The 57671-nt window shown below is 50.2% G+C and carries 42 protein-coding genes, 2 tRNA genes and 1 pseudogene (2 of these 45 only partly in view); 18 read left to right on the top strand and 27 right to left on the bottom strand.

Features of this window, described 5'->3' with window-relative positions; genetic code table 11:
- A protein-coding gene (locus LCH85_08770; protein ID MCA0352074.1) for an alpha/beta hydrolase crosses the window boundary here: on the top strand, positions 1–524 show its 3' portion. It extends 361 nt beyond the left edge of the window; only the last 524 of its 885 coding nucleotides appear in the window; its start codon lies off the left edge, out of view; its stop codon occupies positions 522–524.
- 93 nt (positions 525–617) lie between these two features.
- Here LCH85_08770 and LCH85_08765 read toward each other — a convergent pair whose 3' ends face one another.
- On the bottom strand, positions 618–3143 hold the full coding sequence (locus LCH85_08765) for a DUF3656 domain-containing protein (protein ID MCA0352073.1): 2526 nt from the start codon (positions 3141–3143) through the stop codon (positions 618–620).
- A 449-nt stretch (positions 3144–3592) separates the two neighbouring features.
- On the opposite strand from LCH85_08765, the gene LCH85_08760 reads away from it, so the two are divergent.
- From LCH85_08760 to LCH85_08750, 3 genes are all read left to right on the top strand, one after another.
- On the top strand, positions 3593–4195 hold the full coding sequence (locus LCH85_08760) for a superoxide dismutase (protein MCA0352072.1): 603 nt from the start codon (positions 3593–3595) through the stop codon (positions 4193–4195).
- A gap of 70 nt (positions 4196–4265) precedes the next feature.
- Positions 4266–4667, top strand: a complete 402-nt coding sequence (locus tag LCH85_08755; protein ID MCA0352071.1) for an EVE domain-containing protein — start codon at positions 4266–4268, stop codon at positions 4665–4667.
- Between the two features lie 111 nt (positions 4668–4778).
- Positions 4779–5384: a DUF333 domain-containing protein gene (locus LCH85_08750; GenBank protein MCA0352070.1), complete on the top strand. Its 606-nt coding sequence runs from the start codon at positions 4779–4781 to the stop codon at positions 5382–5384.
- 46 nt (positions 5385–5430) lie between these two features.
- Here LCH85_08750 and LCH85_08745 read toward each other — a convergent pair whose 3' ends face one another.
- From LCH85_08745 to LCH85_08735, 3 genes are all read right to left on the bottom strand, one after another.
- Entirely contained in the window at positions 5431–6117 is a 687-nt protein-coding gene (locus LCH85_08745) for a hypothetical protein (GenBank protein ID MCA0352069.1), read from the bottom strand.
- 31 nt (positions 6118–6148) lie between these two features.
- The gene (locus tag LCH85_08740) at positions 6149–7057 is read right to left on the bottom strand and encodes an undecaprenyl-diphosphate phosphatase (GenBank protein MCA0352068.1); all 909 of its coding nucleotides are present in this window, start codon (positions 7055–7057) and stop codon (positions 6149–6151) included.
- 121 nt (positions 7058–7178) lie between these two features.
- Positions 7179–8096 (bottom strand): DMT family transporter, encoded by a 918-nt coding sequence (locus tag LCH85_08735; GenBank protein ID MCA0352067.1) that lies wholly within the window; start codon positions 8094–8096, stop codon positions 7179–7181.
- A gap of 516 nt (positions 8097–8612) precedes the next feature.
- On the opposite strand from LCH85_08735, the gene LCH85_08730 reads away from it, so the two are divergent.
- Positions 8613–14186, top strand: coding sequence for a VCBS repeat-containing protein (locus tag LCH85_08730; protein ID MCA0352066.1), 5574 nt, complete (start codon positions 8613–8615; stop codon positions 14184–14186).
- A gap of 34 nt (positions 14187–14220) precedes the next feature.
- On the opposite strand, the gene LCH85_08725 is transcribed toward LCH85_08730, so the two are convergent.
- The gene (locus LCH85_08725) at positions 14221–16968 is read right to left on the bottom strand and encodes an NACHT domain-containing protein (protein ID MCA0352065.1); all 2748 of its coding nucleotides are present in this window, start codon (positions 16966–16968) and stop codon (positions 14221–14223) included.
- A 336-nt stretch (positions 16969–17304) separates the two neighbouring features.
- On the opposite strand from LCH85_08725, the gene LCH85_08720 reads away from it, so the two are divergent.
- Positions 17305–26853, top strand: coding sequence for a carboxypeptidase regulatory-like domain-containing protein (locus LCH85_08720; protein MCA0352064.1), 9549 nt, complete (start codon positions 17305–17307; stop codon positions 26851–26853).
- Between the two features lie 476 nt (positions 26854–27329).
- On the opposite strand, the gene LCH85_08715 is transcribed toward LCH85_08720, so the two are convergent.
- Together LCH85_08715 and LCH85_08710 are read right to left on the bottom strand one after the other, a co-directional pair.
- Positions 27330–28280 (bottom strand): hypothetical protein, encoded by a 951-nt coding sequence (locus LCH85_08715; GenBank protein MCA0352063.1) that lies wholly within the window; start codon positions 28278–28280, stop codon positions 27330–27332.
- A gap of 523 nt (positions 28281–28803) precedes the next feature.
- Positions 28804–28944, bottom strand: a complete 141-nt coding sequence (locus LCH85_08710; GenBank protein ID MCA0352062.1) for a hypothetical protein — start codon at positions 28942–28944, stop codon at positions 28804–28806.
- Positions 28945–29075: 131 nt separating this feature from the next.
- On the opposite strand from LCH85_08710, the gene LCH85_08705 reads away from it, so the two are divergent.
- Complete coding sequence (locus LCH85_08705; protein MCA0352061.1) at positions 29076–29309, top strand: hypothetical protein; 234 nt, start codon at positions 29076–29078, stop codon at positions 29307–29309.
- A gap of 162 nt (positions 29310–29471) precedes the next feature.
- Here LCH85_08705 and LCH85_08700 read toward each other — a convergent pair whose 3' ends face one another.
- The 3 genes from LCH85_08700 to LCH85_08690 form a co-directional block, all read right to left on the bottom strand.
- Positions 29472–29831: a hypothetical protein gene (locus LCH85_08700; protein MCA0352060.1), complete on the bottom strand. Its 360-nt coding sequence runs from the start codon at positions 29829–29831 to the stop codon at positions 29472–29474.
- Positions 29832–29854: 23 nt separating this feature from the next.
- On the bottom strand, positions 29855–30172 hold the full coding sequence (locus LCH85_08695) for a hypothetical protein (protein ID MCA0352059.1): 318 nt from the start codon (positions 30170–30172) through the stop codon (positions 29855–29857).
- Positions 30173–30262: 90 nt separating this feature from the next.
- Entirely contained in the window at positions 30263–30760 is a 498-nt protein-coding gene (locus LCH85_08690; GenBank protein ID MCA0352058.1) for a hypothetical protein, read from the bottom strand.
- A 145-nt stretch (positions 30761–30905) separates the two neighbouring features.
- Between LCH85_08690 and LCH85_08685 the strand changes: the two genes are divergently transcribed.
- Entirely contained in the window at positions 30906–31172 is a 267-nt protein-coding gene (locus LCH85_08685) for a helix-turn-helix transcriptional regulator (GenBank protein ID MCA0352057.1), read from the top strand.
- 321 nt (positions 31173–31493) lie between these two features.
- On the opposite strand, the gene LCH85_08680 is transcribed toward LCH85_08685, so the two are convergent.
- Both LCH85_08680 and LCH85_08675 read right to left on the bottom strand, forming a co-directional pair.
- Positions 31494–31569 (bottom strand) — tRNA-Asn (locus LCH85_08680).
- Between the two features lie 20 nt (positions 31570–31589).
- A tRNA-Asn gene (locus tag LCH85_08675) sits at positions 31590–31665 on the bottom strand.
- Between the two features lie 145 nt (positions 31666–31810).
- On the opposite strand from LCH85_08675, the pseudogene zigA reads away from it, so the two are divergent.
- The 7 genes and pseudogenes from zigA (at position 31811) to LCH85_08640 (ending at position 40065) form a co-directional block, all read left to right on the top strand.
- Positions 31811–33019: pseudogene (gene zigA / locus LCH85_08670) on the top strand (zinc metallochaperone GTPase ZigA).
- Between the two features lie 348 nt (positions 33020–33367).
- Positions 33368–33874 carry an NADH-quinone oxidoreductase subunit NuoI gene (gene nuoI, locus LCH85_08665; GenBank protein MCA0352056.1) on the top strand — a complete coding sequence of 169 codons (507 nt, stop codon included), beginning with the start codon at positions 33368–33370 and terminating at the stop codon, positions 33872–33874.
- 179 nt (positions 33875–34053) lie between these two features.
- Positions 34054–34578, top strand: a complete 525-nt coding sequence (locus LCH85_08660; protein ID MCA0352055.1) for an NADH-quinone oxidoreductase subunit J — start codon at positions 34054–34056, stop codon at positions 34576–34578.
- On the top strand, positions 34575–34877 hold the full coding sequence (gene nuoK, locus LCH85_08655) for an NADH-quinone oxidoreductase subunit NuoK (protein MCA0352054.1): 303 nt from the start codon (positions 34575–34577) through the stop codon (positions 34875–34877). The genes LCH85_08660 and nuoK overlap by 4 nt, the downstream gene beginning before the upstream one ends.
- Positions 34878–34919: 42 nt before the next feature.
- Positions 34920–36971, top strand: a complete 2052-nt coding sequence (nuoL, locus tag LCH85_08650; protein MCA0352053.1) for an NADH-quinone oxidoreductase subunit L — start codon at positions 34920–34922, stop codon at positions 36969–36971.
- Between the two features lie 46 nt (positions 36972–37017).
- Positions 37018–38571, top strand: a complete 1554-nt coding sequence (locus LCH85_08645; protein MCA0352052.1) for an NADH-quinone oxidoreductase subunit M — start codon at positions 37018–37020, stop codon at positions 38569–38571.
- Positions 38572–38589: 18 nt separating this feature from the next.
- On the top strand, positions 38590–40065 hold the full coding sequence (locus tag LCH85_08640; protein ID MCA0352051.1) for an NADH-quinone oxidoreductase subunit N: 1476 nt from the start codon (positions 38590–38592) through the stop codon (positions 40063–40065).
- 282 nt (positions 40066–40347) lie between these two features.
- On the opposite strand, the gene LCH85_08635 is transcribed toward LCH85_08640, so the two are convergent.
- Complete coding sequence (locus LCH85_08635) at positions 40348–40881, bottom strand: hypothetical protein (protein ID MCA0352050.1); 534 nt, start codon at positions 40879–40881, stop codon at positions 40348–40350.
- Positions 40882–40978: 97 nt separating this feature from the next.
- Positions 40979–41611: an NAD(P)-binding domain-containing protein gene (locus LCH85_08630; GenBank protein MCA0352049.1), complete on the bottom strand. Its 633-nt coding sequence runs from the start codon at positions 41609–41611 to the stop codon at positions 40979–40981.
- Between the two features lie 422 nt (positions 41612–42033).
- Here LCH85_08630 and LCH85_08625 point away from each other — a divergent pair, with 422 nt between their 5' ends.
- On the top strand, positions 42034–42444 hold the full coding sequence (locus tag LCH85_08625; protein MCA0352048.1) for a heavy metal-responsive transcriptional regulator: 411 nt from the start codon (positions 42034–42036) through the stop codon (positions 42442–42444).
- Positions 42437–42832: a hypothetical protein gene (locus LCH85_08620; GenBank protein ID MCA0352047.1), complete on the top strand. Its 396-nt coding sequence runs from the start codon at positions 42437–42439 to the stop codon at positions 42830–42832. Before LCH85_08625 ends, LCH85_08620 begins: the two co-directional genes overlap by 8 nt.
- A gap of 5 nt (positions 42833–42837) precedes the next feature.
- Here the strand turns inward: LCH85_08620 and LCH85_08615 are convergent, their stop codons facing one another.
- From LCH85_08615 to LCH85_08590, 6 genes are all read right to left on the bottom strand, one after another.
- The gene (locus LCH85_08615; GenBank protein MCA0352046.1) at positions 42838–44100 is read right to left on the bottom strand and encodes a glutamate-5-semialdehyde dehydrogenase; all 1263 of its coding nucleotides are present in this window, start codon (positions 44098–44100) and stop codon (positions 42838–42840) included.
- 22 nt (positions 44101–44122) lie between these two features.
- Positions 44123–44818 carry a histidine phosphatase family protein gene (locus LCH85_08610; protein ID MCA0352045.1) on the bottom strand — a complete coding sequence of 232 codons (696 nt, stop codon included), beginning with the start codon at positions 44816–44818 and terminating at the stop codon, positions 44123–44125.
- Positions 44819–44967: 149 nt separating this feature from the next.
- Positions 44968–46077 carry a glutamate 5-kinase gene (gene proB, locus LCH85_08605; protein MCA0352044.1) on the bottom strand — a complete coding sequence of 370 codons (1110 nt, stop codon included), beginning with the start codon at positions 46075–46077 and terminating at the stop codon, positions 44968–44970.
- Positions 46078–46442: 365 nt separating this feature from the next.
- Positions 46443–49541, bottom strand: a complete 3099-nt coding sequence (secA, locus tag LCH85_08600) for a preprotein translocase subunit SecA (protein ID MCA0352043.1) — start codon at positions 49539–49541, stop codon at positions 46443–46445.
- 104 nt (positions 49542–49645) lie between these two features.
- A complete protein-coding gene (locus LCH85_08595) occupies positions 49646–50221 on the bottom strand; it encodes an NUDIX domain-containing protein (protein ID MCA0352042.1) in 576 nt (191 codons plus the stop codon).
- Positions 50222–50461: 240 nt separating this feature from the next.
- The gene (locus tag LCH85_08590) at positions 50462–51049 is read right to left on the bottom strand and encodes a TetR/AcrR family transcriptional regulator (protein ID MCA0352041.1); all 588 of its coding nucleotides are present in this window, start codon (positions 51047–51049) and stop codon (positions 50462–50464) included.
- A 143-nt stretch (positions 51050–51192) separates the two neighbouring features.
- Between LCH85_08590 and LCH85_08585 the strand changes: the two genes are divergently transcribed.
- Positions 51193–52077 (top strand): NmrA family NAD(P)-binding protein, encoded by an 885-nt coding sequence (locus LCH85_08585; protein ID MCA0352040.1) that lies wholly within the window; start codon positions 51193–51195, stop codon positions 52075–52077.
- A gap of 76 nt (positions 52078–52153) precedes the next feature.
- Here the strand turns inward: LCH85_08585 and LCH85_08580 are convergent, their stop codons facing one another.
- From LCH85_08580 to sufD, 7 genes are all read right to left on the bottom strand, one after another.
- Positions 52154–53044: a sulfurtransferase gene (locus LCH85_08580; protein MCA0352039.1), complete on the bottom strand. Its 891-nt coding sequence runs from the start codon at positions 53042–53044 to the stop codon at positions 52154–52156.
- Positions 53045–53071: 27 nt separating this feature from the next.
- Entirely contained in the window at positions 53072–53383 is a 312-nt protein-coding gene (locus tag LCH85_08575; GenBank protein MCA0352038.1) for a non-heme iron oxygenase ferredoxin subunit, read from the bottom strand.
- A 98-nt stretch (positions 53384–53481) separates the two neighbouring features.
- On the bottom strand, positions 53482–54900 hold the full coding sequence (gene sufB, locus LCH85_08570; GenBank protein ID MCA0352037.1) for a Fe-S cluster assembly protein SufB: 1419 nt from the start codon (positions 54898–54900) through the stop codon (positions 53482–53484).
- Between the two features lie 250 nt (positions 54901–55150).
- Complete coding sequence (locus LCH85_08565) at positions 55151–55546, bottom strand: SUF system NifU family Fe-S cluster assembly protein (GenBank protein MCA0352036.1); 396 nt, start codon at positions 55544–55546, stop codon at positions 55151–55153.
- Positions 55547–55552: 6 nt separating this feature from the next.
- Positions 55553–56791 (bottom strand): cysteine desulfurase, encoded by a 1239-nt coding sequence (locus tag LCH85_08560; GenBank protein MCA0352035.1) that lies wholly within the window; start codon positions 56789–56791, stop codon positions 55553–55555.
- 106 nt (positions 56792–56897) lie between these two features.
- The gene (locus LCH85_08555) at positions 56898–57284 is read right to left on the bottom strand and encodes a GxxExxY protein (GenBank protein ID MCA0352034.1); all 387 of its coding nucleotides are present in this window, start codon (positions 57282–57284) and stop codon (positions 56898–56900) included.
- A 162-nt stretch (positions 57285–57446) separates the two neighbouring features.
- Positions 57447–57671 carry the 3' portion of a Fe-S cluster assembly protein SufD gene (sufD, locus tag LCH85_08550; protein MCA0352033.1) on the bottom strand. Its footprint extends 966 nt past the window's final position, so 225 of the gene's 1191 nt are visible here — the last part of the coding sequence; the start codon falls outside the window, past its right edge; the stop codon is at positions 57447–57449.

Raw genomic sequence — 57671 nt, 5'->3', positions numbered from 1 at the left:
CGATCTGTTCGCTGGCCTATCACGAGGTTGGCGATTTGCATGGCGCGATCAAGTATGTTGAATCACGCTTGCCTGAAGCGCAAATTGGGGTAATTGGCTATTCGATGGGTGCAGCGGTTAGCCTGTTGGGCAGCGCCAATCAGCCAGCGGTTAAGGCGGTCGTTGCTGATAGTAGCTTTGCCGAAATGGCCAATTTGGTTGATTTTGCTTTGGCTAATCGGCGTTTGCCGCGTCGCCCATTGCGAGCTTTAGCCGACCACATTACTGCTCAACGTTATGGCTATCGCTTTGAGGCCGTGCGGCCAATCGAGGCCTTGATTCGCTATGGGCAACGGCCATTGCTGGTCATTCATTGCACAGGTGATACGGTGATTCCCGTGGTTGATGCCTACGATTTGTATGCCGCCGCCCAAGGCCCGAAAGAACTGTGGATTGTTGAAGACATGCCACATTGCGGAGCGTATTTCGCTGATCGCCCAGCCTATGTCAAACGAGTCGCCGAGTTTTTCGAGCGCTATTTGTAAGTGGAGACTAGGATTCAGAGGCTAGGGGTCAGAAATTAAGAATTAGCTCTACTTTTTCTGACCCCTGACAACTAGCCCCTGACCCCTTGCTCACTACTGCATCAACGGTACGCGCAGATAATCGTTGGGAATAAACAAGCTGCCTTGGGTGATGCCCTGCGGCGCTGCCTTGCGCAATTGCTCGGCCAAAACACTGCTTGGTTGCTGGCCTTGCAACGTGCGATCAAAGGCGGCAATAATTGCCTCTACTTGTTCAGCAGTTTCGTGCACAAATTCCAAGCGATAATGCACAATGCCAGCGGCTCGCCAGGCATCAAGATGCTCCACAGCCGTTTGAGCTTCAGCCCCAAAAACCGTATTGCGACAGCCAACATCGGCCATTACTGGATGCGCCCGCCCATTCAGATCGCGTAACTCGACCCGATGCTTCTCGCAGGGATGGCCGCAATCTTTGAAGCTTGTGCCATTCGAGAGAAAACGGCAAAACACGCAATGCTCGGTATGAAATACAGGCAAATGTTGATAGGCGATCACTTCAACCGCTGCACTACCCAATTGCTCAGCCAAGGCCGCAACTTGGGCCGCATTCAAATCGTGGGTCGGCGTAATCCGCTCTAAGCCTAATTCGAGCAAGGTGTTGGCGGTAATGCTATTGGCGGCATTCAGGCTGAAATCGCCAATCAAGGCTGGGTGTTGTTCTTGGCGCAAGGCTTCGAGCAAGCCCGTTGAACGGACTACAATTTCGCAGCCAAGCTTGAGCAAAAAGTGAATAATCCGCTGCTCGCTAGGTTTGAGCACCCGTGGGCTAGCCACGCGCACCGTAATTCCATGAGCTTGAACTAATTCAACCGCTGGCTTCAAGCCATACAATTCCAAATAATCGAGGGTGATGCTGGCTGGTTTGGCGGCGATCGCAGCTTGCAATTGCTCAGGCGTGCGCACCAAAATATGCAATTGGGGAGCATTGCTGAGGCTTGGTGCTACTTGAACCGCTTGTTGCGCTTGGGCCAAAACCTCAAGTGGCGCTTGAATCTGGCGCGTTGGTGCGGCGGCTTGCAACGCACTAAGTTGCTCGATTGCTTGGCGGCGCAGGTTGTTCAGCAACGAACTTGGCACAAACGGCTGGCCACTAATATCGACGCTCATTTCGGCCAAACTGTAGGCGGTGTTGCCCAAACGACTGGCTTGATCAAACAGAAATTCATTGGTCAAGGCGCGGTTTTGTGAGCATGGCAATGGCTCAGGCGATTGCACGGTTACGCTGAATTGAGGATAATTGCTGACCGTCCAGGTTAATTGTAAAGGCTGGCCTTCGTGGGCTACAACATGCACCTGCAAAGGTTGTTTGGCGACAGGCGCGGCGGCCTCTAAAAACGGCTTAGCAGCGCGATCAAGCTCAGGGTCGTGGCTACGCCAAATCAAATCGCCAATGCGAATGCGGTTGGGTTTGATCGCTTGCGGGCCGAAACGTAGCTCAATTTCGCCAGTTGGCAAGGCTTCGATGCCATAAATTCGCCCACCTTCTTCACGTTCTTCAGGGCTGCGCCAATTGGCGGCATCAAACACTACGCCATCGCCAGCCTTGAGCGGGGCAATAGCATGATTTTCGTGGGGCTTGAGCACAATCCGTTCGCCATAGATATCGCTGACCATACCGATTAATACGCCACGGTGACGCGGCGCACGGCCATTGACCACGGTTTGATGATTGGTTCCGCCGATGAAAAATGTGCCTAAGCCACGCGAATAGACTTGCTCTAATTGCAACTCTTCGGCGGGCGTGATGCTCAAGGGCAAGCCAGCCCAAGCCTCATCAACCGCCTTGCGATAGGCGCTGGTAGTCAAGGCCACATAATCGGCATCTTTGTAGCGGCCTTCGATTTTCAGCGACGAAATGCCCAATTTGATAATATCGTGCATCAAGGGCACAGCATACAAATCGCCTGGCGAGAGCAAATACCGGGCATCGGCCAAGGGTTTATGTTTGCCATCAACCAACAATTGGTAGGGCAAACGACAAGCTTGAGCACATTGGCCACGATTGGCACTGCGCCCGCCCCAAGCTTCTGAGGAGAAACATTGGCCAGAATATGAGACACACAACGCCCCATGGACAAACATTTCTAGCTCGCAATCGGTGGCTTGGCGAATTGCCGCAATTTCAGCAAGCGATAATTCACGGGCCAAAACCACCCGATTAGCTCCAAACCGCCGCGCTAAGTCAACCCCTTCAGCGCTGGTGATGCTCATTTGGGTGCTGCCATGCACTTCCATTTCGGGGGCGATTTGGCGGGCAAGCTGGGCGATGCCAATATCTTGCACAATCACCGCATCGGCTCCAGCCTCGGCAATCGCTGCCAACGAGCGGGTGGCTTCGCGCAATTCGTGTTCGAACACCAAGGTATTGAAGGTCACAAAGCCGCGCACACCACGTTGATGCAGGGTACGCATCACGTCGGGCAACTCGCTGAGCGTAAAACCCACCTTGGCACGGGCGGTAAAATGCTTCAAACCAAAATAAACCGCATCTGCACCTGCTTCGATTGCGGCGTGCAACTGCGGCCAATAGCCCGCCGGACTCATCACTTCGGGCTTGGAAAAACGGCGTTGTTCGCTCATGAAGTTCCTACATCTATTGTGGTAGCAATTGGGATTGCATGGGATTAATCATCGTTGGGATTAAGCTTAACACATTTTAGCCAATTGGGTGCTTGAGAACGAACTCATCGTTTCGCCACCCTTCCGTCCCTCCACCGGAGGGAAACGCAGTGGGTTTTCATCCCCCTGCATAAAGTTCAATTTTTGATTTGCAGTGGTTGCCTGATCAACCTAAAGCTGTTTGATTTCCGATCTCCAGCCTTCGCGATCTTCGCGTTCTTCGCGGTTTCAGTATTTCTGATCCCTGATCTCTGATCCCTGACCCCCAGCAACCGATCCCCGATCCCCATGATTCCAAATGTGCCCAAGATTGTGCATCAAGCATGGCCCAACTTCTGCTACAATAGAAGTGGGAACCGTGTGTTGATGCGTGCAAAGTCGCATCCTTGAGATCAAAAGGAGTCCATACAATGGCTTTTGAACTGCCAGCGTTGCCCTATGCAACCGATGCCTTAGAAAAAGCAATCGATGCGCAAACCATGGAAATTCACCATGGCAAGCACCATGCTGCCTATGTGAATAACCTCAACGCTGCCTTGGAAAAATATCCCGAATTGCAAAGCAAATCATTGCACGAGTTGATCAGCGATTTGAACAGTTTGCCCGAAGATATTCGCACCGCTGTGCGCAATAACGGCGGTGGCCATGCCAACCACAGCTTGTTCTGGAACATTCTCAGCCCAAATGGCGGCGGTGAACCAACCGGCAAACTTGGCGATGAAATCAACGCGACCTTTGGCTCACTTGATGACTTCAAGGAACAATTTGCCAAAGCTGCAACCACTCGCTTCGGCTCAGGCTGGGCTTGGTTGGTGCGCACCAGCGAAGGTAAATTGGCCGTAACTAGCACCGCCAACCAAGACTCACCAGTCATGGAAGGCCAAACCCCCTTGTTGGGCTTAGATGTTTGGGAACACGCTTACTACTTGCGCTACCAAAACCGCCGCCCCGACTACATCAAAACGTGGTGGGAAGTGTTGGATTGGAACAAAGTCGCTGAAAACGATAAGTAAGCCTGATTAACCACAGGTTTGAGCACGGGTGGTTGTTGCCATCCGTGCTTTTGAGTTAAGGAGCATATACATGGCGTTTTGGTTGCTCAAAACTGAGCCAAACGAGTTTAGCTGGGAAGATTTGCTGCGCGATGGTTCGACGGTTTGGAATGGCGTAACCAACGCCCAAGCCTTGATTAATCTCCGTGCCATGCAGCTTGATGACCAATGTTTGATCTATCACAGCGGCGATGTACGAGCCGCAGTTGGAATTGCGCGGATTAGTCGCACCGCCTACCCCGACCCCAATAGCGAGAATCCTAAGCATGTTGTAGTTGAAATTGAGCCAGTTGGCCCGCTTGCTCAGCCCGTAAGTTTAGCCCAAATCAAAGCCGAGCCTAGTTTGGCTGATTGGGCCTTGGTGCGCCAATCGCGGCTTTCGGTTGTGCCATGCAGCCCCGAACAATGGGCTTGGATTATCGCCCAAGCTTAAAAATGCTCTTACCAGATTGGGAACAATCTAGCTAGCTAGCACGTTAGACTAGTGCAATTGCAAACAACGAGAACGTTCTCCCGTGGAAATCTGGCAATGGAGCTAAAATACATGATCCGTCAATCAATTCTCGGTTTGGGCCTTGGGCTGTGCGCGAGTCTCTTGATCGCTTGTGGCGCGAATCAACCAACCGCCGTGCCTGCAGCCAATATGGTCAATCCTGCTTCGGCATTTTGTACGCAAAACGGGGGCACGCTGAGTATTCGCCAAGATGCAGCTGGCAATCAAACGGGTTTTTGTGGCTTTCCCGATGGCAGCGAATGTGAAGAATGGGCCTTTCAGCGTGGCGAATGTCGCCCAACCAGCCAAAATCAAGCAAGCAGCGATGCCAGCGTCAAGCGGCTGACCATGCAAGATAACAATAGCAAAATTACCCTAAAAAAAGGCGAGATCATCGAAATTGTGCTGGACAGCAACCCCAGCACGGGCTTTGCTTGGAGCACTGGCCCTGATGCTGGCAAACTGTTGCAGCAACAAGGCGCAGCGCAATTTCAATCCTCAGATCCAAATCCGAAACCAGGCTCTGGCGGCACCGAAACCTTCTATTTCCAAGCGGTCGAAGTTGGCTCAGGCAGTTTTGCCTTGGCGTATCAGCGTGGCTTTGAGACTGCTGACCCCAACCAACTCTTTTTAATCGAGGTTGAGGTTACCGAATAACCAAACTTGCCAAGCAAACCCTTCTCTCGATTATGGGAGAAGGGTTTTACTTTGGTTTGGTGGTGATAATTGCGGCTACCCGCAAGACCTGATTAGTGGTACTTGTGTTGATAATCGCAATCTCCAGCTGTGGATTTGAACGCAGGCGCTTATCAATCTCTTCGTTGAGGGTTGAGCTAAGCATATTTTCAATCACCGAGCCTGGAATACTCAGCCGACCATTTTCGCCTAAGCCAACATTCTCGGTTGTTACCACCAACTTACCATCGATCGCGGCAATTTGGGTACGGGCTTGAATATCTTGCACACCAACCAAGGGCAACGGGTAGCCTAGCGTGACGGTCATTGCCACGCCGCCCTTGGGATGATTGCCCAAAATCACTTGGGGATTTTGAAAATCGGGGTTGGTCGCAATCGCTTGTTCGATATAGCTATGATCAATATCGACGCTGATATCGGGGCGTTCATCGGGCACTGGCGATGGTGTGCGAGCCGCATTCGTGCCGCCAAAAATCCACAAAGCGATAATCCCGATGAGCGGCAAGATCAAGCCTGTACTTAAAACGCCCAGAATAAAGCTCCACCACGATTTAACCCAGCGCCGCCGTGGCTTGGCTACCTTGGCTTGTGGCAATGGTCCAGTTGCGGCACTTGGCTGATTAATTTTTGCGCCACAGGTAGTACAATGCTGAGCTGTATCCCGAACGTTGGCTTGGCACGCGCTACAAATCATGCTTCCTCCTGCACGGATTGCGCCAGAACAGTTAGCGGGCGAGATAGACGGCCACAATCACCGCTGCAATTACAAGGCGGTAAATAATAAACGGCAAAAATGAGTTAGTACGAACATAGCGCAGCAAAAAGCCAACCGCCAATGCTCCCACCACAAATGAGACGCTAATTCCCAGCCAAAAGGGTGCAGTCAATTGCGAGCTATCAATATCGCGCAATTTAAGCACACCAGCCCCAAAGGTAATGGGAATCGCCATTAAAAACGAGAAACGCGCGGCAGTTTCGCGGGTAAAACCCAAGGCACGACCCATCGTCATGGTACTGCCAGAGCGTGAAACCCCAGGAATTAATGCCAATGCTTGAGCGCAGCCAACCAACAAGGCATGTTTCCAAGTCAAGTCGCTCAACTCATAACGGCGCGGGGCAAAGCGATCAGCAATGTAGAGCACAACTCCCATAATGCTCATTGTGGCGGCAATCACCAAATATTTATCAAGAAAATACTCTTCCGCCAAACTATCTAAGAGCAAACCGACAATCCCAGCTGGAATTGATGCCAACACGATAAACCAAAACATGCGGCCTTGTTGGCTGCGTGGTTGATGCATATGCATAATCAAATTCAACCAATCGCGCCAAAAAAACAACAGCAAAGCAATTAATGTGCCCATATGCAGGGCAACATCAAAGGTTTGGGTTTGAAAAAAGGGATCTTGCCAATTGAAAAACCATGGCACAACAATTAAATGTGCCGATGACGAAATTGGTAACGGCTCGCCCAAGCCTTGCACAATCCCCTTGCCAGCGGCAATTTGATACTGACCAGTTAAAAAGAAGGTCGTCACAATCGTCAAAAGCAGCACAATCCCCAAGGGAATCCAGAGTTGTAAGGCCTCGCGACGTGGCGACAAGTCAGTTTGTTCGAGTGATGTCTGAGCCATACCTCATCCTTGAAATGTTCAAATTAATGATCACCGAGCCGATGATCAGCGTTTGCATTATACGCAGGATGCATAGGATGGCAACCTTGCCGAGCACGAATGACTATCGGCTTCAGGCTGCTCACGAATGGCGTGCTAGCAAGACCACAGCTATCAGAATGAGCAAGCCACCACCAAGTTGCCAGAGGCTAATTGGTTCATGCAGAACGACAACCGCTGCACCCACTGATACCAAGGGTTCCAATGCTGAGATCGTCGATCCCGCCGTTGGGCCAATCCGTTCGAGTCCAACAAAAAACATAACAATCGCCAACACGGTGGAAATCAGGGCAATCCCAATAATCGCCAGCCAACCGTCCATGCTTACTGGCCAGACCGGACCTCGGGCAAGCATTATTCCAATATATACCACTGCTGCTGCACTCATAATCACGGTTGATGAAGGGATGGCTCCAGCTTGGGCAGTAATTCGGCTCCCCGCCGTAATATAAATAGCGTAGATCACCGCCCCGCTGATTGCGAAAATGATACCGAGCGGCTTGCCACCACCAATCGGCCCGATTGCCAACGCCGAGCCTGCCAATGCCAACACTAGCGCCAGCACCATCCGAGAGGTCAGCCGTTCCTTAAAAACCACAACCGAGATTATGGTAACCAAGCCAGGATAGAGATAGAGCAACACCGCAACTAAGCCCGCCGAGGCCATGGTAAGCGCAACAAAATAGGCCAACGATTGAGCCACATAGCCAATTCCACCCAGTAGCAAGAGACCGACGAGCAGCTTTCCACGTGGCAGCCGTTCACCACGAACCCGCAGAATACCAAACATGACCACAGCGGCAATACTGAATCGTAAACATAAAACCGTGATCGGCTCAGCACCATCGGCGTAGGCCAGTCGTGCAAACACACCCAGCCAGCCAAAAGCGATCGCCGAAAGCAACATGGCCGCAATCCCAAGCCAGCGCTGGCGGCGAACGGATGGGTCGGCGTGATTGGGTGGCAAAGAAATTGATGAATCACCAACGGCCTGCTTCATAACATCCTTTCTTGGGATAATCCAAGAACTTTAGAATTGGGGATAAAGGATTTGGATGATCGTATCCACTATTGAGAAAATATGCAAAAGACGGATTGAATTTTTCGGCTAAAAAAGGAGCACTAACCCAAAAGATCCAGAGAATTCCGTCCAAAAGTGAACTGGCCGCCAAGGCCGCCCACACCCATCAGGACGGCGGGGTGGTTCAGGGATGAGGGGTGCGACAACCTGCCATTGCGCAATTCGTCAATTCCATGCGATTTCTCCATCGACAACAATAGAGGAATCCTACCATTTATGCGATAGTCTCTAGTCAAATGGGCGCGACATCGCAACCATCCCACGCACCGCATGGCAGCGATATTCCTGTTCCGCAAGAAAATATATTGGTGTATAATCTGTTCGTCCAGTCTAGAAAGAACCATCAGAGTATTATTTTGCTTATTGATGTTGTAATAGTGTGCGTAGTGTCCATTCCTGTAGGTCTATTGATAGATCCCCATCAGGAGGACAGCCATGTTTCTTTTGAGTACGTTACACCGATTTCGAATCATCGCATTATTGCTGCTAACCCTTAGTTTCCTGCCACATACCCACACCAATCAGCAACTCTTGGCTGCGCCAGCATCCCCCCAAACAGTAACGCTTGAGCCAATTTGGCTAGCAAATGATCGTTATGAAACAACCTCAACCGCCTGGGGTGATAGCGATAATGATGGATGGCTCGATGTTTTCTTCGGCGACGATGCTGGCGGTATTCGAATGTATCGCAATCAACGAGGGAGCCTAGAACCACTGCCAAGTTGGTACGTTGATGTCGATGATAACGACCGGGTGCGCGATATTGCCCTTGGCGATATGAATCGTGACAATTGGCTTGATCTCGTTGTAGTCACCTTCGATGGGCCGATTCTAATCTACCTCAATCAACAGGGCCACTTTCCAAACCATCCAAGTTGGCGCTCCCCACTACTTCACCACGGTTGGAGCTTAGCACTTGGCGATATGAATGGCGACGGCAACTTAGATGTTGTGGTTGCCTGCTATAAAAACAAAGCAGTCATGTATTACAACCAAGGCGATGGAACCTTGGGTGCAAGTCCTGTCTGGAATTCGGACATAGCCTTGCCAGCAGTCTATGTGGCACTTGATGATGTTGATGGCGATCATGATCTCGATGCAGCTTTTGCCAACTATAGTGGCAACGCTAAAACTCAAGTCTATCACAACCTAAATGGCCTGCTTACGGCGAATCCAGTCTGGCAAGCACCCCAAATTGAAGCCTCTACCAGTGTCGTATGGCGGAATATTGATCACGATACCTATCCCGAGCTGTTTATTGCCAGCGAAAGCCATGGTAATCGCTTTTTTGACAATATCAGTGGAACGTTGGCCCTAACCCCAACTTGGTCGTCAACGAACCCTGATAAAACTCAAGACTTAATCGTAGAAGATATTGATGGTGACTATGATTTAGATGTTATTAGCGTGAGTGGTAATACGCCACAACAACCGCATGGCCCGATGCAGATCTATCTTGCACAAGCTGGAACTTACCCAGAAACTCCCGACTGGACTTCAAACGAGCGGGATATATCCTATGGTTTAGCGGCTGGCGATATTGATAATGATGGTGATCTGGATATCATCCGTTCAAATAACGAAGATCCAAACCGACTGTATCTCAATGGACAAGCGCCATTTGCAGCGCCGCAATGGGCGCTTCCAGTAGGTATATCGGTGCGTGGAATGGCGTGGGGCGATTTCGATGCTGATAACTTGCTCGATCTTGCTATTGCAAGTTATCAAGGAGTACAAGTTTATCAGAATATCGGCGGCTCTCTCTCAACTACGCCCATCTGGCAATCGTCTGGCCAAGACAATCTCTTTGATATTGCTTGGGCCGACATGAATATGGATGGAAAGCTTGATCTGGTGACTGCAAGTCGCACAGGTTTAGCCATGTTTCTTAATCATGGCGATGGAAATTTTGGCCCTAATGGACGGCCAGGTTGGCAAGATGTCCGGCTTGGCACCGACTATGCCTCGCTAGCGATTGGCGACGTTGATAATGATGGCGATCTTGACATGGCTGTCGGGCGAAATCAAGCCCCAATTTATATTCTTGGCAATCGGGCGACTGAACCACCACCAATTGGTCAAACGCAACCCTTTAGTGTAACAATGTATGATGCATGGGTCGCTCCAGTTGTACAGGCAACTCGCAATCTAGCTTGGGGCGATGTTGATGGTGATGGCGATATCGATCTGGCGGTTGCAAATGATGGTCAGCCAACCCAAGTTTATCGTAACGATGGATTACGTGACCCCTTAGCACTAACCCCACACTATCAATTTAATCTGCTTTGGAACAATATAACCTACCGTGATCGGACTCGGGATATTGCTTGGGCCGATATTAATAGCGATGGTCTACAAGATCTCTTGGTTGCTAACTATAATCAACCAAATCGCGTGTTTCTCAACCAAGGCGAAACATTGGATGTACGACCGATCTGGTCATCACGCGAAAACGACCCATCGAATGGACTTGAAGCATGTGATATCGAAGGTGACGGCGATCTTGATCTGTTGGCCTTTAACGAAGGTACTCCCAGTCGGCTGTACCTTAACGAAGCTGGCAGCCTGAGTCGCTCAGCTTTATGGTCAACCCCAACCGCTGGGCGAGCTTTTGCCGGGGCTTGCGGCGATGCCGATGCTGATGGTGATCACGATCTAGCGATCGCTTATCTCAGTGCAAGCGGCGAAAACCAAGGTACAAATCCCGCTGATACAATTACCACAGCGATCTATCAAAACCAACGCTTCAACCTCCTGCATCAAGGCGTTATTCCACAACCCTTGCTTGAACATCCTGGTGGGTTAGCCGCAGATGGGATCGCCAACCCGACGATTTTGAGTGATCCCCAACTACCAATTAGCTATAGCCTGCGGTATGCCCCAGCTCGTCAGGTTGATCTAGCCTTCTCACGCATGGGTGGTGGTCACTGGACTGCTGCAATTCCATTAAGCGGAACGCTTGGTGAACCAAATCTTGGGCCAAATAGCTATACTTGGGATCTTTTCAGGAGTGGAGTTCGTGGCAGCAACGATACAATGGCGGTTCAGCTTCGAATGTATCCTAGTGTACTGCCTCAGGCGCATAGTACTGCTGGTAGCTATCGTTATGGAGCCTATACAACGAACTCATTTCCATTCCGAGTGCGTGGCACAGGCGTGCGGGTGCTGCATGCCACCGCCGAGCAACCACCAATCGCTGCGGCAGGAGCAATCGTCTACCGACTAGGCGCAGGTCAAAGCGGCGGTGGGCGGCCTATGGCAGCAAGTCAGGGCAGTGCGCCATTTATTACCGATGGTCAAGGCTACTTGCAAGGCCAAAGCGAATTACGGCCAGATGATCGCTTAATCGCCCTTGTGCCAATTACAACAACCTATGCCTACAGCCTTTATCATACAAATGGGGTTCCTACTGAGATGGGCTTGGATGGTTGGACGATCACCACGCCCGGCACGCAAGAGTTGATTGCGCGACCAGAACATCCATTATTGCTCTTTAACTTGAAAATTGCGCTCGAATGGGATGCATCACACTCCCCCACCTACCTGCAAAAACTTGAGTCAGATCTCCATCGCGCTTCACGCTATCTCTATGACTTTACTAATGGCCAGGTAGCCTTAGGAAAAATAAGCGTCTACCAGAATGGAGAGCAACTCAATTATGCCGATGTTGTGATCCATGCAACAAATCGGCTCCGACCTTTCGCCAGCGAGGGCGGAATCGTCTTAACCAAAACCCTTGATCTTGAACATCCTGAGGTGATCTACGATATAGGACAAGTGCATATTGGTTCCCACTGGAATCGCAATGGAATTCCTGGCGAAGATATTAGCACTGATTGGTCGGTTATTCTTGCCCATGAATTAAGCCATTATTTATTTTTCATGGAAGACACTTACCTTGGAATCCAAGCAGATCAGCTCTTGGTTCCGGTGGATACATGCGCGGGAAGCGCGATGGGTGATGTGTATCTTCCAACAAATACCGAATTTGTCTTTGATCCTGAGGTGTGGCAAGCACACTGTCAGGAAACCCTCGCAGCGCAGGAGTTAAAACGAACTGAATGGGAAACACTTCGGCTTTGGTATCCGGCACTGATAACTCCGACTATGCCGCTGGCTGGGCCACAACAAATGCCTTTCGTCTTCACGAATGTGCAAATCGTTGACCCCTTGACTCCTACCACTCCTTTGGTTGATCCTACCTTATACTTAGAATATGCTGGTAATACAACCAGTTCAGCCAAAGCTCGCGGATTCTTGATTACAAACCAGCAGACCCCAGCTCTAACTGACGATACGATTATGCCTCTGGGCAGTACTGTCAACAATCAAAACCGCATCTTAGGCCGAGGGGCACAGCCGGGCGATCGGTTTTGTCTTTTTGATCGTGGCACACAACACTTTGGTTGTGAAGTGTTGAGCATCGATGATCAATATATTACGCTTAAGCATGATGCTGCTTGGAAACCACTCGTAACGCTCTCGCCAGTTACCAGCACAACCCTCAAACTTCAGGTAACTGGAATTCAACCAGGCTTAAGTTTACAAGCACGGCTCTTTCCTGATGATGGATCGGCTGGTTCACCAGTACTGCTTGAGCATTTTGGCGATGGCTACCGTGGAAGCTTGGTAAGCCAATATCCCTCGATGAGTGGCCATATTCAAGTATGGGTTGAAGAGCCAGCAAGTGAGACAAACCCACGCCGCGAAACACTTATCGCCTACTCAATTGGCGGAAACCCAGGCTACTATCGCGGTGGTGGCGGTTACTATCGCGGTGGTGGCGGTTACTATCGCGGTGGTGGCGGTTACTATCGGTTGGGTGGTGCACCGTTACTATCTCCCGATGGACAGATGACCTTCTATACCAAAGCGACCTTTGAAGTTGGCCAATTTTATGCGATTCAAGAGATGGCCGAACTTCCGGCTTTACCAGCAGGGGTGGTAAACGTGGGGCAAGGCTATCAACTCGTTACCGCCCAACAAACCCAACCAATTTCAGGCTCAGTTAGTTTTCAATATCTTGGTTATGATCTGATTACAGCCAATGTTGAAGAGCCAGATTTAGCGATTGGCTTTTGGAATGGAACCTATTGGGAGCGTTTATCGACCGTTTTGAACACAACCTATAATGTTGCCGCGGCTCATGCGCCAAAGCCAGGCATCTATACATTAATAGGTGGGCATTCGCAGCCAAGCGTTCAAAGTTTAACACCAACCATGATCACCAGTGGGCTTACCAACACATTGCTGGTAAGCGGCAACAACTTACTGGCACCAGCAACACTTCACTTGCAAACGCTAACCAGCACGATCAGTTTAAGCGTTACATTGCATAACTCCAGCAGTGGCAGCATAACCCTAACCGCTGCACTTGCCCCAGGTTATTACCGAACGAGCTTAACCAATGGTGATGGGTCAAGCGTACCAGCACCAGCACTCGCCCTTTACCCACCAACACCTGCATGTTTTGCTGAAACATTTAATAGCCAATTGGGCAAATGGCAAATTCAAGGAACTTGGGCTACATCGCGCTTAGCGAGTGGCGAGGTTGCCCTTGATGATAGCCCGGGCCATGCCTATGCCCAAGCCGTCGCACCAAATCAATATCTGACAAGTACCCTAACCTTCCACGAGCCAATTAACCTAGCTAATTGTCAGCATCCAGTGCTTTCCTTCGAGCACGATTACGTGTTTGCCCGAACCGCAGCAGGCGATGATCATGGGAGTGTGGAAGTTTCAACCGATAATGGCCTAACCTGGCAGATCATCGCCGATTTCACTGGCGGCGGCGCACATGGCCTACGCCCAGCAACCCCAAGCAGCGATGAATGGTCAACTCCTCATTGGAAACCAGTCAGAATCTCCCTACGTTCATTTCAGAATCAAACCATTCGTTTACGGTTGCGCATGACCGTTGACCGCGACGGATCAGATCGTGGCTGGCTGCTCGATAATCTTATGATCAACCAAAGCCAGCCGATCTATCTGCCGCTGATTAATCGATAACGATTGGCGGGGCTATTGTGGTTAATAGCCCCGCTTACTCGCTAACACTCAGTTGGATAATCCGCCCAATCGGCATCCGTTTACCTTGTTTATGCAGGTGTAGCTCCTGCTCAGGATTGAGCTGTTGTTGAATTAAGCCAAGCGTTTGCGAGCGCCATGGATCAAAGAGTGCAGCATCAGCACCACATACCTCGTAGGCTTGATCAGCAGCACCAATCAATTGGGCAGCAGCTGTAAAATGACCAATTTTAGCTTGGATATTGGCTAAGGCCGTTATTGATGCCCCATACGGCCACCCAAAATTAGCTCGCTCGGCTTGGCGCAACGCACTCACATAATCAGCCCGAGCTTGGGCGAATTGGTCTTGTTTAAGTGCCAGCTCGCCGCGGTTTAGATACCAATAGATGATTCCCTCGTGATCATCAAGGGTCTTGAGCAGCGGCAGCAATTCGGCAAGATAATCGATTGCCTGGCTATAGTTATGGTCATCACTACTGGCTGCTACCAAATTATTAAGACAAACCGCCAATTGCCCAAGGTTGCCAAGTTGTTCAAAGATCGCTTTTGCCTGAATAAGGTAGGCCTGAGCCGAGGCATACTCTGCCATTCGAGCACACAAACTACCCATATTCAGCAAAGTGATCGCTTCGAGATCTGGATCACCAACGGAGCGGCTCAGCCTCCGACTCTCCTGCAGGGTGGACTCGGCTATTTCAAATGTATTCATCTGGGTTTGGACCCAACCAAGCACACTTAATATTGCCGTCTGAAGCCATGGTTCAGGCTGATCAGCAAGTGCCACCAAACTTTCGGTTAACAAACGCTCAGCCTCGGTAAAATGGTTTTGCGAACGAGCAACCCGCCCTTGGGCATAAAGCACCCTCGCCCAATCCAGCGATGAAGGCTGGTGTTTCCAATAACTGGCACAAATCTGATAGTGTTTCGATGCAGCATCATAATCGCGCAAGCTATCGTAAAGCCAGCCAAGATTATAGTGAAACTGCGGACGAAGTGCTTGCGGTAGCGCTGTTGGCTCGAAACGCAATAGGATGCGCAAGCCATCACGGGCATATCCCCGCACTCCCCAAAAATATGTCAAGCTATCGGCAAGGGTGGCAGCCTCAAGCAATTGATGTTCAATCAACCATTCGAGAGCTATCGCAATATTCGCATGCAACGATTCAAGTTCTGCCAACGCATTGGAACGGTCAGAACTTTTAATTTTGGTGGTCAAATTGATGGCGAGTTGGCTATAGTAGTGAGCATGGCGTTGGGCAATCTCAACTGCAGTTTGATCATTGGCAAAATATTCGAGGGCAAATTCACGAATGACATTGTACATGGTATAGCGTTGATGGCTCGTCGCTTTTGGCATCACTTGAATCAGCGATGTATCAACCAAGCGCCCAAGCATACTTAAGCCATAGGCTTGGTCGAGGGTCGGAAAACAAATCGCTTGGGCTGCATCAAGACTCCATCCATCGGCAAAAATAGCAAGTTGCTGAAAAATTCGTTGCTCGTCAGCCCTTAAAAGACAATAACTCCATTCAATCGTAGCCCGCAATGTCTGATGCCGATCAAGTGAGCCACCAGCTTGATCAAACGAGGCAAAGCCCAAGAGATTAAGCTGGGTAAGCCAAGGAGTCAAGGCTCCAATTTGGCGTAAACGGGCTGCTGCAAGTTCAATCGCCAAAGGAATCCCATCAAGCCGTGTGCAAATTGCGCTAATCTCCTGCAGCTGTTCAAGCGTAGGGGTAAAGGTAGCATCCCATGTTTGCGCACGCTTGATAAACAGTTGAACTGCTGGGCTGATGCCAGAATTTTCAGGCTCAGATGCTGATACTGCAAGCGGAGGTAGTTCACAGATATGCTCCCAAAATGGAAGATTCAGGGTTTGACGGCTGGTGACAATCAGTTTGAGCCAATCGGTAGCCTTGAGCAATTCATGCAGCAAGCGCTGAATCTGTTCAAGCCCCTCACCTGGTCGCAAAAGCTGCTCAAGATTGTCTAACACAAGCAACATCTGCCGTTGGCGCACATAGTCGATCAATTGACCAAGTTCAGTTGGAGTACCAGCAGTTTGTGGTTGATCGGGGGGCAAAATCTGGCGAACGAGCACCCCAACTACATCCTCGGCCTGCGTAATATTGCTAAGATCGATACTTTGAACGCTAGTAAATTGTTGTTGAAGTTTATCGGCAAGATGCAGGGCAAATTGGGTTTTGCCAATCCCACCTGGCCCTCCAATCGTCAGCAAGCGAAGATCGGGCTTAAGCAAACGGGCACGCCAGTGTTTCAGCAACCGCTCACGCCCAATTAATTGAAGCTCGCGTGGTGCTTGCAGCCGCCCTAGATGTAAATGGATTTCAGGCCGTACATTTAAGCAAAGCATGCCTGCTTGCTCAAGGGTATAGGCCACAAATGGCGCATGAAGATGGAGTGCGAGCGCAAGTTCAGTATGGCTGAAGAGCCCCAGCAGATATTGATAGTGCTCCGCCACAACGTGCTCAGGGTAGGTTAAACTTACGAGCCGCGCGGCATCATCGGCAGTACATTGTAGCCCACGGTTGCCCTTGGCAAACAACCTAATCAGATCGCCAACCAGCGTGATTTGAGTTGTACCAATCCCTCGCCCTCGCCAATTACTAATTGATGATTGTGCATATGTCGTTGCCTGAGAAATATCATTCCAAGTAAACCCCAGTTGCTCCCGCAGATCATTGACCAAAGTATAGGCCTGCTTGGCCCGAGCGTTAGCCTCCTGCCGTGGTTTTTTCTGCATACACCCATCCTTCCAGTCGTGCATTGCATATGACTGCTTTTTATGACTGCTTTTTATGACTGCTTTTTTGCTTTCACTTCGCCCAACTATTCGCTACCATCAGCATCATAACAAACCTTCCGCTGCATTCGCAATGGATACTACGCCTCTAGACTGGACACCTTGAGGTCGATCACTCCTAACAACTGCGGGGGTTTGTAGCCATGATTGGGTGATATCTGGAGTAGGTAGTTTAGGATTAATGACGTATATCGAGGAGGTTACGATTGCTCAACAGGTTAACGGATTCGCTACTAGTTGTAACGGTGTTGGTGCTTTCTCGCTAGGAGGATTGAAATGCGAAACCGCCTTAATCGCCGCCTACTCGCACTACTATTGCTATGCAGCCTGCTCTCAACCTATTGGCCAACTGCTGATGTCTATGGTCTACAGCCTGTGCCATCCACAATACCAAATGATGGCAGTATTCTCTATCGAACAGTGCTCTATCAGCCAACTGATTATACAAAACAGCGTTTACAACAGTTTGATCTACGCATCTTACATGAAGAAGCAGATCGGCTGCTTGTATTAGTTGATGAACTCATGCTCGATAAACTTGCGCGACTGGGTTTTGGCCCAACTGAAACCAATGGGCTCTCTGAACTACTCAAACACACCGCTAGCCCACCTACACTCGTAGCAACCCTTGAACCGCTCTTTGAGGCCGCCAAGGTAGTTGCCAAAACACCTTCAAAAGCCAATCGTTCGTTGCTGTATACCCAAATGCAACAACTGCGGCCTGAACAAACAGCTGCCATCGCTAGTGGCTCGAGTATTGATGATGATAATGATGGCTTGACAAATACCCAAGAGCAATGGTGGTGTACCAATCCACTTATGCCCGATACCGATGGCGATGGTGAACATGATGGTAGCGAAGTTCAGGCCGCCCGTAGCTGGATGCGCCACGAACGAAGCAGCCCACCAGCAAATGGTAAACCATTCGCTGGCTGGCCTAGCCAGCTTGCAAACTGTCGTGACGACGATTTAGATTCCATCCCCGATCTCGCTGAGCGTTGGGATTTGGGGCTGAACATGAATCGCGAATCAACCGACCGCGATAAATTTGATGATGGACAAGAGCTTTTTGGCAGCACCTATTGCCCTGGCAGTGGTGGATTTTGTGGCTATGGCGCATTACCTCGCAACGAGGATTGGGGCATTATCTTTGCCGAAATGCCTGCATGGGTTAAAACTCCAGCCAATCACCCATTAATGGCAGCCTTCCCAGTCCCAGCGATTGATTTAGTACCAAACTCGCTGCGAGTGCAAACCGTCACCGAAATTCGCACTGATCACACCATTATTACGGGAACCGAGCGGCTTTATAGCACGGCAAGTACCGAAGGCACGAGTTCGAGCATTGCCAATGAAGTAAACTGGAACGCCTGGGAGGAGCAATCGATTGCAACGACCATTCCGCTTGCTGGCCGTTATTTGCCACCAACATTCGGTATATTGCCCCGGGCTCCCACCACCGAAGCCTGGGATCGCCAAAAGATTGGGCTAGCAATTACGAGTGGGGCAATCAGTGTAACTGCGGCAGGGCTTTGTTTGGCAACAGCACCACTTTGTGCTGGGATTACCCTTGCGTCGGCTATTGCTGTAGGCACAATTGGGTTTGCAACTGCCTATGGCGACTATGTTGTCAATCGTAATGAAGCCCAACAATCGGCTCAAACCTTACGCCAACTTCAAACTGAGATTAAACAACTCAAGCAGCAGGCGAATCAATGTGTGCCTGGCTGTAGCAGCAAAGTTGGAACCCCTGCCAGCTCCCAACAAACCGTCAATAGTCAACGCACATCACAAATAAGCCAAGGCCGAAGTGTTGGTAACCACCTGCATAGTGGAGCCACGAGTGATGCTCGCGCCGTTGTCGAGCAATATTATCAATTCAGTTACCCACAGCAGGTTCCCACCCAAACAACGACGAGCGCCAAAGGGCAATCACGCGGTGGTGCGCAAACAACCACCCATACTCAATATAAAGAACATACCGTTACGAATGGTCAAGCATTTTCGTCGGGTGAATCGTGGAGCAATGCTGTTGCGGTCAATTCGGCTCATGCCGCTGAACTCTGGTTTAGCTATCGCGTGAGCAATAATGGCAGCGAATATGCCCGCGAAATTGGCAATCTCGCTTTCAACGTATATATCGGTGACAGTCCGATTCCAGCAACAACCTATTTTGTTGGGCCAGATCTCGGCGGCGATGGCAAGTTTCACAACTTCATGCCAGGTGAGTCGCATCAATACACGTCTCGTCGAATTGCACTAACCCTCGACCAATTACGTGCGATCGATCTTGGTTCGCCAATTCGAATCGTGGCCGAAGACTATACTTATGGCATTGATGAGTTGTTTTATGCGGATGCACTCAATGCAAGCATGACGATTGCAATTGAAGATGGAACTGCCGATAACGATGAGCTAATCGAGGATTTCTTGATTCCAACCTGGGGTGATGAAACAGCCTTTGATGTATTAGCTCGCTACTTTCCCACAACAACCGATGCGAATGGTCAATTAATAGCGGTTTGGACTCCTGAACGGCGCACTGATAGCCCTAGTTGGTGTCGTTTACCACGTCGAGTTGGAGCAATCCTGTGGTGTCAACATGCACTTTCAGCTGCCGAGTGGTGGAATATTTACTCTGGCGGGCTTGGCAATGGCGATTTGGGTTTTCAAGATATGGCAGCCGCACCAGCTGCTGGGGCATTATTTCGCTTTAATCAAGATAGTGATCTTGATGGCTATAGTGATAGTGATGAGCTTCGGCTCCAAACTGATCCGCACAATGCTAGCTCATTTCCAAAGCCTGAACTGCTTGCGGCAACCCATTCGACGCGGGTTGGCAATGTTGTTACAAGTACGCTATCGCTGCTCAACACTGGGCTATACGATGCCTATAGTGTTCAGGCGATTATGGTTGCGCCAAATGATTCGGTGACGATCCAAAATAATACTGTTGGTGGTACAGGCCGCGTTCGCGCATTCCATCAAGTCGTGGTTGGCAGTACGATCCATCAACCTAGCCTCTCCAGTTCATGGTCGGGTACGGCGCTTCCCACAACTGCTGGCTATTATGTTGGTGCAAACGAACGTGAATATCTCTTTACCGTTCAATGTTCGGCTCCCTTAGGCTGCGACGTTGGCAGCGGAACATGGGCATTACACTGGAATGATGGCATAGGCAATACTGGCAGCCTCAACTTTGGTGCAGGCTATGCATCACCCCAACGCCTAGGTGTCGGGGGCCAAGGGCTTGAACTGGCGCTGATGAGCGGCACAGTTCAACATAACCAAACCTTTAAGATTGTAGCAACTCCGCCCAATGATGCCTTTAGCTATCGAATCAACCGTGAGCCATATACAAAACCCTTAGTAATTCTCGCCTACAACGATCCACAAGGTCATCATCGCTTGGTTACCACGTCTGAGTTAAGTCATCCTCAAGCAAACCTTGCACCCTACAGCGGCCAAATGCTGCATGATAGTGCGGGTGTTGAGATCATCGCAACCGCACCATTTACGCCAGCCTTACAACAAACTACCACTTTGTTGGCCCAAATTCCGGCAGTAGAGAGCTTTATTAATGCACGACTGTATCTTGAATTCATTGATCTGAATGGTCAAGGTGGAGTCGTTCGCGAAGAGGCTCGTTCAGTCAATCTCCAACCAGGGCCAAATTTGGTTAATATCACGTGGCAAGCTGCCGACTTCAATCCAGCATTTAATCCCAACCATCGTTATGGTGTTATTGCCTTTCTAACCGATCATCAGGGCAATATCCTTGGAAACTCAGCGCGAATGCTCGATACCTTCCAAGCCGACCCGCAGCCAATATTTGCAATCAATACCGCTGAATCGGTTTGGAATTTTGGGACGGCAACCCAAGGCAGTCAACTTCGCCATAACTTTGGCTTGCCCAACGAGGGCCGTGCTGGCTTGCGCACCACCCTTTTAGGCGCTGGAGGGCGACGTGATCTGGCAATTTCTGGTGAAATTAGCTGGATGGATACAGGCCTTGAGGTTCGTCATGGGGATGCAATTGGTATTCAGGCAACTGGCAATATCTGTTATGACAGTAGTACAAATTGCTTTGGGCCTGATGGCAACGGAGTAGACGCAGCTAGCGGATGGACAGCCCCTGGAGCAAGTCAATTCAGCCTGATTGCCCGAGTTGGCAATAATACGCCATTTATGGCAGGAACCAGCTATCGCGCAGCCAGCTCCACAAGTGGGCGACTGTATTTAGCAACCAACAACTGTCTCGGCTGTAATACCGATACCATTGGGCAATTCCAAGCCCATGTGGAAGTCTCAGGAATACCGGTTACAAGCCAATCACGGCCCACCACAACGATTGCGGCTGGTGATATGGGCATACTTGAGGTACTTCTGGACACCTATTATATCCCGGTTGGGCCGTTCAGTCGCACCATTCAACTACGGACTAGTGATCCTCAACGTCCGAGCCACAACCTGCAAGTTCAGGGTGTCATCGTAGCTCCAACCACGCCAGCCCAAGCGCTCCCGATCAGCCCATATCGGCCTTGGGATGAGTATGTTGTGGTAACTGGTTCGCGATCTCAACGTGAGCTCATTTCCTATGTTGATACAATTGTTAGCGATGCACTGCATGTCACACCACTCCGTCTCTATGATCAAAGCCAACAAACCCTGCTTGGGATTGGCCGTGGGCTATTACAGGGAATTGTTGTTAACCTCCGGCAGGCTCGCCTTGCGCTGGCAACACCTCAGCCCACGAATCTAACCGATCGCTATGGTGATGGTCGCGATGGCATCATGCCAGCAAATGGCAATCTTGATACCAGTAATGGCGTTGGTATTGGGATAGCCAGTGGCAATGCTGGCTCAACCGCGATTACGATTGTCGATCAGCATGCAGTTTCGCGCATTAATCCCGGCGATCGAGTATTGATTCATCAGACTCGCGGTGACCCTTCAATTGCTGGTTTGTGGGAACTCAATACCGCAGTTGGCGATGTTACTGGGAGTGGAACCTTTGCTTTAGCTCAACCCTTGCGCCATAGTTATAGCTCGATTGACTACCGTGCCCAAGCCCAAATTATGCGCGTGCCACAATACAGCGATTGCCCAGTCAGCGGCACAATCACACCCTTGCTGGCTTGGAATGGTCACGTTGGTGGGATTATCGCCTTTATGTGTCAAAATAATGCCACAATCGGCGGGCTGATCAATGGCGATGCCAGCGGCTTTCGTGGTGGAGATAGTGGCAATGGTTATCAAACTGATCAGTGGCAGGGTGAAGGGATTATCTGCACGTCGAATAATAGCACGCATTATTGCCAAACCCCCAACATCACGCCATCGGCCCAAGGCGGTGGTGCTGCCGATGCGATTGGTGGTGGCGGCGGTGGCGCTGGTTGTGCAGCCGGAGGCGATGGTGAACATATTGGCGGCAGTACATGGGGTCGCGGTGGCATTGGTCACTGTACAACCGATGGCACACGACTCTATTTTGGTGGCGGTGGCGGTGGGAGTGCTACCAGCATCAACCCTGGCGCTGGCTATTCGCAGGCTGGACGCGGCGGTGGATTGGTGTTTATTTTTGCCCGTCAACTCACAATCACTGGCCAGATTCGGGCCAATGGGCAGCAAGCAAATGGCACTATGTCCGATGATGGCACCAATCGGCGTGTGGCTGCTGGCTCTGGCGGCGGTGGGCAAATGTATCTTCGCGCTGATACGATATCGGTAGCGGCGAATGGGATCAACGCACTCGGCGCACCACAACTAGTGCCACCAGGCAGCCCAAGCGGACGATTTATTGGTGGTGCTGGTGGCCATGGCTCAATTCGGCTTGAGTATTGCAATACAGTAACTGGGATTGAGAATATCGTTCCAGCACCTAATCAAGCCCAGCTTGGTTGTTATGGCACACTTGCGGGCAGCGTCTATAGTGATAATAATGCAAATGGCGTGCGTGATCCTGGTGAAGCAGGATTGGCAACGATTAACATCAATTTAAATACAGTTGGGACGGCTACAACGAATGCGAATGGCGACTATAACTTTAACAACGTGCCGCCAGCAACCTATAGCCTCACTGTTACCCCAAAAGCTGGATACGCTTGTAGTAATTCGTGTACCAACAGCGTAACGGTTCAATCAAACACGACAACCACGGTTAATCTTGCGCTCATTCCGCAAGCAAGCATTAGCGGAATTGTATTCCATGATCTTAATCAAAATGGAATCCAAAATCCTGGGGAGAATGGCCTTGCCGGCATTAATGTTGCGCTGAGCGGAACCGGACAAACCAGCGTTACCGATGCCCAAGGCGCTTATAGTTTTACCAATCTTACGGCAGCTGCCTATACCGTTAATGCAACCCTACCCAATGGATATGCGGCAACGAGTGCTAGCTCAGTGAACGTTAACCTCGTTGCAGGCGCAACCGCGACTGCTCATTTTGGCATGCTGGCATTTAGCATCGAAAAAGTTGCTGGTAGCCCACACCAAATTAATCTCTATATCCCAACAGCATTCCGTGATCGTCAACGCTACCATGTGCAAAGTGGGCGAACAATCCAATTCAGCAGCGCTGGCGAACAGGTTATCCACGTTAGTTTGCCAAAAGCTCGCTATCTCACTACAACTCTCGATCTGCTCATAACCAGATCGAACGCCGCTTTCTTGCAAATCAATCTCGATATTGGCAATAATGGCAATTGGGAGTGGAGCTATAACAACTCGCCAACCTTGCCAACCACTCTCTCAACCACCAACCTCGCTGCTGGCCTGACAAGTTTCATGGCATCGGCAACACCTGATGCCCAAGGGATGGTCAGCGTACCCATTCGAATTTCACTCAATACCAGTGGACAACTGCATATGCTCAATCTCGTTGCAACCCCAGGCGGTGCTACCGAGCTAGGTTTGGCAGCCCATGAGCTAAGTTTAAATCCTAGTAACCCAACTGAGGGCATGCAGGCTCAGCTCCAAGCCCGCATTCGCAACCCAAGCAATCTAGCCACCGGCGGATTTATTACCAGTGTCTACGCCAAATCACCAATTTTTGGCGATTGGTACCTAGGCAGTCGATTTGTTGCCAATATTCCGGCAGGTGGCGATGCCTTAGTATCGATTCCATTCCCAACCGAAGGTTTTCAAGGAACAATTCCGGTTCGGGTCGTGGTAGACCCATTCGATCGGGTAGCAGAGATTAACGAGACCAATAATGTGGTAACAGCAACCCTACCGATTCGAACCCGCGCCGATCTTCAGGTTAGCCGGATTCAGTTTTCTGATTCAGAGCCATTGATTGGCCAGCCGATCAGCGTAACAATTCAAGTTCACAATGCTGGTCAAACAACCGCAGGTAGGCATGATCTACGCTTAATGGTAGGCGCAACGGGCCAAACAGGTGCGATCATTAGCAGCCAAAGCATCCCCATGCTAACTGCTGCCAGCACCACAACCCTTGTACTTCCATGGACTCCAACCCAGTTTGGTTTGTATCAATTAACTGCAAGCATCGATAGCCAAGCCGAGATATCTGAATCCAACGAAGCCAACAACACGTTGTGGCAACCGATTGCCGTAGGCATCAATGGCCCAATCCATCTGGATAGTGGCGCAGCTAGCGAGGCAACCTATACGCCGAGCCTTGGCTATGGAGTGATTGATATCGGAGAGCCTGATACGATCAGTAGTTGTGGTTCAGCACCACACCAAACTGTTCGAATCGATCCCGATGGGCAGGTACGCTATCAGTTTGATCAACTTCAGCCTGGACGGTTCTATCATCTTGATATTACGCTCTTTGAGTGCGATGGTGTTGGCCGACAGGAAGTGATTAACGTTGATGGTAATCCTATTGTTGGGCCAGTAAGCCTTGCCAATGGCCAAATTCAACGGCTTTCAACGCGAATTGATCCAGCATTATACGCTGATCGTAAAATTGAGGTTAGCATAGAAGCGCCAGGTATTGACGGTGCAGTTGTTGCCTATGTGAGCTTGCATCCAATCGATTATCGTTATATTGATGCTGGTTCACTTACCGAGGTTGGTTATCCAGGAACCACCCCAAGCAGTGGATTAAGCTTTGGTGCGCTCGATGGAGTTCGCAATAGTATCTGGGGAACCCTGCCCTATCAGAGTGTTCGAATCGATCAAAGTGATGCTACATTGCGCTATCGCTTCGATGGACTCAAGCGTGATCGACGCTATCAACTGCATACGAGTTTTTGGCAGCGTGACGGAAGCGAGCGGATTCAAAAAGTCCAGATTGATGGCATTGAGCTAGGGTCACCAATTAATACTGGTAATTTCCAAGTTCAGCGCCCTGTCCTTGATATCCCCCAGAGTGCCTATGTTAGTGATGAGAGCATCATCGTCAGCATAGTGCGCACAAATGGCACAACTGGGGCATTTATTAACGAAATTGCCCTTGAGGAACGTACCTTGATGGCGGATCAATTGCCACCAACGCCAGACTTTGGGGCAACTCCACTGACTGGTGTCGCGCCGCTTACCGTCAGCTTCAGCGATCAATCAAGTGGAACAATCGCTAGTAGACGTTGGGATTTTGGTGATGGCGGCGAGGACAGCATTCCAAATCCAATCCATACCTACACCCAACCAGGCACCTATGCAGTGCGCTTGCTCGTCGATGGCCCTGGTGGCTCCAACACAATTGTTAAGCCAAACTATATTACTGTGCTTGCGCCACCTAGTAATCAACCACTGGTCTATCTGTCGCCACCAGCATTATCTGGAGGTTTAGAGCAAGCAATTACGGCCACAGTGGCAATCTCGCAAATTCAGCAACTTGGCTCGTTCCAGTTTACGCTAGCGTATAGCCCAGCGCTTGTAACGGTTGAGCAAGTTACTATGGGGGCATTTCCTGCTAGTACTGGCCGCAACTTTACCCCCGTTGGGCCGACGATCAATCCAAATGCAGGGACGATAACCTTTGGCGGCTTTAGTCTTGGGGCGAATCCAGCAGGCGCGAGTGGCCAGGGTTCGCTTGCCCATATCCGGTTGCGTCCTCGGGCGGTTGGCACAGCACCGCTCACCTTCAGTAATGTTCAGGTCAGCAATATCAATGGTCAGGCAATTACAGTCGCAACTCGCAATGGATCGATTCAGGTTGCCAACTGCCTTGGCGATTTTGATCTTGATGGTGATGTTGATATCATCGACATCCAGCGAATCTCCTACCGCTGGAATACACACCTCGGCGACCCACTCTATGCGCCACTTTATGATATTGATGCTGATGGCGATATCGATATTATCGACATTCAGAGAGTAGCGGTGCGTTGGGGAACTCAGTGTTCTGCTCCACGGCCAACCTTGACATCAACTGCAACGCCATGGCCCACCACATTTAGTTTACAGCCAACCAAAGCGCCAATTCAAGTTGGAGTCCCATTTACCATTGGAGTAGTAATTAGTGATGTCAATGATCTTGGTTCTTTCGAGTTCACACTACCATTTAGCCCAAGCAAGCTCGAAATCCTCAACGCTACCATTGATGGCTATCCAAGTAGCAGTGGTCGTCAATTTTATCCGATCGGGCCGCAGATCGATCTGGTCAGGGGAACGCTTAATTTTGCAGCCTATAGCATCGGTACTAGCCCCGTTGGAGCATCAGGCAATGGACAACTAGCCACAATTACCTTACGTGCTACCAACCCTGGCAGCCTAAACTTCGCTTTAGGTGCAGCCCAAGCCAGTGATCGGACGGGTATTCCACAGCCAGCGATTCTCACCGATACGCAAATCTACGTCATTCCAGTCGATCCAATTAATTATGTCTATATTCCATATGTTATAAATCGATAGATTCACAACTCCCTTTAAAAAGCACAAACCTGATTGCCTGAAAGAACTCCATAATAAAGAAGGAATCACGATTTAATGCATAATCGTGATTCCTTCTGGAAAGGCAGATCTGCGTGCTTTTAGGAACTAAAAGTAAATTCCCCATGCGCAGCAAGCTTAATATTAACGGACGCCCCATGGCATCATGACATTGCAACACTCATGATGAATCCAAGGAACATCCATGGAGATCATACCGCCGATCAGTCACGTCATGCACACCCTGTTGACCACGACGACTGCGGTCGATGGCTATACCGAAATACGGGTCGGGGTCACTGGTCTCAGGAGCTGGCGGCGTAGCCTCCCTGGTTGTGGGCAACACAATAGGTAGAGCGCCTCCTCGGCTTCGACATCCCAATCATTCAACTCATTGGCGCTCCCGTGGGTTGCCATTTGTCATCGTCTTTCATTCCCCCAACTTTCTATCCTTCCCATTATTGAACTTTGGCATAGGGAATGAAGGTTTTATAGGCTAAAACACTACGGACTTGCACATTAATAGAATTCCGTGCCTGGGCACTACCCCAAGCCCAGCCGCCACCAGCGATTGGCACTTCACCAGTCGCCCCAGCGTCAATCTCAATCGTACCAGGGGCAACCGCTCGCAACCCAATCGTGCGACATCCCGTTGGATGTTGATTGTACGTACAGGGCATCGTCAATGGTGGATCAAACTGGACAGTGCCGATTGGGTTCAGGGTAATTCCGGTAGAGGGTACCCCAATATTGACATACTGAATCGTCAAACTGAATGCATCGCCAACATTCACCAACGGTGGCGCACTCAAAATCAACTCTTTAACCAGTGGTGTGACCGTTGGACTTCCACTAGTTGGCGTGATCGTTGGGGTTCCGATACAAGCGCTATCACGCATCGCCACGGTAGTTGGGCATGGTGTTGCCGTGTTAGTCGCTGTTGCGGTAGCCGTCACATTGGAATCAACAACATTGATCATCAATGGATTCCGTTCCTGAGCACTGCCCCAAGCCCAACCACCACCAGCAATCGGTACTTCGCCTGTCGCCGATGCAGAAATTTTTAATAGTCCCCCAGCCGTTGCTCGTAATGTGATTGCGCGACACCCTGTTATATGTTCATTGGACTTACACGGCATCATCATCGGTGGATCAAAGTGCGCCAGATTGTTCGGACTCAGGGTGATTGTGGTGGAAGGCACACCAATATTGACATATTGAATCATGATCAAAAACAGTTCACCAACGTAAACTTCGGTCGGGCCGCTCAGAATTAATTCCGAGCGAAGTGGCGTTGGGGTTGGTGTTAATAATGCCTTGGCGCGTGTTCCTTCAGGTTGTTTAGCCACCGCAAAGCCAAGCAACACGGCACACAAGCTCGCTAACAGGGCCAGCCGTCTGGTATGCATAGGGGTCTCTCCTCTAATAAGATTATTTGTTGGGGCCTACGTATCGTTTTCACCTGACAGACACTCCAGTTGGATTGGTGCAACACGGAATCTTGGTATCACTGCGGTGTGTACGTATGCCAGTGCTGAGGAGTTGCAACCCAATCAACTCTTGGGTCACATGGCTAGTGCAGTTTGGCGATGTTGTGCCATCGTCCGCGCAGTTGCTTGGCCACAGCTGGAAACTCCTTCTGCTGGCCATCGTGCGGGGGTTGGGGTGGATTTAACGGCGGTGCCTGGGGCATGGAATTGAGTACGGGGTGCGAACGTGTCGCGTTAAACATCATATGGGGTAGCAGGTCGATACCGACCATGTGCGACAATATCCATTATCATAACCGTTTCGCGCTAAAAAAACATTCGCCAACAGCCTGATTTGAACTGCTGGCTGGTCATCCATCATCAGTCAGTCAATCGCGATAGCCAGCCCATCGGCTTCGCGATCAACGAGGGGCGGCAGGGGTTCATCGAGGGTCTCTCGTATCTATGCTGCCAGATCGCTCAAGGCCGTCCCATAGGCTGTCTGGCAGCGATAGCCTGTGGCTTGAAGTGGGATATAGGTCTGGAGCAGGGCCATGGTATCATTTAAAATACGTTGACTGGTCAAGGCTGGCAACGTGTTCATGAGGGGAGTCTCCTTGGGCAGTAAAGCTTGGTTGGTGGTCCGTCCAAGCATACCGAACAATGGCTCCCCTCCCGACGCTGCGGGTGTCATATCCCCAGAACTGGGTGGCGGTGCCGCCCTGGAGGCTGTTTATGTCCACATCGTACCGCCAGGAATTTGCCGCCTTTCTTATCCACCTTGCTGATAATCAGACCACACCCGAGGACTGGCACAAATGGATCGTGAACCACTATCATGATGTTGTCCTTGAAGCGGTTCGGCGGCAGGTTGTTCGCTTAGCAATCAGCGAGAAGTTGGTCGGCGAATCTGGTCGCCAACAGCTTCTGGAATGGAGCAGAATACTGCTGGATGACGCTCAGAGTTAGGGAGTGACATCTGCTATTCCTAGAGACTTACTGATCAAGATACCCAACATCCCATTCAGGATGTGGACTAGGGAGCGCGTGTATGTCAGCAATGTGCGTGGCCAAGCGGGTGGTCACATAGCGACGAATCGCCGCAGCGGTTAATTCCATGAATACCCTCCACTACGGCTTCTCGGTATGATCACACCAGTTGCCATCCGCATCGGTATGGTTGCAGCTCCAAAATTTGTAGGGCTTGCCACCGCGTCGCGTGCCTTGGCGTAACTGCAAGGGCGAACCATGGGTTGGGCAGAGGCGTTGGGCGGGAGCACTGGGTGGTGCAGCAGCGGCGACTGGTTGGGTTGGTTGAGCTGGGTGTGTCGTGGGTGGTTGTGCTCCGATCGCTTTGAGGCGATCAATCACGACTTTGAGTTGATCGGCGGTCGCACCTGCCACCGAGGTGGTGCAAGGAAAGCCATCAAGGGTGAAGTGAATCTGGTGCTCCACTTTGATGCTTGCGAGCGGTGATGCAGTATCAGCCATAACAATAGTCCTCGCTATATCTATTAATAGGATACAGCAGCCCAACGGGTCAAGGATTCCAGCACCGCCGGAATATCGGCACGATGTACGACCACGCGCGAACCGTTGCGCACCAGCACGATCCCCCACGCTGTTGGCAGGATACGAAGCATGGCGAGGGGTTGCGGTTCGCTCCATGCCGCTTCGGTCACAGCGATGGCATCGAGTTCGTGTTCAGCCAGCGTGTAGGCGGTGTTGTCGTCGAGGCCTTCTTCTTCCTGAATAATAGTAGCCAGTTGAACAATCGCACTGGCACGCGCCAAGCGTTGGCAGCGGTCGTGATTGACATGGGTCTGTGACATCAGGTATCATCCTTTCGTGACCGAGGCTAGGTTGCAGTCTGCACCTCGGTCATGTGAGGCCCTTTGCTGCTTTGAAGAGCAGTGAAGGGTTTAATAGTTAATCTGGCGACTGGTCGTTGGGCACTGCTGAGTAGCAGACGTGGGTGGCAATGCAGGACAGGAGAGGGAGCGGAATTGGCTGCGGACGGCCTGTTCATGAGCTTCAATCCGCTCGGCATCAGTATACCGACCTGCGCGAATCGCCCGTTGCCAGTTGCGGCTCAAAATGACCATGGTGCGGGCAAGCGCATCAATAGGGGTGTTGGCATAGGTCGTGGCGGTAACCACAGGCATGGGAATCAGATCGACGACTTCAAACAAAGCAACCTCAGCGCTAGCTTCGGCAACGGGTTCAACCACGCCAATGGCCATTACTTCTTCAGCTTCCTCAACAGCCCGATTATCCAACTCAATCAATTCCAACACTAAACGATTGCAGGCCATTCGTGCATCCAGATCGGTTGGGAATGAGCCAATGTACTCGCCGTTCACGGACGCATCGAAATCCCGATTCTTGAAGTTATAGGTGACCGCTTTTGTGTGTGCCATTAGGTTGCTCCATTTTATAATTTCAACAAGTCGAAAAGTTGAAATTATAAAATGGAGCAACCTAATGGCAACAAGTCGAAAAGAATAAAAGTTGATAAAATAAAACAGATCTAATAGACTTACGGCCAAGTTACAGGGGGTCTTTATGATCGTATTAAACGTGGGAAGATTTGCAGAAGAAAAAGGGTTATCTATTCAAGATCTGGCAGATCGAGCTGATATCTCGTATAACACTGCAAAAGGTTTGTATCGTGGTTATACGACACGCGTAGACCTGCCAATCTTAGATAAGATTTGCTCAATTCTTGAAGTTTCACCTGGTGATTTACTGGTACAAGTGCCAGATAATGAACCCGTTGGACTTTTTTATCCTAAAAAAGTAGAACTGGCCCAACTTCAGCAGACTAACTAGTGTCTGATAGTTGGGCCAGTTCTATTGCGATATATGCTTTGTGTTTGGCGACCGTCAGCTATATCGCGAGTGGAGTATCCTCTGTAAACTAACGCACCTTACCAAATGAATAGATAAAGGGGACAAGATTCTTGGCATGCTGAGATCGTTGTATGAATGGTAGCCATTCATGTGACCGCTGCCAGTTGTCCATATCAGGAATACGGTGGTTATCCCTGATGATGTATTGATACCAAGCGACTGTGTTTGACGCAGTGCTTTATTTTTTGTGTCTTAATTAACAAACGCCCATCTGATTGCTCAATGGACGTTTGTCGGTTGTGGCTCCCTGACTAGGACTCGAACCTAGGACATGCTGATTAACAGTCAACCGCTCTACCAACTGAGCTATCAGGGATTATCAATTGTAAAAAGAAGTGGCTCCCTGACTAGGACTCGAACCTAGGACCCATTGATTAACAGTCAATTGCTCTACCAACTGAGCTATCAGGGATTATATAGTTGTGTGTTTTGGGCGATTTTGCCGTTCAACAGTGCTGAAGTATACTCCGCTTTGGTCGTTTTGTCAAACGCTGCTTGACGAATTCAAAAATCGATTATAATGATACATGGTATCAATAAATAAGGATTAAAGCCAAATGTCGAAGTTGCCGCTGCCTGTAACTGTACTTTCTGGGTTTCTCGGTGCGGGGAAAACCACCTTATTAAATCATATTTTGGCCAATCGCGAGGGTTTGCGGGTCGCCGTCATCGTCAACGATATGAGCGAAGTTAATATCGATGCGCGGTTGGTAGGTCAAGGCGAGCTTGCGCTCAATCGGGTCGAAGAACAATTGATCGAGTTAAGCAATGGTTGTATTTGCTGTACCTTACGTGAAGATCTGCTGCTTGAGGTCGGTAAGTTGGCTCGTGCTGGCCGTTTCGATTATCTGTTGATCGAATCGACAGGCATTTCGGAGCCATTGCCCGTAGCCGAAACCTTTACCTTCGAAGATGAATCAGGCCTCAGTTTGGGCGAAATTGCTCAACTCGATACGATGGTGACGGTGGTTGATGCCCTCAATTTCTTGCACGATTTCAATGCTGCCCACGATTTGCGCGACCGTGATTTGGCAATTGACGAGGCTGATGAGCGCACCTTGGTCGATTTATTGATCGATCAGATTGAGTTTTGCAATGTGTTGATCATTAATAAAACTGATTTAATCAGTGCTGAACAATTAACTCATTTACACGAATTGCTAAATAAACTCAATCCGCAGGCCAAGATTATTCATGCCCAGCATGGTCAAGTGCCACTCAGCGAAATTCTGAATACTGGCTTGTTTGATTTTGATCAAGCGAGCGCTGCACCTGGCTGACTGGCCGAATTGCGTGGTGAACATACACCCGAAACCGAGGAATATGGCATTCGCAGTTGGGTGTATCGTGCTCGACGGCCATTTGCAGCTCAACGTTTTTGGGAGTTTGTGAATAACGATTGGCCTGGAGTGATTCGCGCCAAAGGCTTCTTTTGGGTAATTTCACAGCCCACAACCGCTGGATTACTCTCGCAAGCAGGCCAAAATTGCCGTGTTGAGCCAGCTGGCGAGTGGTGGGCCGATAGCGATCAGAGCGAATGGCCCGAAACTGCCGAGGAACGTGCCGAAATTGAAGCCCTATGGGATGAGCAAGTTGGTGATCGTCGCCAAGAACTAGTCTTTATTGGCCAAGATTTTGATCAACAATGGTTGCAACAAGCGTTGGATGCATGTTTGGTCAGCGATCACGAATGGCAACAACCAGCCGCAACTTGGCAAATCGATGATCCTTTTGCTGGTTGGAATGAGCAAGAAACTCTAGCCTAGAACATCGAGGATTTGGGATATTTTGATCCACGAAGCGCACGAAGATGTGACAAAAGGCTATAGGCTATAGGCGATTGGCTATCGCGAATGAGTGTCATACCACACAACGTTCCGATAGCCAATCGCCCAAAGCCAAACGCCGATCGCCCTATGTTCTATGTTCTTAATTTCATCCCTCATAATTCATCCTTCATCCTTATTCCCCCTGTTTGGCTTATCAAGAGATTGTGATAAAATAAACGCGCCCGCGACGGCACCGATTCGAATGACATTGCACCGCCGCTTGATGCATAGTGGCGGTTTTGGCGTGAACGCCATAGGAGTCACGCACCGAGAAAGGAATCGCCAATGCTGAAAGGAACGATGGCCTATTTTAAGGGTCTCAAAACCACGGCGAAATATCTCTTCAAAAAGCCTGTGACCGTTGAATATCCTGAGGTCAAACGGCCTGTCCGCGAGCGCTTCCGTGGTCGGCATGAGCTGAAGCGTTTTGCCAATGGTCTAGAGCGGTGTATCGGTTGTTCGCTGTGTGCCGCTGCTTGTCCGGCAGATGCAATTTATGTGGTGCCTGGCCAGAACGATCCGGCGAATCCACGCTCGGCAGGCGAACGCCATGCGGCTGTTTATGAAATTAACATGTTGCGTTGTATTTTCTGTGGCTACTGCGAAGATGCATGCCCCACCAATGCAATTGTGCTTGAACACCAATATGAATTGGCCTTCTACGACCGCCGCGCCTCGATCTATACCCAAGATATGTTGCTGGTTGCGGTCGATAAAGGCCACGGCGAAGTGCCACCAGTCTTGCAACAAACTGGCAAACAACTTAACCCACCGGCCCAAATAGACCTATAAAAGGTATGAAGTATGAAGGATGAAGTATGAAGGATGGGCTAGTTCAGGCTGAATTTGATTGCTCAGCACCCAAGCTTCTGCTTTATCGCTAAGGGTAGCCAACGGTACAAAGTGTGAAGGGCGTGCCAACGGGGTTTGAATTTCATCCCTCATCCTTCATCCTTTATCTGGGAGTGTCCATGGAAACATTTTTGTTTATCACCACGGCCATTGTGGCGGTGGGGGCAGCCTTGGCAATGGTGCTGAGCAGCAATGCAGTGCATAGTGCGCTGTTTTTGATTTTGAATTTCTGCTCGGTCGCCATTTTATATTTTTTGCTGCGTGCGCCGTTTCTCGGTGCTGTTCAAGTGACGGTTTATGCTGGCGCGATTATGGTGCTGTTCCTGTTCGTGATCATGCTGTTGGGCGCTGAAAATGCCGAGCTTGGCGAGGAGAAAATCGGCTGGCAAAAGCCGGCTGGCCTCGTCTTGGGTGTCGCATTATTGGCCGAGATTGGCTATGTGGCCTATCGTGGCACGAAATTAATCGATGCTCCGGTGGCCGATGCAACCAACATTGGCGCACCAACCACGATCAGCGCCAAACTTTTCAGCACCTATCTCTTGCCTTTTGAAGTGATTTCAATTTTGCTCTTGATTGCAGTAGTCGGGACAGTCGTGCTGACCCGTCGGCGGGTGGTTGCCCGTGAGGAGAGCCAATCGTGATTTCAACCAACGCATATGTGCTCTTGAGCGCAATTCTTTTTACGATTGGAGTCGTTGGGGTCTTGGTGCGTCGCAATGTAATCGTGATGTTTATGTCGGTCGAGTTGATGCTCAATTCGGCCAATTTGGCGTTAATTGCGTTTAGCCGTGCACGTGCTGAAAGCGATGGCCAAATTATCACATTCTTCGTGATTGCAGTCGCTGCGGCAGAAGTCGCAGTCGGTTTGGCGCTGTTGGTGTCGATTTTCCGTGCCAAAAAGACCACCAACATTGATGACGTGAATACGCTCAAGGGCTAGGCAACGGCCTTGCACCTTGCCGAAGTGTCTACTGGAGAACTTATGGCGGAATTAATTTGGCTTGTGCCGTTGCTGCCACTGCTCGGTGTCGTGATCAATACTCTGTTGGGGCTGAACGATTTGCGTCTCAGTCGCGCCAACGCCCACCACGACCATGGGCATGATCACGGGCATGGCCACGGTGACGCGCACCATGGACATGGCGATAATCCCACCGCTAAACGCTCTGGCTTGATTGCCAGCGTCATGGTTGGTTTGGGCTTTGTGCTGACCGTCGCAACTCTGATTGAGTTGCTGGGTATGCCTGCCACAACCACATTGGGCGAAAATAATCGTTGGTTCGATGTAACCTATTGGAACTGGATGGCCTTTGGCGATTTGGAAGTTCCTTTTGGTTTCTTGATCGACCAACTTTCGGTCACGATGATGCTCTTGGTCACTGGCGTAGGGACGTTAATTCACCTCTATGCCGTAGGCTATATGAGCCACGATGAACGGCCTACCCGCTTTTTCGTCTACCTCAACTTATTTATTGTGGCAATGTTGATGCTCGTCATGGGCAACAACTTTGTGATGCTTTTCTTAGGTTGGGAAGGCGTGGGCTTGTGTTCGTTCTTGCTGATTGGCTTCTGGTTTGAACAACGCGACCCACCATGGGCTTCAGTCAAAGCTTTTGTAACCAACCGGGTTGGCGACTTTGGCTTGTTGATGGCGATGTTTGCAATTTGGGCCTTGGCGCGTAAACCCGATGGTACCTTCTTGCATTCATTGGTCTTCCGCGAAGTCTTGGAGCAAGGGACGGTCTTCTCGCTGCAACAATACAGCACCTTCTTTATGGGCACGCAATACACGGCGGCTGGGGCGATTGCCTTTATGCTGTTGCTTGGCGTAACTGGTAAATCGGCGCAAATTCCGCTGTTTGTCTGGTTGCCCGATGCAATGGCTGGCCCAACCCCTGTTTCGGCCTTGATTCACGCCGCAACCATGGTTACCGCTGGCGTGTATTTGATGATCCGCACCCATCCAATCTTTGAATTATCGCCATCGGTTCAAAGCACTGTAACCTTTATTGGGGTTGCTACCGCTTTGGTCGCTGCTTCAATTGCGCTCGGTCAATACGATATCAAGAAGGTTCTGGCCTTCTCGACCGTCTCGCAATTGGGCTTTATGGTGGCAGCCGTGGGCATGGGAGCATACGTTGCCGCGATGTTCCACCTGCTGACCCACGGGATTTTCAAGGCGCTCTTGTTCCTTGGCTCTGGCTCAGTGATTCATGGCTTTGGCAACGAGCAAGATATGCGCAAGATGGGCGGTCTGCGCAAGAAAATGCCCGCCACCTTCTGGACATATATTGTTGGGACGATGGGCTTGATCGGCTTCCCCTTGGTTTCGGGTTTTTGGTCGAAAGATGAAATCATCGGCCATGCCTTTGATCACGACCATCGCACAGTTGGCATGCTGTTGGTGTTGGGCGCAGTCTTGACTTCGTTCTACATGGGCCGCCAAATCTCAATGGTCTTCTTTGGCGAACAACGTGATCAGCACATTCATGCCCACGAAAGCAGCCGCTGGATGACGATTCCATTGTGGATTTTGGCAGGCTTGACCCTCGCCAGTGGTTTGATCAACGTTCCTGGCTGGCATCCATTAACCACATGGCTTGAGCCAATCGTCGAAGAAGAAGCTGCTAAGTTCCACCTCAACATCGCCGCAATTGTAACGATCTTAGGCTTGGCATCGTTTGCCGCAGGCTTCTATCTCTACAATTGGGCAGCCAAGCACAAACGGATCAAGCCCAACCAACGCGACCTGTTGCACCACTGGGGCGGCGATTTCTATGCCATCCTTGAGGAAAAATGGGGCTTTGATGCGTTGTACAACGCGGTTTTGGTCAAGCCCTACAAGGCCTTGGCTAGCTTCTTTGGTAAGTTCTTCGATGTCAAAATTATTGATGGCATCGTTAATGGCACGGCAGAGCTTGTCGGCTTGTCGGGTCGCGGCTTGCGAACGTTCCAATCGGGCTATGTACGCTCGTATGCACTGATGTTTGTGATCGGTGTGGTGATCGTGCTTGGCTTCTTTGCGTTGCGCTAGGACGTGGAGCGCAGGCCTCGGCTTGCAACTTCACAAGGAGTAACCCTTGACGAATACAAACGACTTAGGTTTTACGATCTTATCGCTGGTGGTGTTTTTACCCGCCGTCGGTGCGATCATCCTGGCGTTTATGCGCGGCCAACGCGGAGCAGCCCGAATTTTTGCCTTGGGCTGGAGCACACTCGTTTTTGCCGTGTCATTGCCAATTTTGTTCAATTTCAAGCACGATGCCGCTGGGCTTCAGTTCTACGAATATTTCAACTGGATTCCAGATTGGGGCGTGCGCTACGAGTTGGGTCTTGATGGCATTAGTTTGTGGTTGGTATTGTTGACAACTTTCGTCACTCCTTTGGCAATTTGGAGTGCCTGGAATGTTGAAGAGAAAACCAACAACTTTTTGATGCTAATTCTGTTGCAAGAAACTGGGATGTTGGGCGTGTTCCTCGCTCAAGACCTGTTCTTGTTCTATATCTTCTGGGAATTCACCCTCATTCCAATGTATTTCTTGATTGGGATGTGGGGTGGCAAGCGCCGCATTTATGCCACAGTGAAGTTCTTCTTGTATACCTTCGCTGCCTCGGTGTTTATGTTGATCGGCATTATTGCCTTGGGCTTGCTCAATTACAAATATTTGGCCCAACAAGGCTTACCAACTGATACCGCCTTCCAAGTGCAAACTTTGATGGCTAATATCAATCAATTTGGCTTGTCGGATACCGAATTAAAATTGCTGTTCCTCTCGTTCTTCGTGGCATTTGCGGTCAAAGTGCCATTGTGGCCCGTCCACACATGGTTGCCCGATGCCCACGTTGAAGCCCCAACCGCTGGCTCGGTAATTCTGGCGGCGGTGCTGCTGAAAATGGGCGGCTACGGCATGATTCGCTTCTGCGTCCAGTTGTTCCCACAAATTGCCCAGGAATGGGCACGGCCAATTGCCTTGCTGGCAGTGATTGGGATCATCTATGGCGCAGTGCTTTCGTATGCTCAAAGCGATATTAAAAAGCTGGTGGCCTACTCATCAGTCAGCCACATGGGCTTTATCGTTTTGGGGATTTTCGCGCTGAATGAAGTTGGATTGCAAGGCGCAGTGCTGCAAATGATCAACCACGGGTTGAGCACTGGCGCGTTGTTCTTGCTGATTGGGATGGTTTACGAACGCACTCACACCCGCGAATTGGCCGATTACGGCGGTTTGTGGAAAGTTGTGCCAGTGTTCGTCTACTTCCTGTTGTTTGCCACGATGGCCTCGGTCGGCTTGCCTGGCCTGAACGGCTTCGTCGGCGAATTCTTGATTATGCTCGGCGCGTTCGATTCGCCAATCGGCTGGACGTTCACCGCGTTTGCCGCAGTTGGGGTGATTTTGGCAGCGGTCTATTTGCTCAAGATGTTCCAAGGCATTGCTTCGGGGCCATTTAGCGAACGCCGCACGCCACACCTCAGCGATTTGACCCGCCGTGAAGTAGCGATTTTGTTACCACTCTGTATCTTGATGTTGGTAATTGGTCTCTACTCGTCATACTTTACTCGCCCAATGGAAACAACGATCAAGGCGCTTGAAGCCTTCGTTGCTAATGCTGCGCCACTGATTGCTGGCCAATAAGACGGAGCGTGAGTTCGAATGAATGATTTAACATTTATCACGCCGGAGATTAACTGGACAGTCTTAGGCATGCCAGCATTCCTGATGATTTGGGCGATGTTGGTATTGATTGTCGATATGTTCACCTCGGATCGGCGGGTTTTGCTCACGTTGAGCCTGATTGGGCTTGGCGTGACGGCGGCGCTCGGTGCGCTGGATTATGGCTCAACTATCTCGGGCTTCTCAGACATGTTGGTGTTTGACAAGTTTGGGGTATTGGTAAATTGGATTTTGCTGGCGGGCACAGCCTTGACCTTGCTGATTGCCTTTGATTACATGCCACGCCAAAATCTCAGCCAAGGCGAATTTTATCCCTTGGTGTTATTTGCAACCTCGGGGATGTTGTTCTTGGTTCAATCAACCGACCTTGTAACAATCTTCATTGGGGTTGAAACGCTCTCGATTGCGCTGTATGTGCTAACCGGCTTTGCCGTGCCGCAGTTCAAATCGGGCGAAGCAGCGATTAAATATCTGTTGCTTGGTGGTTTTGCGGCTGGCTTTTTGGTCTATGGCATTGCCTTGATTTATGGCATGACCGGCAAAACCAACTTAGCCCAAATTGCCAACGAATTGAGCACTTGGCAAAGCACAGGCAAAGCAATTGATGATCCAATTTTGTTGGCTGGGGTTGGCTTTGTATTGATTGCCTTGGGCTTCAAGGTTTCAATGTTCCCCTTCCACGCTTGGACACCTGACGTTTATGAAGGTGCGCCTACACCAGTCACCGCGTACATGTCGGTTGCGACTAAGGGTGCGGCGTTTGCAGCCATGTTGCGTTTCTTGAATGTAGCATTTCCTGCGCTCAAGCCTGAGTGGCAATTGCTGTTTGGTTTATTTGCCGCTGCAACCATGGCCTATGGCAATATCGTGGCGGTTGCCCAAAGCAACCTCAAGCGCATGCTGGCTTATTCGTCGATTGCTCACGCTGGCTATATGTTGCTGGGCGTGTTGGCAGCCAGCGAAAAAGGCATTAGCGCCTTCACGGTTTACCTGTTGGCTTACACCTTGACCAATCTTGGCGCGTTTGCTGTGCTAATCGCTTTAGAAAATCGCGGCATGCCCGTGTTTGAATTGAGCGATTTACGCGGTTTGGGCAAGCGTAGCCCATTGTTGGCGCTAGCGATGACCGTGTTTATGTTCTCGTTGGCGGGCGTGCCACCAACAGCCGGCTTTGCCAGCAAGTTTGGCATTTTCCGCGCCGCTTGGGATGCCAACCTCGATTATCTGGCGATTATCGGGGTGGTTACCAGTGTGATTTCGGCATTCTTCTACTTGCGGGTGATTGTGACGATGTGGATGCGCGATGCCGAAGCCACTGAGCCACAACCAACCTATGCCACGGCCTCGCTCTCGTTGGGCGTGATCGTCGCCGTAATTGGGATTATTGCTGTGGGAATTTTGCCGAATATCTTCACCGATTTGGCCAAAGCGCTGGTGCTGACCGTCGCTCCCTAAATTAATTTCTAGGTTGTTGAAACTCCTCCATGAGCCTACAGGTTTATGGGGGAGTTTTTTAAGGGCAAAAGGCAGAAGGCAAAAATCAAAATAGGGGTCAGGGGAATTGGCTCTAGGCTATTGGGAGAATCTAAACAATCTGTGGCTCAAAATAAATCTTTGTACTCCTGCATAGATCAATGCTTTAGCGTAGAGGCGCTGGTTGCAGGGAAATTCAAAGTCAGCCAGCCCTCTGCTAGACCTGATCACTGGATAGCAGGTTCTGCTCTCTATACCAATTGACTAAACAGGATCATTCTCCCATGGCCAGGGCGTAGCCATCAAGTGCTCCGCAAAGGGCGATATAGGAATCGTGACCACCACCAGCGGGCCTTCAATCGCCTCATAGACCATAGTCGTCCCATACCAGCGCAAATCTAATAAGACCTGATATAGCACAAAGCCCCAGGCCAGATCCGCCACGGGAACCGCCCAATACTGCTGCGTCTCATCCCAAAAGCCCTTGCGCAATAAGACACCTTTGATAAACGAGCACCGTGCGCTAATCGCCACTGGATCACCACGCCCGCCTTTCGGAAACATCGCATACGTAAGTCCGCCATCATCGCCATACCACATCGCAATATGCGCTGCTAGATCGGCGGAACACCAAGCCCACTCTCGTTGGACAAGCGGCATCTGACAGCCGACCTGCTGGTGAAGTGCCGTCAATGCCTGAATAAACACGGTTCCCATCCGCGCCATTTCAGTTGGCCAGAGCATATCAACGGCATCGCCGTAGTCGCCATCGGTGCAGGGTGGGCGACCAGATAGCATTCCTAACACTGTATACTGAAGCGACAAGGGAGCATTTATCATCGAAACTATCACACTTCTCCGATTCAATGGCATACTTGCACGGTATGACCATGGCCTAAGGCAAAAACTTCCATGCAGGTGAGCCATGGCGCTCGGTGGGTGCAAGCGACCGTGCGATTGGTCCCATCAATCGCACCATCCCCTCCAGCACTCGGGCAGTCGCCAAGTTTCCACAATCTACCGCCCGAAACCCTAATTGCTGAATTAAACCACTTATCCGCTGTTTGGCCGCTGCCTGATCCCCCGATACAAACACATCGTGCTGCGGCTCGTGTGATCCGTCAAGTGTCGCCGCAAAGGTTGTTTTCCACGCACCAACAAGCTGCGCCGTGGCAGGAAGCTGATCTGCTAAACGTTCGGCGGCGGAGCGGTCGGCAATTTCATCGCCCCATGGCGTACTAATATCCACCACCAATTTGCCGTTCAAGGCAGTTCCGATTGTTGGGAGCAAGGTAAAAGCATCAGAAAAGCCCAGCGCGAGAATCAGGATCGAAGTTGATTGGATCGTCGTCGCATAGTCACCAGGCTGAATCACTCCCCCACCAGCAACGGCAAGCGCGGTAGCCCGTTCCGCTGCCCGCGCAGCATCACGCGAGCCGAGCAAAACTGGATAGCCTGCGCGACTGAAGGCCCGCGCCAAACTGCCCCCCATCTCACCCGTGCCAAGAATCCCAATTGATTCAGTCATGAACATCCTCCATACCACATCAGCGTCGAAGCAGCATCGCCATGACTCTGTGCTTCGTCATCGGCAAATTGCCATTGGCGTTCGATATCATAGGCTTTATCTTTCGCCCACGCAAATGCAACCGCGCCATGAGAGGGAAAGCACAGGCTACTGACTATTGGCTATTGGATTTACAGCATTGGAATACCAAGAAATGTCGATAGTCCATAGCCTATAGCCTCATTTCGCGTTCTTCATGCCCTTGGCGGTTTAATATTCATCATTCATATTTTCCCTCTGCGCCTCTGCGTTACAGCTGCATTCCAATTTCCTGTTGCTACTTTTTGATTTTTGCCTTCTGCCTTTTGATTTTAATAAAAACTTGGGCTTGACTCTATAGCATAGTATAGGGTTTATGCTAAGCAGCAGAAAGGAATTGAGCGATGCAAATTGGTCAAGTAGCTCGCCGTTGTGGCGTGAGTGTGCAAACGGTGCGCTTATATGAACGAATGGGCTTGATCGAAACCGCCCAACGCCGTGAATCAGGCTATCGCGATTATTCAAACACGGTAGTTGCGCGAATTTTAGCAATCAAGCAAGGTCAAGCATTGGGCTTTAGCTTGCGCGAAATGGGCATGTTTCTACAACTCAGCCCGCAAAATACCGAGCAAGCCTTGATTCAGCAATTTGTTGATCAAAAAGTCCAGCAGATTGACCAAACGGTTCAACAGTTTCAGCGTTTGCGCCAAGCCTTGCATGAATTTGCCGCTCGTTCCGCTGATGATCCGCGTGAATGCCCCGTTATTCACGCTTTGGCCGAGATGGCCTGTACACAAGGAGTTTCTGATGCTTAGAACAATTCGTAGTTTACGCTGGTTTGGTTGGTATGCGGTGAGCACTGGGCTTTTGGCGGCACTCGCGCCAAATCTACTCTTGAGTGTATTTGGTATGCCAGCAACGACTGAGGTTTGGCCACGCGTGGCAGGTATGTTGGTGGGCTTTATTGGGGTTTTGCACATGAATGTTAGCCCAATCGATCTGCGCCGCTATGCCATGACCACGGTGATTTTGCGGCTGAGCGTGCCGTTGATCTTTGGTTGGTGGGTAATTACTGGCGCAGGGCCATGGCAATTGCTCTTTTTTGCTGGCGCTGATGTGGTTGGCGCAGTCGCGACGCTTTGGGGTTTGCGGGCCGATCAACAAACGGGCAATCCACGCCAAACTAGCGCGATTGCCCGCTAGCAATATCAATCGCGAATGTGGCCAGCGCCACGGACTACCCATTTGTACGAGGTCAATTCGCGCAAAGCCATTGGGCCACGTGCATGCAATTTTTGGGTGCTGATTGCAATTTCAGCACCCAAGCCCATTTGCGAGCCATCGGTGAAACGGGTTGAGGAATTGGCATACACCACCGCTGAATCAACCTCGTTCAAAAAACGCTCAATCGCCGCCGGATCTTGCGATAAAATCGTGTCGGAATGATCAGTGCCATAGTGATCAATATGCTCAATGGCCTGATCAAGTCCATCGACCACGCGTACTGCCAAAATTAATGCCGAGAACTCTTGACCAAAATCATCGGGCTGGGCCGCAACTAAGTTCCAATCGGCGCTACCAGCCTCGCGTAAGATCGCCAACGACTCAGGATCACAACGCAATTCAACCTTTTGCTCTTGCAAAGCTGCACCAAGCCGTGGCAACACTTTGGCCGCAGCGCTACGCTCAATCAACACGGTTTCGAGCGAGTTGCAGACGCTTGGGCGTTGCACTTTGGCATTAACAATAATTGGCACAACTTGCTCAAGTGGCGCAGTATGATCAATATAGGCGTGGCAAACCCCGATTCCGCCCGTAATCACTGGAATTGTGGCAGTTTTACGACAAAAATCGTGCAAGCCCGAACCACCGCGTGGAATAATCATATCCACATAGCGATCCAAGGTTAGCAAGCCGCGCACCAATTCACGATCAGGATTATCGATCAGTTGCAAGGCATCAGCAGGTAGATCGACCCGTTCTAAAGCGCGACGTAAAGCTTGCACTAACGCTCCAGCTGAACGGGTAATTTCCTTGCCACCGCGTAAAATCACTGCACTCCCCGCCTTGATACACAATGCCGCCACATCAGCAGTAACATTTGGTCGCGCCTCGTAGATCACGCCAACCACGCCCAGCGGCACGCGGCGCTTCTCGATCCGCAAGCCATTTGGCAGTACACCTTGCTCAAACACCTCACCAACCGGATCAGGCAAGACCGCCACGGTGCGCACATCGTTGGCAATTGCTTCAAGTCGCTGCTCGTTGAGTAATAAACGATCGAGCAAGGCCGGAGTTAAGCCAGCCTCGCGCCCAAGCCGCATATCAGCCTCGTTGGCCGAAAGAATCGATTCGCGATCAAGGCTTAGTTCTTCGGCCATGGCCTCGACAGCGGCATTCCGTTGAGCTGTGGTTGTACGGGCCAATATGCGTGCTGCCAGCTTTGCTCGCTGACCCATTGCCTCAAGCATTGGATACTCCTCATGCTAGCCGTCATAACTCGCCAAGCGGGGCGGCTGGATGATCCTCACCTTCCAGATCGCCTTCGAGTTGCCAACGAACGGCGGCATGTAAATGCACAGCGTCGTTGTAGCCGCCCAAAAACCAGCGCACCTGCCCACCTCGCTGATGCTGATACCAATGGGTCAAGGATGTATTGGTTACTTCGAGATCAACATTTGGTTGTTCGCTACGAGTATGCGGCCAAAAATAGCTTAATGACGATTCTATCACCCAACCGTGGCAGACAATCACAATCGTGGCTTCGGGATTGGCGTTTAGCACTCGTTCAAAATTGCTGTGCGTGCGTTGACAAAAGGTTTGCCAAGTCTCGCCACCAGGCGATAAAGGCTTGCGCAGGTCGAAATCAAACTTGCCATAACGCGCATTATACTCTTTCCAACTCAGGCCATCAGCCTCGCCCACGTTGAACTCGCAAAAACTTTCATCGTAGAGCAAAGGCTGAGCAAATGCTGGCGCAATAATTTCAGCAGTTTGCATTGCGCGTGGCATCGTACTACAAATAAACAGATCGGGCACAATCTCGCGAGTTGCCATCAGCCGATCACGCAATGATTCGGCTTGTTGTATGCCCAAAGCGGTTAAGCCACGATCGCCCTTGATCCCACCAATAATCGGCTCGACATTCACCACAGCCTGCCCATGGCGAATCAAATAGAGTTTAGCCATAACACCCCTTTATGAAAGGATGAAGGATGAGGGATAAAGGATGAAATATTCCCTCAACCATTCACACGTTTTCAGCATCCCAAAATAATAATTCAACCTCATAGAATTATGAAGGATCATTTCGTGGCTCTTCCTTCATAATTCATCCCTCATCCTTCATCCTTAACAAAGGCTACCATATCATCGCGGTGAATGACTTCAGCGCCGTAGGAGTAGCCGAGAATACTTTCGATGTCGCTGGTACGCGAGCCTTTGATTTGGGCGACTTCGTGAGCAGCATATTGGCATAAGCCACAGGCGATCGTTTGGCCGTCGGGTGCAACAATCGCTACGGTTTGGCCGCGTCGCCATTCACCTTCAACGGACACAATTCCAGCAGGTAAAAGGCTACGGCCTTGATGGGTTAGGGCTTGCACTGCACCAGCATCAACTGCAATATGGGCTTGGCGCACTCGTTCAGCCATAATCCAACGTTTGCGGCTTTCCAAGCGGGTGCTGACTGGCCGAAAGCGGGTGCCCACACTCTCGCCAGCAACCAGGCGCACTAGCACATTCGGCTCGTTGCCAGCAGCAATCACCATGGTTGTGCCAGCGCGGGTCGCCAATTCGGCAGCCTGAATTTTGGTGAACATTCCGCCAGTGCCACGATGCGAACCGGCCGCTCCTGCCAAAGCATAAACCTGTTCATTGACTGCTGCAACATCGTCGATGAGGGTTGCTTCCGGGTTATGGCGCGGGTCGGCGCTATACAAGCCAGCAATATCGCTCAAAATAACCAACAACTGGGCATCAACCAAATTCGCAACCAAGGCTGAAAGTGTGTCGTTATCGCCGACGCGAATTTCATCAATCGCCACTGCATCGTTTTCATTGATAATTGGTAATACGCCAATTTCTAAGCAGGTTAATAAGGTGGCCCGCGCATTCAGATAGCGCACTCGATCACGCAGGTCGGCGCGGGTCAGCAGCGTTTGAGCCACCGGCACATCGTAAATTTCAAATAATTGGCCATAAATATGCATCAAACGGCCCTGCCCAACTGCCGCCAAAGCCTGTTTATGGGTCAACTCACGCCGCCGTTTGGGAAAGCCCAGTCGCTCCCAACCAGCCAGAACTGCGCCTGAAGAAACCAAGACAACTTCGTGGCCAGCCTCACGTAATTGGGCCATCTGACGAGCTAAATCGACCATGCGCGGGCGACGTAAACGGTCGGTTCCATCGGTCAAAACGCTCGTGCCAAGTTTAACTACAATTCGCATATGCAGATCTCTATTCATCAAGATTATTACAAATAGCTATTTTAACCCAGAGGCGCTAAATTGATTTTGACCAAACCATAAAAGCTGCATGTTGAAACCAAGAAGAACACGAAGCGCACGAAGAATGAAACCGCAAAGCGATTGAGCCACGAATTACACGAATTACACGAAGGGCTGTTTTAAGCCACAGATTAGCATAGATTTTGATGATTATCTTGCTATCCCCAAACTACTAGCTGCATACCCCAGCATTTATAACCGATCCCCAACCCCCGACAACCGATCCCCAATCGCTATGTGCTACAAAAAGGCCGTGGAGCAAACATACCCCACGGCCCACCAACGATTATCGGTTATACCAAATGCTATTTTTTACCAACCGCTTGCGCGTGGGTATGCTTGACCGCCAAAATCGCCTCAAGTTCGGCTTCTTTGCCCGGCAAGCCGTGGCATGCTTTGAACTTCTTGCCGCTATCGCATGGACAAGGATCATTGCGTCCGATTTTGATCACGATTCGGCGGGCTGGTGCAGCTTGGCCTGCGGCATTGCTGACCCGACGTGCCGCCCCACCAACGCCACGCTTGGCAGGCTTGGGCGCTTCTTCGGTGGCGTTTTCTGAGCCACCAGCGGTTTGAGCCATGGCCAAACGGGCTTCCATTTCAAGCTCAACTTGGCGCAAACGCACTTGCCAGTTGGCTGCATCGGTAAAGAAGTTGTAGACGATTCGGTTTTGGATGTTGCCTTTGAGTTCGTCGAACATCTTAAAGGCTTCGCGCTTGAAGGCTACCAATGGATCTTGTTGGGCAATTGCGACATTGCCGATGCCTTGGCGCAATTCATCAACCGCCGTCAGATAATCGATCCATTCGCGGTCGATTGCCCCGAGCATTTCTTGGCGCTCGAAGTGGGCAAAGAAGGCTTCTGGGCCACTGACCCCAGGAATTGGCTGGACTCCACGTTGCAATAAGGTCGTGTATTGAGTTGCCAACTCTTCACCGAGCCGATTGTAGGCTTCTTCAACCACTTCGGTAGCGATTTCGCCAATTTCATCGGCTTGTTTGCCTTTGAAGCGGGCTGCCAATTCAGTTTCTTGGGCTTTGAGTTGGGGCACAATCGAATATAACTGACGCAAGAAGCCTTCGAGATCAGGCTTGTCTAGCTCACGATTATCAAGAAATTCTTCGACATGGATGTCGATTTCGTCAACGACCATCTCAAGAATGCGGTCGCCCATATCTTCACCGCCGAGAATGGCATGGCGGTCGGCGTAAATCACTTCGCGCTGCTTGTTAACCACGTCGTCGTATTCGACCACATGCTTCCGCACATCGAAGTTATAGCCTTCGACCCGGGTTTGGGCACTTTCGATCGCTTTATCGAGCAAGCCCGATTCGAGTGGCAATTCTTCATCGCCATCAGACATACGCTCCATCAAGCGCTTGATCGTATCGATCCGTCCGAAGCGTGTCATCAACTCATCTTCAAGCGAAATGAAGAAGCGCGATGAACCAGGGTCGCCTTGACGGCCAGCCCGACCACGGAGTTGGTTATCGATCCGGCGAGCTTCGTGGCGCTCAGTGCCGATGATGTGTAAGCCACCAGCTTCCATCACAGCTTTACGTTCGGCCTCGACATCGGCTTTCGCTTGGGCTTGGGCTTGGGCCAGTTGCTCAGGCGTTGCATCGGCAATGGTAGTGCCGAGGGCTTTGAGATGTTCCTCAATTAAGCCATCGGGGTTGCCACCAAGCAAAATGTCGGTTCCCCGACCAGCCATGTTGGTTGCAATCGTGATTGCGCCAGTACGGCCAGCTTGGGCCACGATATACGCTTCACGTTCGTGTTGCTTAGCATTCAAGAGATAGTGTTCAAGCCCCTCTTGCTTCAGCAAATTGCTGACAATTTCCGAGCTTTCGACCGAGGTTGTACCGACCAAGACTGGGCGGCCAACTTCGTGCATCTCTTTGATTTCACGCAACACGGCGTTATATTTGGCTTTTTGCGAAGCATAAATATGGTCGCGATAATCTTCGCGCACGACTTGGCGGTTGGTTGGGATAATCACGACTTCCAAATTGTAGATTTTGCTAAATTCTTCAGCTTCGGTGATTGCTGTACCAGTCATACCACCAAGTTTGTTGTACATTCGGAAGTAATTTTGGAAGGTAATCGTGGCCAAGGTGACGTTTTCGCGTCGCACTTCGACCGATTCTTTAGCTTCAACCGCTTGGTGCAAGCCATCCGACCAACGCCGACCTGGCATCGTCCGACCTGTAAATTCATCGACGATCACAACTTCGCCATTTTGCACCACATAATCAACATCACGATGGAAAACATATTCGGCCTTGAGGGCGTTTTCCAAATAGTGAGTTAATTCGAAGTTCTTGGCATCGTACATATTTTCGCCATCAGGCAAATTGAGCCGCTTTTCCATCACCTCTAAGCCCGATTCGGTCAAGGTAATTGAGCGCGATTTTTCGTCGATCCAGTAATCGCCATCAAAATCATCTTTCAAACCCTTACGCACTTCATCGGGCGAAATGCTGGAGCGCTTGAGGCCACGCACCAATGAAGAAAAACGGCGATAGTTATCGCTGGATTCTTGGGCTGGGCCAGAGATAATCAAGGGAGTACGGGCTTCGTCGATCAAAATATTATCTACTTCGTCAACAATCGCATAGTGCAATTCGCGCTGCACACATTGATCTTTGTGCTGCACCATGTTATCGCGTAGATAATCGAAGCCATATTCGTTATTCGTCCCGTAGGTCATATCGGCCATGTAAGCTTCGCGGCGCGAGCAAGGCCGCCAGTGCACCAAACGGCTATCATCTTGTTTAGCGTTGGGGTCGATATAATTGGGATCGTAAATCGCTGAATAATCGTGGGCGATATAGCCCGTGCTCATGCCAAGGCTATGGAAGATTGGCCCCATCCAGCCACCACCAACTTTGGCGAGGTAGTCGTTGACGGTAATCAAGTGTGCGCCACGACCAGGAATAGCATTGAGGAACAAAGGCAAGGAAGCCACCAAGGTCTTCCCTTCGCCGGTCTTCATTTCGGCGATGCGGCCTTCGTGCAGCACAATCCCGCCGATCATCTGGACATCGTAATGACGTTGACCGATCACGCGGCTTGAGGCTTCGCGCACCAAAGCAAAGGCTTCGGGCAATAATTCATCAAGCGCTGCATCTTCGATCACCCGTAATTCTTTTTGATAGTCTTTTTCGACGGTGGAATCGTGGCGATTTTCGTCGGCGTAGCGGTCGTCGAGCGCTTCACGATCCGCTTTGGTTAGCTCTGCGAACCGTGTGCGTAATTCAGCCGTTTTTTCACGGAGTTGTTCATCGCTAAGAGCCTTGATTGTCGGCTCAAGGGCATTAATTTCATCTAAGGTTGGCTGCATTTTCTTCACAACCTTAGCGTTGGGGTCGCCCAGTAGTTTCCCAAGCCATTTAAACATGTGGTACCTCGTGGTGTCTGAATATCGGCAGCACGGCTGCATCGCTAGATTATACCACGCAGCTTTAGGGCTTTGAATGCCTTAAAAGCTGCTTAAACGAAATGTTAACGCACCGCCAATAGTCGTGGAGCTTCGCGTTTGAGCAGCCGTTGAAACTTGCCAATAAAGCGCCCAAGCTGTGGATCGCTGCGTTCTAACGGCAGTTGATCCAGCGCAAACCAGCGAATTTGGCTAAATTCAGCTTGATCGTAGGCCAATGGTTGTTGCGAATCAGCTTGCACCACATACCACAGCGAAACGTCAATATGGCCCGCCGTTAGCCCAACTGTTTCGGTTACGGTGATGAAGCAGGGATCTTGCCAATAAAACTCAGCTTGAATGCCCAATTCTTCTTCAATCTCACGAATCACGGTGATTGCAGGATGTTCATCTGGCTCAACATGGCCACCACACGGCAACCACAATTGAGCATTGCGATGATCGACCAATAAAATCTGGGCTGTCGCCGGATCATAGACCACAATGTAGGAAACTAAATGCATTGGCGGGGTTGCTGGCTTGGCCGTGCGAAATAAGGGTGCATCGCTATCGATCCATGCCAAGGTTTCGTTGCAATCGGCCTGCTCGCGTAAATCCAAGGGGGCAATTTGAGTTACCAAGCTACGAATCATCGAACGCATAACTTCCTCCAACTATCAATTCTCGGTTTGATCCACAAAGGGTACAAAGGACACGAAGAACGGAAATCACGAAGGACGCGAAGATGTGATGAAAGGCTATAGGCGATTGGCTATCGGGAATTACTGACATACTACAAAACCTTCCGATAGCCCAAAGCCATCAGCCTTTATCCTCTGCGCCTCTGTGTCAAAAATAATGATCTCCAATCTTTAGGTTCTTCATCCCTCATCCCTCATCCTTCATCCCTTCAAAGCTTCGATACTGCCAACCAGCAAGGGCACGCTATCATTAATAAAGTGTTCGAGGTTTTGGCAACGGTCGCTATACAGCCAGCGGGCGGCCAAGGCATAGACCGACCAACTCAGCATGGTTGCTAATAATTGGCGTTGCATGGATGGGACGTTGCGCAGCGGCCCATAATGATCAAGCCAAGTTTGAATATGCTGCTCAAGCATGCGTTTGATCTGATTTTCGGCCAACGAATCGAAAAAGCGATGATATTGATTACATTGACCATGGATCATCGCCCAATGGTCGGCGATCGCCCACAGCAAGGCTTGCATATAACGGGTTGGCGTATCAGGATAATGCTGCATGCGCCGATCAAGATACAGCATAAAGCCATCACGAATCAGTTCATCGACCAAAGCATATTTATCGCTGAAATGGGCATAGAACGTTGCGCGATTGATCGTCGCCGCTTCGGCAATCTCATTAACTGTGACTTCCTCAAAGGTACGGGTGCGCAAGAGCTGAATCAAGGCATCAAGAATTAATTTACGGGTGCGCTTGGTGCGCGGATCAATTTTAACTGCGTTTCCCAACATTTTAGCTCCTTTGTTGCCTAAACAACAAATTTTGGTTTTTGCTGGTTGACACTATACCATGGCTTCTTTATGCTATTCAACAGATGTCAATTAAACAACGAGTGTTGTTTAGATCTAAACATTCATTAGCGAGGTTTTCAATCATGGCAAATACCCAAGGTTTGGTAGCGATCACAGGTGCGGCTGGGCAATTAGGGCGGTTGGTTTTGCAGCAAGTGCTCGAAAAAGTTGCAGCAAATCAAGTTGTGGCAATCACCCGTGATCCCGCCAAATTGGCCGATGTCGCAGCCCAAGGGGTTAAAGTTGTCGCTGGCGATTTCAGCGATCCCGCTGGTCTGACGGCTGCTTTGGCTGGAGTCGAGCGCGTCTTGATGATCAGTATCGATGTAATTGGTGGCGAACGGGTGCGCTTGCAAACTGATGCGGTCAAAGCAATCGCTGCGGCTGGCGTGAAACATCTGGTTTATACCTCGGCAATCAATCCCGCCGAAGCCCCAATGGAGTTCGTTCGTGAACACGCTGCGACCGAACAAGCAATTGTGGCGAGCGGCTTGAGCTATAGTTTCTTGCGCAACAACTTCTATTTTGAAACGATTACCGATAAAATCAAAGGCGCTTTAGCTGGTGGCGTAATCGCTGCCGCTGCTGGCGATGCCGCTGCTGGCTTAGTTGCCCGCGCCGATTGTGCCGCTGCCGCCGCTGCCGCCTTGGTCAGCGATAACACCGCCTCGGAAGTTTATAACATCACTGGCCCTGTGAGCCTGACCCACAAAGCAATCGCTGAAACTGTGGCCGAATTTGCAGGCCGCGAAGTCGCCTACTATCCAATTGATGCTGCTAGCGCTCAACAACAACTTGAGCAATTTGGTCTACCCGCCCAAATCGCTGGTTTCGTCGTTGCGATCGACCACGATTTGATCGGCTCAGGCGCGTTGGATCTTGTGACCAACGACGTTGAGCGCTTGACTGGCAAGCCAGCTCAATCATTGGCCGAGTATCTCAATGCCAATCGTGCATTGTTTAGCTAGTTTCCCTCACCCCAACCCCGCTTCCACGCAATGTGGGAGCGGGGCTTTTTGTTTTGTAGCTGGGCGAGGTAATTAACTATTTGCTGGTCGTAGGATTATGAATTGGCAAGCCAACCACATTGCCCCATTCAGTCCACGAGCCGTCGTAATTGCGCACATTTTTGTAGCCCAGCAATTCGTGCAGCACAAACCAGGTTAATGATGAGCGTTCACCAATCCGGCAATACACCACCGTATCGCTTTCGGGCGTAACCCCAACATCGCCATACAATTGGCGAATCTCATCGGCGCTTTTGAACGTGCCATCATCGTTAACGGCTTTGGCCCAAGGCACATTAACCGCACCTGGAATATGGCCACCGCGCACAGCACCTTCTTGGGGATATTCGGGCATATGCAATTTTTTGCCAGTATATTCATCGGGCGAGCGTACATCGACCAAGCTATGGCCAGCTGGCAATTCAATTGCGGTTTGACGCGGATTTGGCCGCCCAATATGGGCCAAAACATCATCGCGGAAGGCGCGAATTTCGGGCTTTGGCTCGCCCACGACATAGCTGGTTGGTTCGAAGCTTGGCACAACGCGGGTCAATTCACGGCCTTCGTCGATCCATTTTTTGCGGCCACCATTCATAATTTTGAGCTTTTCGTGACCAAGCAATTGGAAAACCCAATAGGCATAGCAAGCCCACCAATTATTTTTATCGCCATAAAATACGATCGTCGTGTCGTTGCTAATACCAAAGCGGCTCAGCAACGCAGCAAAATCGTCGCCATCAATATAATCGCGAATCTGGAGATCGTTTAAATCATCTTGCCAATTGATTTTGACTGCATTAGCGATATGACCCATTTCATACAATAAAATATCTTCATCCGACTCAACCAAGCGCACATTAGGATCATTCAAATGTTCGGCAACCCAATCCGTGCTCACCAAGACCTCAGGATTCACATAATCGCTCATCGATTGCTCCTTTATCAAGATTAATAGTTAAGCTTCAAGCAAAATTTGATCGCCTTCAATTTTAAGGCTATAGACCTTCAATGGTTCGGTCGCTGGCAACGAGCGCGGGCGACCACTAGCTAAATCAAAACGTGCGCCATGCAACGGACATTCGATTGTACAATCATCAACATCCAACTCGCCCTCATGCAATTCGGCATAGGCATGGGTGCAAATGTTGCTGGTGGCGAAATACTGCGTGCCACAGCGAAAAATCCCAACTTGTTCGCCAGCAAAGTCAATTTGAATCGCTGGCGTGTCGGCCAAATCTTGCAGCGTTGCAACAATTTGAAAGCTCATCATTATTCCTTAATTTATTAACTAAATTGATTAACAATGATCTGACATAGAAAACGCCGAGGACGCAGTGGTTGCGCCTCGGCGTTGATAGGCCAAGCCTAGCCGACCGAACCTTCCATTTCCATTTGGATCAAGCGGTTCAATTCGACAGCGTATTCCATGGGCAATTCGCGGGTGAATGGCTCCATAAAGCCCAACACAATCATCGAAAGTGCTTCAGCTTCGTCGAGACCACGGCTCATCAGATAGAACAATTGCTCTTCGCCGATTTTGCCGACGGTTGCTTCGTGGGCGACGGTTGCTGAATCTTCCTCGATCTCGATATAAGGAATCGTATCCGAGGCTGAGCGATTGTCGAGAATCAAGGCATCACAGACCACGTTGATTTTGGCATTGTGTGCACCGCGCATAACCTTGGCCAAACCACGATAGGTCGTGCGACCACCGTTCTTCGAGACTGATTTGTTGGTGATGCGACTGGTGGTGTCGGGAGCGCCGTGCACCATCTTGGCTCCAGCGTCTTGATGTTGGCCTTCGCCAGCATAAGCGACTGAGAGCACCTCGCCCTTTGCGCCGCGACCCATCATGTAGACCGCAGGATACTTCATGGTCAACTTCGAGCCAATGTTGCCATCGACCCATTCCATTGAAGCATCTTCGTAGGCTACGGCGCGTTTGGTTACCAAATTGAAGATATTATTGGCCCAGTTTTGAATCGTGGTATAGCGGCATTTGCCACCTTTTTTGATGATGATTTCCACAACCGCTGAGTGCAATGAGTTAGTGCTGTAGACTGGCGCGGTACAACCTTCGATATAGTGAACTTCTGCGCCTTCGTCAACGATAATCAAGGTGCGTTCGAACTGGCCCATGTTTTCAGCGTTGATGCGGAAATAGGCTTGCAATGGAATATCGACCTTGACACCCTTGGGTACATACACGAACGAGCCACCCGACCAAACTGCTGTGTTCAAGGCAGCAAATTTGTTATCGGCTGAAGGAATGATCGTGCCGAAATATTCCTTGAACAATTCTGGATACTCTTTCAAACCAGTATCGGTATCAAGAAAGATCACGCCCAGTTTTTCCCACTCTTCACGCAACGAGTGGTAAACAACTTCTGATTCGTATTGAGCGCCAACGCCAGCCAAGAACTTGCGTTCAGCTTCAGGAATACCCAATTTTTCAAAGGTATTCTTGATATTTTCTGGCACATCGTCCCAGCTATTTTCGGCGCGTTCGCCAGGCCGCACATAATAGTGAATATCTTGGAAATCCAACTCGACCAAGCGTGGGTTAGCCCATACGCCAGTGGTTGGCAATGGCTTCTTGTGGAAAATTTCCAGCGCCTTCAAGCGGCGTTGCAACATCCATTCAGGTTCGCCCTTCATTTCCGAGATCGTGCGCACAATATCGGCACTCAGACCTTTTGAAGATTTGAATGTGTAGTTCTCTTCGTCGCGAAAGCCGTACTTCGAGTAATCAAACTCGATCTCGTTTTGTGCAGGGTTGGACATGCCCTGAGCCTCCTATAGTGTGATCACGAATAAGTGATGAGATTACTTGATTCAGAATCTTGCAATTCTGTTTCTAAATGCTGCCATTCGTTAGCAGAAAATTCAGCTATTACCGTGGCAATTGATTGTTGATAGCGCTGCTCACGCAATCGTTCGAACAAGGCATAGGTTGCCCAGAAAGCGAATCCGACTCCAGCCAACTTAATCAATCGGATAATACTAATTAGTGCCGGATGTCGAACGGACTGGATCAAAGGCTATCCTCATCGTCGTCAACCAGATTGACTCCGTAGAGACCAGCTTTGAGCGTTTTGAGCGAGAGCAAGGCACACTTGAGCCGCACGGGTCCAATCGGTATCCCCAATAAATCGAGGATGGTTTGTTTATCAAAGGCTTTGGCCTCATCAACGCTTTTGCCAGCAAGTTCTTCGCTGAGCATCGAGGCTGAAGCTTGGCTGATCGCGCAGCCTTTGCCTTTAAATTTTACATCAACAATCCGCTCGTTTTCGACTAGCAAATAAATGCTGAGTTGATCGCCGCACAACGGGTTATGCTCGTGTTGCACAATCGTTGCTTGCTCGATCTCGCCGTAATTTCGCGGATGGCGATAATGATCTAATATATTTTCACGATATAAATCGTCCACAAGGCCTCACAGTTGGAAGGTATCGCGAGCCAAAACCAAGGCTTCGGCCAAACGATCAATTTCTTCCTCAAGCGTGTATAGGTAGAATGATGCGCGTACCGTTGCTGGCACGCCAAAAATATCGTGCAACGGATGGGTACAATGATGTCCAGCCCGCACTGCAATCCCTTGGGTATCGAGAATCGCTGCCACATCATGGGCATGCACGCCTGCGAGGGTAAAACTCAACAAGCCACCGCGCTCGGCAGCAGGTGGACCAAAAATGGTCAACCCATCGATGCCGCTAAGTTTATCCCAAGCGTAGTTGGTCAATTGGCGTTCGCGCTCGTGAATCGCCTGCATCCCAAGTTCATTCAAGAAGTCAATCGCCGCGCCAAGGCCAATCGCCTCGGCAATTGCTGGCGTACCTGCCTCGAATTTCCATGGGAGATCGTTCCAAGAGCTTTCGCGTAGCCCGACCCGTTTGATCATATCGCCACCACCCATAAACGGTGGCATCGCTTCAAGCAATTCGCGTCGCGCCCACAGCACCCCAATGCCAGTTGGTCCACACATTTTATGCCCCGAAAAGGCCAAGAAATCGCAGCCAAGCGCTTGAACATTGACAGGAATATGGGGCACGCTTTGCGCCCCATCCAGCAGCACCAAGGCTCCAACCTGTTTGGCAGCAGCAATCACACGTTCAACTGGATTGATCGTGCCCAACACATTCGACATGTGGGTCATGGCGACCAATTTGGTGCGTTCAGTCAATAGTTGATCAAGGTCACTGAGATCAAGTCGGCCTTGCGCATCAAGCTCGATAAAATCAAGCTCTAGGCCAATTTGGGCTGCTAGCAATTGCCATGGCACTAAATTGGAATGATGTTCGCTGACTGTGAGCAAAATTCGATCGCCCGCTTGCAAATTGGCTCGGCCCCAGCTTTGGGCAACCAAGTTAATCGCTTCGGTGGCGTTGCGAGTAAAAATAATTTCTTTGGTCGATTTCGCGCCGATAAAGCGGCCAATCGTGCGGCGCGTGCCTTCATAGGCTTCGGTGGCAGCTTCACTAATCTGATACACACCTCGATGAACATTCGCATTAATCGTGCGATAATAGCGATCCATCGCATCAAGCACTGCTAGCGGCTTTTGGGCAGTTGCGGTGCTATCCAAATAGGCTAGGCGATGGCCGTTAATCGATTGATCCAAGAGCGGAAATTGCTCGCGAATGGCCTGAATATCAAGGGTTGTTTGTACAGACATAACTCACCAATATCCGATTCCATAAAGGAGCCCACGAATTGTTTATTTGATCCACGAAGGACACGAAGAGCACGAAGAATAGGAACCGCGAAGGACGCGAAGATCGCTAAGTATCGTTACTCAAAATTAAGCGTTTCCATTCCAGTGTTGGCCGACTATGAAAATTCATTAAGATCCCTAGCGGTTTATGCGTCGCCTTGAGATAATTTAATAATTGAGCATGTTCAACCGATGTTAATCGTTGAATTGCCTTTATTTCAACAATAATCTGGTCGAAGCAAACCAAATCGGCAATATAGAGTTTATTTAAGATCGTTTGTTTATAGCGAATTGGCAATGGCTGTTGACGTATAAAAGGAATTTGACGTTGGGTCAATTCGAATTCAAGTGCCTCTTGATAGACAGCTTCTAGAAATCCGCTACCCAACTCACGATGTACGTCAATCGCCGCTCCAACTACTGCGAATGCTTCATCAGCTAACAATAAAGGCATAATTGTTTCTCCAAAATGAGTCAATGGATATCATTTAGATACCTTTGTTATTCATTTTTGGCGAATCAATTCTGATCTTATAACTTATCGATCTTAGCGTTCTTCGTGCTCTTCGTGGTTTCAATCTTATACATTGACTGAAACCACGAAGATTTTTGATGCTTAGACTTTTTCGGCGACGATGGTTTCGACCCGTTCGCGCACAGCTTCATCAGGAATCATATCGATGATTTCGCCGACAAAGCCCAACACGATCGTGCGCTTGGCTTCGGCAAACGGCAAACCACGCGATTGCAGATAGAACAACTGCTCTTCATCGATTTGGCCGCTAGTCGAGCCGTGGCCTGCCTTAACTTCATTGGCATCAATCTCCAAGCCTGGAATTGA

It is taken from the genome of Chloroflexota bacterium (genome assembly GCA_020161265.1).
In the GTDB taxonomy this organism is placed as follows: Bacteria; Chloroflexota; Chloroflexia; order Chloroflexales; family Herpetosiphonaceae; genus Herpetosiphon.
The sequence above is the reverse complement of the archived record's forward strand: the minus strand, read 5'-3'. Positions and strand labels throughout refer to the sequence as shown.

What these genes read in the sequence shown, in the direction of transcription:
- LCH85_08765 (MCA0352073.1), bottom strand. Translation starts at nt 3,143, where the DNA reads ATGAGCGAACAACGCCGTTTTTCCAAGCCCGAAGTGATGAGTCCGGCG.
- LCH85_08760 (MCA0352072.1), top strand. Translation starts at nt 3,593, where the DNA reads ATGGCTTTTGAACTGCCAGCGTTGCCCTATGCAACCGATGCCTTAGAA.
- LCH85_08755 (MCA0352071.1), top strand. Translation starts at nt 4,266, where the DNA reads ATGGCGTTTTGGTTGCTCAAAACTGAGCCAAACGAGTTTAGCTGGGAA.
- LCH85_08750 (MCA0352070.1), top strand. Translation starts at nt 4,779, where the DNA reads ATGATCCGTCAATCAATTCTCGGTTTGGGCCTTGGGCTGTGCGCGAGT.
- LCH85_08745 (MCA0352069.1), bottom strand. Translation starts at nt 6,117, where the DNA reads ATGATTTGTAGCGCGTGCCAAGCCAACGTTCGGGATACAGCTCAGCAT.
- LCH85_08740 (MCA0352068.1), bottom strand. Translation starts at nt 7,057, where the DNA reads ATGGCTCAGACATCACTCGAACAAACTGACTTGTCGCCACGTCGCGAG.
- LCH85_08735 (MCA0352067.1), bottom strand. Translation starts at nt 8,096, where the DNA reads ATGAAGCAGGCCGTTGGTGATTCATCAATTTCTTTGCCACCCAATCAC.
- LCH85_08730 (MCA0352066.1), top strand. Translation starts at nt 8,613, where the DNA reads ATGTTTCTTTTGAGTACGTTACACCGATTTCGAATCATCGCATTATTG.
- LCH85_08725 (MCA0352065.1), bottom strand. Translation starts at nt 16,968, where the DNA reads ATGCAGAAAAAACCACGGCAGGAGGCTAACGCTCGGGCCAAGCAGGCC.
- LCH85_08720 (MCA0352064.1), top strand. Translation starts at nt 17,305, where the DNA reads ATGCGAAACCGCCTTAATCGCCGCCTACTCGCACTACTATTGCTATGC.
- LCH85_08715 (MCA0352063.1), bottom strand. Translation starts at nt 28,280, where the DNA reads ATGCATACCAGACGGCTGGCCCTGTTAGCGAGCTTGTGTGCCGTGTTG.
- LCH85_08710 (MCA0352062.1), bottom strand. Translation starts at nt 28,944, where the DNA reads ATGAACACGTTGCCAGCCTTGACCAGTCAACGTATTTTAAATGATACC.
- LCH85_08705 (MCA0352061.1), top strand. Translation starts at nt 29,076, where the DNA reads ATGTCCACATCGTACCGCCAGGAATTTGCCGCCTTTCTTATCCACCTT.
- LCH85_08700 (MCA0352060.1), bottom strand. Translation starts at nt 29,831, where the DNA reads ATGGCTGATACTGCATCACCGCTCGCAAGCATCAAAGTGGAGCACCAG.
- LCH85_08695 (MCA0352059.1), bottom strand. Translation starts at nt 30,172, where the DNA reads ATGTCACAGACCCATGTCAATCACGACCGCTGCCAACGCTTGGCGCGT.
- LCH85_08690 (MCA0352058.1), bottom strand. Translation starts at nt 30,760, where the DNA reads ATGGCACACACAAAAGCGGTCACCTATAACTTCAAGAATCGGGATTTC.
- LCH85_08685 (MCA0352057.1), top strand. Translation starts at nt 30,906, where the DNA reads ATGATCGTATTAAACGTGGGAAGATTTGCAGAAGAAAAAGGGTTATCT.
- nuoI (MCA0352056.1), top strand. Translation starts at nt 33,368, where the DNA reads ATGCTGAAAGGAACGATGGCCTATTTTAAGGGTCTCAAAACCACGGCG.
- LCH85_08660 (MCA0352055.1), top strand. Translation starts at nt 34,054, where the DNA reads ATGGAAACATTTTTGTTTATCACCACGGCCATTGTGGCGGTGGGGGCA.
- nuoL (MCA0352053.1), top strand. Translation starts at nt 34,920, where the DNA reads ATGGCGGAATTAATTTGGCTTGTGCCGTTGCTGCCACTGCTCGGTGTC.
- LCH85_08640 (MCA0352051.1), top strand. Translation starts at nt 38,590, where the DNA reads ATGAATGATTTAACATTTATCACGCCGGAGATTAACTGGACAGTCTTA.
- LCH85_08635 (MCA0352050.1), bottom strand. Translation starts at nt 40,881, where the DNA reads ATGCTATCTGGTCGCCCACCCTGCACCGATGGCGACTACGGCGATGCC.
- LCH85_08630 (MCA0352049.1), bottom strand. Translation starts at nt 41,611, where the DNA reads ATGACTGAATCAATTGGGATTCTTGGCACGGGTGAGATGGGGGGCAGT.
- LCH85_08625 (MCA0352048.1), top strand. Translation starts at nt 42,034, where the DNA reads ATGCAAATTGGTCAAGTAGCTCGCCGTTGTGGCGTGAGTGTGCAAACG.
- LCH85_08620 (MCA0352047.1), top strand. Translation starts at nt 42,437, where the DNA reads ATGCTTAGAACAATTCGTAGTTTACGCTGGTTTGGTTGGTATGCGGTG.
- LCH85_08615 (MCA0352046.1), bottom strand. Translation starts at nt 44,100, where the DNA reads ATGCTTGAGGCAATGGGTCAGCGAGCAAAGCTGGCAGCACGCATATTG.
- LCH85_08610 (MCA0352045.1), bottom strand. Translation starts at nt 44,818, where the DNA reads ATGGCTAAACTCTATTTGATTCGCCATGGGCAGGCTGTGGTGAATGTC.
- proB (MCA0352044.1), bottom strand. Translation starts at nt 46,077, where the DNA reads ATGCGAATTGTAGTTAAACTTGGCACGAGCGTTTTGACCGATGGAACC.
- secA (MCA0352043.1), bottom strand. Translation starts at nt 49,541, where the DNA reads ATGTTTAAATGGCTTGGGAAACTACTGGGCGACCCCAACGCTAAGGTT.
- LCH85_08595 (MCA0352042.1), bottom strand. Translation starts at nt 50,221, where the DNA reads ATGCGTTCGATGATTCGTAGCTTGGTAACTCAAATTGCCCCCTTGGAT.
- LCH85_08590 (MCA0352041.1), bottom strand. Translation starts at nt 51,049, where the DNA reads ATGTTGGGAAACGCAGTTAAAATTGATCCGCGCACCAAGCGCACCCGT.
- LCH85_08585 (MCA0352040.1), top strand. Translation starts at nt 51,193, where the DNA reads ATGGCAAATACCCAAGGTTTGGTAGCGATCACAGGTGCGGCTGGGCAA.
- LCH85_08580 (MCA0352039.1), bottom strand. Translation starts at nt 53,044, where the DNA reads ATGAGCGATTATGTGAATCCTGAGGTCTTGGTGAGCACGGATTGGGTT.
- LCH85_08575 (MCA0352038.1), bottom strand. Translation starts at nt 53,383, where the DNA reads ATGAGCTTTCAAATTGTTGCAACGCTGCAAGATTTGGCCGACACGCCA.
- sufB (MCA0352037.1), bottom strand. Translation starts at nt 54,900, where the DNA reads ATGTCCAACCCTGCACAAAACGAGATCGAGTTTGATTACTCGAAGTAC.
- LCH85_08560 (MCA0352035.1), bottom strand. Translation starts at nt 56,791, where the DNA reads ATGTCTGTACAAACAACCCTTGATATTCAGGCCATTCGCGAGCAATTT.
- LCH85_08555 (MCA0352034.1), bottom strand. Translation starts at nt 57,284, where the DNA reads ATGCCTTTATTGTTAGCTGATGAAGCATTCGCAGTAGTTGGAGCGGCG.